Source organism: Shewanella sp. Isolate13, from assembly GCF_022398325.1.
Classification (GTDB): domain Bacteria; phylum Pseudomonadota; class Gammaproteobacteria; order Enterobacterales; family Shewanellaceae; genus Shewanella.
Map to the genome: position 1 here is coordinate 1 of NZ_JAKEVD010000012.1, position 57,671 is coordinate 57,671.

Consider the following 57,671-nt stretch of genomic DNA (forward strand, 5'->3'; position numbering starts at 1 on the left):
GATTGAATCCGTGGCCAGACTAACACCATTTCCTAAGTCAAGCCGATGAACGATTGGATTAAAACACCTCAGTAATGAGGTTTTTTATTGAATCATCGGCTTTTTCTTGCTCAAATGGCTGGTTAATAATAAATAATTATCTAGATAGGCTGTCAATCGGCCGATCTTGTGAGCGACTAAAAGCAGTTTCATGAAATATTCCCGCGTTTTTATTAATAGTATGGCCTACGAGCTAGCGCCTGAAGTTGTCTCGACTTCAGAACTAGAATCTCGTTTAGCGCCTTTATACCAAAAGTTTCGTATTCCAATGGGGCAACTTGCTACCTTAACTGGGATCCATGAAAGACGCTGGTGGCCTAAAGGGCATCGTTTATCTGATGGCGCCCTGGCTGCGGCTCATAAAGCTATCGATGAAACAGGCGTACAGATCAGTGATTTAGGTGCCGTAGTCTATACTGGCGTTTGCCGCGATCAACACGAGCCTGCCACGGCATGCCGTATTGCGGCTAAGCTTGGTGTCTCTAAAGATACAGCCATTTACGATATCAGTAATGCTTGCCTAGGTGTGTTATCGGGCATTTTAGATATCGCTAATCGCATCGAGTTAGGACAGATTAAAGCGGGGCTTGTGGTGTCTTGTGAATCTGCGCGTCATATTGTCGATATCACTATCGATAAGATGCTGGCCGAGCCGACGATGCAAAACTATGCTCAGTCGTTAGCAACCCTAACTGGTGGTTCAGGCGCAGTGGCGGTATTGCTAACTGATGGCAGCCTAAACCTTAAGGGCAATCGAGAGCATCAACTATTGGGAGCCAGTCACCTATCCGCTCCTGAGCATTATGACTTGTGTCAATGGGGCCTAGAAGAAGCGGGTCCACAACTGTACCGTGAGTTTATGCGTACTAACGGTGTCGCCCTGCTAAAAGAAGGGGTTGAGCTTGCGCGCCATACTTGGAGCCACTTTCTTGAGCAGCGCAACTGGCTGGTGGAGCAGGTCGACAAGGTGATCTGTCATCAGGTGGGGGCATCGAACCGTCGTAACGTGTTAAGTGCACTGAATATCCCCGAAGAGAAAGAGTTTCCAACCTATAAGCTACTTGGCAATATGGGCACAGTTTCACTGCCTGTTACCGCTGCGATGGCCCACGATCAAGGCTTCTTGAAGCGTGGCGATCAGGTGAGCTTTTTAGGCATAGGCAGTGGTTTAAACTGCATGATGTTGGGTCTTAAGTGGTAATGCTAATGAGCCTACGTTTATCGGCGTAGGCTTTTTCATTTTCACGACCCACTCAGTTACACCTTAAGTATAAGAATGATAGGAAACATCATGCTAGATACCCTACACCCGTTTAAGCGCAATTATTTAGATAGAAATGGCAACAAGCTTCAATACGTGAACGAGGGCCAAGGCGAGCCTGTGGTTATGGTTCACGGTAACCCGAGCTGGTCTTTTTACTATCGCAATCTCATTAGCGCCCTTAGCGATAACTATCAATGTATTGTACCTGACCACATCGGCTGCGGCTTATCAGATAAGCCCGATGACAGTGGTTATGACTACACCCTAAAGAATCGTATCGATGATTTAGAAGCCTTACTCGAACACTTAGATGTGAAAGAGAACATTACCTTAGTGGTGCACGATTGGGGCGGTATGATAGGCATGGGTTATGCGGCGCGCTACCCTGAGCGTATTAAGCGCTTGGTTATCCTCAATACTGGAGCGTTTCATCTGCCTGCGAGTAAGCCGTTTCCATGGGCGCTATCAATCTGCCGTAATACCATGCTGGGTACATTCCTAGTTCGTGGCTTTAACGCTTTTTCATCGGCGGCGTCCTATGTGGGGGTGAAGCGTAAACCTATGCACAAAGATATTCGCGAAGCCTATGTCGCGCCGTTTAACTCTTGGGCAAACCGTATCTCAACGTTGCGCTTCGTGCAGGATATTCCGTTAAAGCCGGGCGATCGTAACTATGACTTAGTGTCAGATATCGCGGCGAGTCTAAGCAAGTTCCAAGCTGTACCGACAGTGATCTGTTGGGGTCTGCAAGACTTTGTCTTCGACAAGCACTTCTTGACTGAGTGGAAGCAGAGAATACCCCATGCCGAGGTGCATGAGTTTAGCGACTGCGGCCACTATATTCTGGAAGATGCCAGCGATGAGGTGATTGGTCACATTAAAGCCTTTATGGCTAAAACGAATGAGCCAACCGCCACAGAGTCGGTTGCTTAAACGCCATGATCAGTCAGTTGATTGAAAACAATGACGGCGCAAATTTGTGCCGTCATTTAGTTAGTGCCGCCAAGACTATCCCTAACTCACTAGCGGTTGCCGTGCAGCAAGCTAATGGCAAATCCATAGCGGGTTTAGGTTACCAAGAGATGGACTTTCAGACCCTTAACGCTAAAAGTGACGAGCTCGCTAGCGCGCTTATCTGCCATGGTTTAACGCCTGGTATGAAGGCGGTGTTGATGGTGACCCCAAGTATCGATTTTTTCAGCTTAACCTTCGCACTCTTTAAGGCCGGCATTATCCCTATCTTGGTCGACCCGGGCATGGGCGTTAAAAACCTGAAGCAGTGTTTTATTGAGGCTAAGCCCGATGCCTTTATCGGGATCCCCAAAGCCCATATCGCTAGACGATTATTTGGCTGGGGCAAACCTACTGTTAAGCACTTGATCAATGTGGGGGGCAGCGCTTTAGTTCGGGCACTGACTGGCGCGACGAGCCTCGAGAACCTATTGGAAACGAGTCGGTCGCGAACCACAGAGCCATTTAAGATGCAGTGGCTCGATAAAGATGCCATGGCGGCAATCTTGTTCACCAGCGGCAGTACGGGCACGCCCAAGGGCGTGGTCTATTCCCATAAGATGTTCGAGGCACAAATTACCGCACTTAAAGATGATTACGGGATCAAACCTGGGGAGCGGGACCTCGCGACTTTCCCACTGTTTTCCCTGTTTGGCCCAGCGTTAGGCATGGCATCTATTGTGCCCGATATGGACGCCAGTAAGCCTATCACCGCCAATCCTGACTTTATTTTTGCCGCCATCGAAAAATATCAGTGCAGTAATATGTTCGTGAATCCAGCGCTGATCGAGCGTCTTGGCCAAGCAGGTGAGCAAAAGTCTCATAAGCTATCTTCTATCAAACGAGTGATTTCTGCAGGCGCGCCGGCGACCATCTCATCGATTAAGTGCTTTAGCAAGATGCTTAATGACGAGGTCGAGGTGCTTAATTCCTACGGTGCGACTGAGTCCTTACCCTTAAGTAAAATCGGCAGCAAGGCTCTGTTTAACACCACTGATATCACAGATAACGGCGGTGGGATCTGTGTCGGTAAGGCGATAGATGGAGTGGATATCGCCATCATAGCCATCGATGAGCAGCCAATCAGTAGCTGGGATGAGTCTCTGCGTTTGCCTGCAGACACAATCGGTGAAATTGTCGTTAAAGGTCCTATGGTGAGTCGCAGTTATTATCAGCGAGATAGCGCGACAAAAACGGCAAAAATTAAAGACGGCAGCGAAATACGCCACCGTATGGGCGACTTAGGTTACTTAGATAGTGATGGCTTACTGTGGATGTGCGGCCGCAAGGCGCATCGGGTCGATGCCGATGCCACAGCTGCTAACGAGCCACAACGCTATTATTCCATCCCCTGTGAGCGGATTTTTAATACTCATAGCGATGTGAAGCGTAGCGCCCTCGTCGGGGTAAAAGTGGCGGGAAAGGTGACGCCACTCGTCTGCATCGAGCTTAAGCAATCGGTGGCTTGCTCGCTCTCAAATAAGCTTTACAGCGAACTCAGAGCGATTGCCGAGCAGCATTCGCAGACTCAAGGGATCGAGCGCTTCCTTATTCATCCAGACTTCCCGGTCGATATTCGTCATAACGCTAAGATTTTCCGTGAAAAGTTAGCCGTTTGGGCGCAAAAGCAGATAAAGGAGTAGTGTACTTTGTCATTAGCTAATAAGAATCAAGCTCCTGTGCTGGATGACTTTCTCCCCCAAGAGCAAGCCGCGCTGTTGGCGCTTAAGCAAAAAGTGACTCACGCCTTTGTCACTGGAGCGGGAGGCTTTTTGGGCAAAGCCATCTGTGAACGCCTGCTAGCAGCCGGGGTTAAGGTGACTGGCTTTGCTCGTGGTGAATACTCTGAGTTAAGCGCCATGGGCATCGAGATGGTTAAAGGCGATGTTGCCGATCAACAAGCTCTGCTCGATGGGATGCAAGGCTGTGATCTGGTGTTTCATGTGGCATCGAAGGCGGGCGTCTGGGGGAGTAAGCGCAGCTACTTCTCCCCCAATGTCGATGGCGCGCGCCATATCATCAATGCCTGTAAGAAGCGCAATATCGAGCGTCTAGTCTATACCAGTACACCGAGCGTAACCTTTGCTGGAGTCGATGAGGCGGGCAATGATGAGTCTGCGCCCTATGCCGAGCAGTTTCTCAATTTCTATGGTGAGTCAAAGGCGATTGCCGAGCAGATGATGCTGGCCGCCAATGGCGATAAACTCAGCGAGGGTAAATCTCTTGGTACTACAGCGCTGCGGCCGCATCTTATCTGGGGGCCTAGCGATCCTCATCTTGTGCCAAGGGTATTAGAGCGCGCCAAGGCGGGCAGGTTAAAGCTGGTGGGTAAGCAGGACAAGTTGGTTGATACCATCTATGTGGGTAATGCCGCCTATGCCCACATTTTAGCGGCTTTGAAGCTTTGCTGCGAAGATGCGAGTCGCACAGCTTGTGCCGGTCAAGCCTATTACTTGAGTAACGATGAGCCCATTACGATGGCGGCCATGCTCAATAAAATTCTTGCCTGTAAAAATCTACCGCCAGTGACTAAACGGGTGCCCAGTAACCTTGCCTATGTGGCAGGGTGTATTCTTGAGTCAGTATATGGTTTATTGGGTAAACAAGATGAGCCTATTATGACTCGCTTTGTGGCAAGGCAGCTCTCGACGAGCCACTATTTCGATATTAGCGCCGCCAAACGGGATCTGGGTTATCAGGCATTGGTGGGTATTGACGAGGGGATGGAGCGGCTAAAAGCGTCTTTACAATAAACCTGGCTAGGTCAATACTCACAATTCATGAACGTAAAAGAACAGCAATATACTTGCTGTTTTTTTATGGTCAAATGTTGATTCGCTATGCTAGCAAGTGGCAGATATAAGGATGTATTATGCGTAAAGCCAGCAGCGGTTGTGGACAGCTTTCATTAACAGTGACTGCTAAGCCGCTTCGAGTGTCGGCTTGTTATTGTTGTGGTTGTCAGAAGCGTACTGGTAGCGCATTTGGTGCTCAGGCTAGGTTCCCAAGTCGTTCGGTGACCTTCAGTTTCGCTATATGAGGCGCGCTGTCACGCTTGGGTTAATCTTGACGGTATTGATGAGAGCTCTCCATAGTTGGCAGAAGAATAACTTGATAAGTAAAAAGGAATTTATATGTTGTTACGATTAACTCGACTTGGATTACTGTTTGTACTGATGAGTGTGGTGGCAGCCCCTATCAAGGCTGTTGAGGCGAGTCTCGAAGCGGGTACAGCGACGAGTGTTGAAAACCCATTTATCGGAAGTTGGAAGCTAGTATCAGGGAAATACCTCGATGGTAAAGGCGATTGGGTCTACTATAGCGATCTAAAGCTTGAAGCGATAAAGGTTATTTCAGCAAAACATTTCAGTTTTACCACCATCAAAAATATCGGTACAAGGGATAAACCTAAATCTGAATTTTGGGCGGCAGGTTCTGGGCATTACGAATATACTGCAAGCGACTATGTTGAGTATCCAGAGCTAAATTCATTCGGCGTCGAATCGAATACGCCTTTTTCCTTTAGTTATGTCATTGAAGGAGATGAGTGGCGCACCAAGCGTATTGAAGATGGTGAGTTAAAAGAGCAGGAAGTCTGGGTACGTCTCGATTAAGCGGATAAAAATTGAAAACACAGTGGCTGAGCACTGTGTTTATCTTAGCCGGTTCTCTAGCTTAGTAGCCTAGAGCTCACGGTCTTTTCCAAATGCCTCATGGTATGCAATCATAAAATCTTCTCTGATTAATTGTTCTAAATGAACTGCTTGCTCAGTAGGGCAGAAAATCATAATGTGGACAAATTGTTCGCCATTAATACCGCTAGTAATATGAATATGGGGCTCAGAGCCAGGTAAATCCACGCCAGCATGCTTTTCGATAACGCTATTATAGCGTTTAGCAACTTCATGAAAATCTTCACAGTGAGCTTCAATCTTCTCGTGTAACTCTGGGAACAGTGGGTACAAGTTTACGAATTCCACAACCGTGATAAAAAAGTCGTGGTAGACATACCGCTTCATGAAGTTGAGGTTCTTGACCGCATAGCTAAAGAACATACTGTTAGGCAGGGTCGCTGTTTTCCCGGTGAAGTGATACTGACCATGGTGCAGGTCAATCTCTTGAATAACCGTTGCCATTAGGTTGTGCTCAATCACTTCACCACAGATTTTACCGACCTCAATCCAGTCACCAATCACAAATGAGCGTGAGCTGGCTCTTTGAATCGAACCGGTAAAACAGAGAATAATCTCTTTCGATGCCACAACAAAAGCGATGGCGATTGCGGTAACGGAGAGGGCAAACTTATTGATCTCTGTCTGCCAAAGCATAAACAGGATCACTATGATTAAGATAAAGGTGCCATTCTTGGTTCGTGACATCCATTTGCGTTGAACTTCAGTTAAAAACGCCACATCACCGCGAATTTGAGAGATCACCAAGCGCTTAATCAATGAAATTAAAACAATGATTAATACCGTTAGCAAAAGCTTATGGGTTAATAAAAAGTCAACTGCGATGGTTAGTTTATCCACGAAACCCTCTTAAAATAGCACCTAAAGTATATGTTCTATAGTCGAATAATTCAGCTTAACCAAGTGATTTAACCGCTTTTACTCATGATGGGGTCACTCTACGGTTATCATAGGTAAAAAACAAGTTAGCTAATACTGGACAGATTACTTGATTGAGATTGATTTAAACTTAATGGGTCCAGCTCTAGATTGTAAATTGCTTGATAAGCGATTTGACTATCTATTTTATTGAACGCATCGTTAGGGAATAAAGCCATCATGAGTGCCGTATCATCTCCTCCCGTACTTTACTCTTTACGCAATTGCCCTTATGCAATTCGGGCAAGAATGGCAGTCTACATTTCGGGTCAATCGGTACTGTTACGTGAGTTACGTTTAGATAATAAACCTGCCGTATTGTTAGAGGCCTCGCCAAAGGGAACCGTGCCAGTACTAGTGCTGCCCTGTGGTGAGGTTATTGAGCAGAGCCTAGAGATCATGCTGTGGGCGTTTAGGGCTAATGACCCTGATAATTACCTTCTTGATGATAAGCAGGATAGACAGCAGGAGATGTTTAGTCTTATTGCGCTATTTGATAAGGAGTTCAAGACTTGTCTGGAAAACTACCGTAGTGCTAAACGTTATCATGATCCAGACTTATTAACTCTGCGCCACTCCTGTGAGCGATACTTGCAGCTCCTTGAGCTAAGGCTGCTTAAGCATCAATACCTAGTGTCAGATACCTCCTGTCTTGCCGATCTCGCAATTCTTCCTTTTATTCGTCAATTTTCTCGTGTTGAACGTCAATGGTACAGGCAGTCTCCCTACCCAAAAGTTAGGGATTGGCTGAGTGGTTACTTACAGAGTCGAATGTTCAGTAAAGTGATGGCGAAATTCCCAGTATGGTCGGAGTGTAATGAACATGTCACCTTTAAAGCTGATTAAAATTAGAAGGTTAGGTTAATTATCGCCCGTCATCCTTTGCTTTAAGGGCTCCTTGATATTAAACAATATTCACTGAAAAATTTACTTAAAGGCGTACCATAAACCCACTAATTTGAAACTTTGCAAATATGAGAGAAACAAGATTTTCGGGGGAAAGTCGATGAGTGAAAAGCAACATAGTAATATTGAAACGGTATCAGTATATCAAGTGTGGGATAAACCCGTACGCATTTTCCATTGGATTAACCTAGTGTTGATCACCGCGTTAATGTTTGTCGGGTTAATCATGCTGTTTAAATCTGAGCTTGGAATTAGCGGCCTTGCAGCGAAGATTAAACTTAAAGAGCTGCATATTGTAATCGGCTACCTATTCGTGATTAACCTGCTTATACGCTTGCTATGGGGCTTTATCGGCAGCGGTTATGCCAAGTTTTCCCATATGTGGCCAAGCTTTAAGTCTGCAAGTGATTATCGACAAGCATTGAAGGCGGGTCAGAATCCCCAATACTTAGGCCATAATCCGCTGGGAAAATTAGCCGTTAGTGCGATATTTGCATTGTTAATTGTTCTCGGAACGACCGGATTGTTGCGCGCGGGTACAGACGTTTTTTATCCGCCTTTTGGCGCAGCAGTGACCGAGTACATCGCAGCTGATGGGGTAGAGCCTGCCTCGCTAAAACCTTATGATGATACTGGAGTTAACCAACAGAAAGTCGCACAGCTGAAGCCTTATAAAAGCATCATGGGTAAGGTGCACCTCTATAGCGCTTATCTGTTGATGTTAGTGGTACTGATTCATATTATCGGTGTGATTATCGCGGAGCTTAAACATCAGCCCGGTATTATTTCGGCTATGTTTTCAGGTAAGAAACGACTTAAAGATAAGCCTGTCGATGAGTAAAGGCTTTTAGCATAAAGCTGTTGCCTATTGATATAAACAAAAGCCCACATTCGTGGGCTTTTGTTTATCGCTTAGTTGCAGACATTAGCGCGATTGAAACTCAGGTCGGTAGCTTTGCGGCAGCTCAAACACTTTATCCTCACCGGTAACAGGGCAGACAAAGCTTAAATGGCAGGAGGTGAGCTGTAGATTCGGTGTTTGGTCGCTGCCATTGCCATGCTGTCTGTCACCAACAACGGGGTGGCCAATACTGGCCATATGGATACGAATTTGGTGTTTGCGTCCTGACTCGATTTTAACCTGCACTTTAGACTGGTTCAGCTCGCTGTTGTACTCCAAGCGCTCGGCGTGTGACAGCGCCGACTTATTATCCACATCGGTATCTATGGTGACTTTTCCATCGGGAAATTTACCTTCCACTATCACCTGATAAAACTTATCCAGCGCGCGGGTTTCAAACAGCTTAGCGATGGCTGCGGTAACTTTTTTATTATGCCCCAACACGATAAGGCCGGTAGCGGCCAGATCGAGCCTGTGAATGAGGTAGGCGTTGCGAGCTGGGTTCAGGTGGGTCTCTATGTAGCGGTTAATGGTGGTGTGATCGCTCCACTTTGAGCCCTGACAGCGCATGCCAAAGGGCTTGTACCAGATGCTGTATTGCTCCTGGTCGAACAGTAGCTCCGCATCGGTTACCGTCTCATCCAATACCGCTTGGTTGTAATAAAGGTGCAGTTCATCCCCGATCTTAAGCGCCTTCTTCGCACGGCGAAGACGATTGGTTTGCTTGCCATGACTGTGCCAAACCGCCCCTTTTTGCATCGCTTGCTTGAGCACCTGCTTGGATAAGCCAGTTTCCTGTGCGAGCAGGCTGGCCGCATCAATCTCGGTAGATTGGACTTTGATATGGGTTTCTATTTTTAACGGGCTCATGGTTAACAGTTCGCAGCAAGGGTTTATTTAGCAAGCCGATAATTTTACACGATTAGCGAACGTTTGGCTCATGGTTATGTATAACTTAATGCAGACTAGCAGTGTTCATGTTGATCAGTGCGACTCCTATAACAATCAAAATCATGCCAAAGACAGTATCGATATTAGGCACCTTTCCCATAAAAATGCCTAACATAGTAATTAATACGATACCTGCACCACACCATATCGCGTAGGCAACATGAGTTGGAATAGTGTTAGTGGCCAGAGATAAGAAGTAAAACGCCGCTCCATAGCCAACGCCACAGCCAATGGAAGGCAGTAATCGACTAAACCCCATGGTAACTGGCAGTAGACTCGTGGCAATGACCTCTGAAACAATGGCTAAGCTTAAGTAAATGTAGCTATTCATATCGGGCCTATCAGTTAAAAAAAGCGCTCGTGAACAGTTGAACAGAGCGCGAAAATGGGCAATTGAAGACTAAATCAACTTTCGAAGTCATTGTGCCGCTGAATGTTTTACTAGGCATCACTAATGATTTTGGTAAAGCTTACTGAGCAATAGCACTCAATATTGCGCTAAGAGACACTTGAACTTTGTGATGAAAATTTAATGCAAATTGTCTTGTTCAAGCTAAGTGCTAGGCTTAGTGTTTAATTAGGTTTATTTCTCGTAATGTGCCGCGCTTGGTTCCTATTCTTTAGCGGCCATTACCTCATTGATAGTAAATGGAGCGAGTTATGGATACCCAATTAGCATTAAGAGTAAAACACTGGATGGCAGCCGATCCTGACTCTGCGATGCGACAGGAGCTACAAGCCCTAATAGACTCGGATGATAGCGCAGAGCTAGAGGCCCGCTTTTCTGGCCGACTCGCCTTTGGTACGGCGGGGTTGCGTGGCGTTGTTGGTGCGGGACCGACTCGAATGAATCGATTAGTGATCCAGCAAACTTCAGCAGGACTAGCTTCATACCTAAAGGCACAAATTAGTGACGTAGCAAGTCGCGGCGTAGTGATAGGTTATGACGGTCGTCATGACTCGAAGCAATTCGCCCATGACGCCGCAAGCGTATTAACGGCGATGGGGATTAAGGTCTATCTGACCGCAAATGTTGCCGCGACACCGCTGGTGGCCTTTGGTGTACTTCATCTTGGCTGCGCAGCGGGTGTTGTGGTTACCGCGAGTCATAATCCGCCGCAATATAACGGCTATAAGGTCTATTGGGGCAATGGCGCTCAGATCATCCCGCCCCATGACAGCGGTATCGCGGCCTGTATCGATAAAGCCGCGACCGAGGCCGTGCCATTGTTGGACATAGGGCAAGCCATAGCCATGGGTAAGCTCGTCATGTTAGAGGACGACTTTTACGATGCTTATCGTCAAGGCGTGAAGCAGGCGGAAGTACTGCAAAATCATACTCAACCTGATTCTGTCACGTTAGCCTACACGGCCATGCACGGCGTGGGTAACCAGATGGCACTGAATGTGCTGAAAGATGCGGGGTTCACACAAGTTTATTCTGTTGCAGAACAGGCATTACCCGATGGCGACTTTCCTACGGTGAATTTCCCTAACCCCGAAGAGAAAGGGGCGATGGATATGGTGGTCGCCGAGGCCAAAAAGCATAACGCCATGCTTGCCTGTGCCAACGATCCCGATGCCGACCGTTTTGCCGTTGCTGTGCGTACGGCTTCTGGAGACTATCAGATGCTCACAGGCGATCAGGTCGGCGTGTTATTTGGTCATTACCTATTAACCCACGGGAGTGATGCTCAACGCTTAACCTGTACCACGATTGTGTCATCGAGTTTATTATCAAAGGTTGCAGATAGCCTGAATGCTACATGTAGAACCACGCTAACAGGATTTAAGTGGCTGACGAATGTTGGTATGAGTGAAGAAACCGATGATAACCGCTTCCTGTTTGCTTACGAAGAGGCGCTCGGTTACACCGTTGGCTCTATGGTGTGGGATAAAGACGGCTTGTCGGCGCTGGTAGCATTTGCTCAGTTAACTGCAGAGCTTGCTAGCCAAGGGCAGACTATATGGGACCGTCTTGAAGCCATCTATCGTCAGCATGGTTTTCACCTCAACGCTCAGGTCAGTATTGCCCTTAAACCGACGACGCCAAATATCGGTGCCTACCTTAGAGAACATCCTCCCGTTGAAATAGCAGGGCATAAGGTGGTATCGAGCGACGATATCAGTATTGGTAAGCGCTACTTTTTTGATAGGAGTGCAGATGTCTCAGAGGAAGATATCGCACTACCCGCCAGTGACGTATTGATTTATCGCCTTGAAAATGGCTCCCGAGTCATCGTCAGGCCATCGGGCACAGAACCAAAGATCAAGTGCTATTACGAGGTGGTCGAAGCGATGAGCGCTGAAGACACATTAGTCACAGCTCAACAACGAGCGGAGGCTGAAATGGCGCGCTTTATTGAGGCGCATCAGGCAGCATTGCCTAAGTAGCAAAAACGTTCTTTAGTTGATTTAAGGATGAAGCCACCTGTTAGGTGGCTTTTTTATGCACAATTCATTCGATTAAATAAATTGACTCGTTGCCTTAATGGTTGTGACTTGATCTCGGTAAGGAGCAAGTTTAAAAAGCCAATGGCTATCATGCTTAACAATAGCGCTTGTTGCCAGCTAGGGGCGTTGGTAAGTGTAAGAAAGAGTAGCGAGCCCAAAAAGATCGCGTTGACTGCTTCGCGGGTGTTGACGATAAATAGATTCTTGGCAAAGTCATTTTCGATATAGACGGGAGCGGCCAGCCCGCCAAGTTTTACTTTGAGTTTTCCGCTCCGTTCTTCAACTTGAAAGTCATCAGCGATTAGCTCATCTTTTAACTTATTTTTTAGCTTGTTTTTTTGTTTAGTCATCCTTGTCACCTTTTCTATCCATGTCTATTAATCGTTTTATCAGACCTAGTCATCGCTCATCACCTCTTGTGTTGGCAGGATTTTGCGAGGGAATGAACAAGAGGTCAATTGAGACTTTTTCAATGATATTCTCGCAGGGGGCTCGATGTTAAGGCTGGAATAACGATAGATTGAGGCTGTATAGGACTTGAGTGTAAAGGCTTGAATATTAGGTGTTACTCGGTAGGATTGGTTTATCACGCTATAAATAGAGATGTCATGAAAGAAAAATTCGATCCAAATAAGGTATCGGTCAATACCTTCGATAAGCTCGCCCTGCGATATCAAGAGAAGTATATGGATTTAGCCATGTATATCGATACCTTTGAGGCTTTTATCGAAGCACTGCCAAAACAAGGTGCCAGAGTGCTGGAGCTTGCATGTGGCCCTGGCAATATCACTCGTTATCTATTAAGTAAAAGGCCTCAACTTTCGATTCTTGCTACCGATCTTGCGCCAAATATGTTGATGCTCGCTCAGCAAAATAACCCTCAGGTGGATGTGGCGCTACTCGATAGCCGTGAGCTTAATAGATTAGATGCGCACTTCGATGCCATCATGTGTGGCTTCTGCTTACCTTATTTGAATCAACAACAGGTGCTAAATTTGATCTCTGATGCGGCTCAAAGACTTACGGTTAATGGTGTGATTTATTTAAGTGCTATGGAAGGTGACTCTTTGGGGCCAAGGGTCGATACCTCGAGCGATGGGGATAAGATGTATACCTATTTCCACCGAGGCGCAGATATCGTTTCAGCGCTAGAATTAGCCGGTTTTAGTCTTATTGAACTTAAGCGTAAACTGCAGCCGAGCCCAATTGGTGAGGTAACGGATCTGTTCATTACAGCAAGGCTCGATAAAGGGGGGAGTCGAGCCTTACGGTCATGAACTGTTAGTTTTGTGCTAGCGCGAGCAGTTGAGGTAAATACAGGGGATCTTGCGAGGCAATCTGTGCTTGCTCGGTGAGAACTTGCTGCAAAATCTCATGGCTTGTCAGTGGATTGGCTAATACGACCCTAAAGACTACGGCTTTGATATTCATTAGCTGGTGGCTCTCTGGGTTAATCCGGGTACGTGACACAAACGAGGAGCCTTGTTCACGCTGAGTTTTTTGTACAAACTTTGTCAACCCATCTAATAGTTGATTAAACTTGCTGAGCGTCTCTGTATCGCCAATCTCTCGGGCTTTTGCCATCGCCAGCTGTACTGATTGCGGCACATAGCGATAGGTGAGCAGACAAAGCTCTGGCTTAGAGACCAGCTCAAAGTCGGCTTCTGCGGTGATCAAATCTGCGAAGTAGCGCGCCTTCTCGAGGCTGTTATTAATTAAAATTTCATAACCTTCACGACCAATCACCTTAAGGCAGGCATGCACTAGCATTGCCATTCCGGGGCGTGAACCTTCGAGGGTTTGACTGCCTAAATCTTTCGAGCCTTGGCGCAGAATATACTCGGCATGATGTTTAATGGCGTTGGCAAAGGTTGGGTCTTTAAATAGCACCATACCAGCGCCCATGGGCACATACATCTGCTTATGTGCATCGATGGTGACGGAGTCGGCGCGCTCAATACCCGCTAGCAGGTGACGATACTTATTCGATAATAAGCTCGCACCACCCCAAGCCGCATCCACATGGAAGTGACATTCGAGTTCAGCGGCCAGATCGGCAAGTTCATTGAGGGGGTCGATATTACCGGTTTCTGTCGTGCCAGCAACGCCCACAATGGCCATCACTCGAATGTTATCTTGCTCAAGCTGTTTTGCGAGTGCTCGCATCTTAGTGACATCGACCTTGTTATCGTTCGATGTCGGTACTTGAATAATGTTTTCTCGGCCAATGCCTAGTAGGTCGGCAGTCTTAGCGAGTGAGTAGTGGCCGCGTTCTGAGACTAAAATAGCTAAATCATCATAGCCATAATGGCGCAGAGCTTTTATTAGTCCCTGCTTAGCAACACCCTTAAAGTCGCCGTCAGCTTTTAATAACTGATTGCGTGCAGTCCACAGAGCGGTGATGTTAGCGACTGTGCCACCGGAGCAAAATGCGCCTAAAGAGACATTAGCGCTGTGCATCCAGCTTTGATAAAAGGCTTCATTCTCGTTATAAACCAGATGATGCATCATGCCGAGCACTTGGCGCTCGAGTGGCGTAAAGGCCTTTGAGGTCTCGATTTTCACCAAGTTTTGATTGAGCCCTACCATCATCTTAGACAGGGGTAATACAAAGTAAGGCAGGGCAGAAGTCATGTGGCCGATAAAGCTAGGTGCGGAGGTATGCACAGAATGAGCGACCAGCGTTTGCATCATATTGTCGGCGTAATCGGAGACAAACTGCGGCGCCGATGGGATCTGGTATTGTTGGAAATCCAGTTCAACTTCAGAAAGCGGCTTCTCGACAGCCACCACGCTCTCTTGTAAGAAACCCATCAGGTTTTGTGAGATATTTTGCTCAATCACACTAAGGGTAGAGTCAGGGGCTTCTGGAACCGTAAAAATTCGCAGTAACGCCTCTTCAGAAGCGGTGGCTTTTCTTGCTGTCATTGGGCTAAATTTCTCTACTAATCACGCTGTTTCTTAACTTAACTGCCGATAGAAACAGATGGTCAAAACGGACGCATAAAACGGACGGTCACTTTACTTTATGCTTTATGGTGCATCAAGTAGAAAAATAATAGCGATGGCTTTATCACCGTAATGGTGAGAGTGTCAGAGTGGGGTTTGTGTTAAGACATAGGGGATTGCTGAGCAAGAAAAGGTGCCGTTAAGCACCTTTTTTGGTTGATATCCAATGCAGATATGGGCTATTTAGCGGGTGAAAGTGCGTATAGCGCGGCGATATTTTTAGCTGTGCTGTAAAGGTTATGCTTGGCACTGGCAAGTACCTCTGCAAGCGGCAATGCTCTAGGGGTAATAGAGAACAGCGCATCGATACCATGTTCTAGTAGCACGTTGGCGTCATCGCTAACGCAACCTGCGATAGCTACCACAGGAACGCCTTGAGCTTTAGCGACACCGGCAACGCCCATAGGGGTTTTACCGTGAAGAGTTTGGCTGTCGAGGCGGCCTTCACCTGTAATCACTAAATCAGCTCCCTTAGTCAGGTCAGCCAAGTTAACCGTTTCCATCACGATATCGATACCGGGTTTTAGCTGGGCATTTAGAAAGGTCATCACACCAAGGCCCATGCCGCCAGCAGCACCAGCGCCAGCGAGTTCTCGGTTATCATCAATGCCTGAGCCCGCTATGATATCGGCGAAATGGGCTAATGCCTTGTCAAGCTGCAGCACCATTTCTGGCGTTGCCCCTTTTTGTGGACCAAAAATAGCCGAGGCGCCTTTGTCTCCGCATAGGGGGTTATTCACATCGCAGGCGACTTCGAAGCTGCACTCTTTGATCAATGGGTGTAGATCGTTTAACTCGAGTTTAGCTAATTGCATTAATGCTGCGCCGCCAACAGAAAGGGTTTTGCCCTGACTGTCGAGTAAGTGTGCACCAATGGCTTGAGCCATACCTGCGCCGCCATCATTGGTGGCGCTGCCGCCAAGGCCGATGATGATATGTTTTATACCGCGATTGAGGGCATCGACAATCAACTCACCGGTACCGTAACTGGTAGTAATAAGCGGATTTCGCTTGTCTTGGGCAACCAAATGCAGCCCAGACGCAGCTGCCATTTCAATTACGGCCGTTTTTTTCTTTCCCTGATAGCCAGCGCCTAAGATGCCATAGAAGGCCTCAACTTTATCGCCTAATGGACCCGTGACATTGAGTGTGACAATACAGCCATCGGTGGCATCGACCATCGATTGCACTGTACCTTCGCCCCCATCGGCGACAGGAACTTTAATGTACTCAGCAGTGGGCAATACAGTGCGAAATCCTCGTTCAATCTCATTTGCCACTTCCATTGCGGTCAGGCTTTCTTTGAAAGAGTCGGGGGCTATCACAATTTTCATGCAGTATTCCTATAAGACTAAATTCAACCAATTGAATCAGACTAATCTTGATATGGTTAACTTTGGTGCGTAAGTTGATTACGTTAGTTGATATTAGGCGAGCATTTTTATGCTCGCCTAAATATTGAGTAGCAAATGTTTATAGCAACACTAAGCTTAGTAGATAAACCAAAGCCATAGCCGTAACACCTTGAATTAGCGTAGCCATAGTTTGGGCTTTATAGGCTTGTTTAACACTCATGCGGCTAAACTGGGTCACGACCCAGAAGAAGCTGTCGTTTGCATGAGATACTGTCATTGCGCCTGCGCCGATTGCCATAACCGTCAGTACGCGTCCCATGTCACTGGCAAGGCCGATATCGCCTAGCATAGGCGCAATTAGTGCAGAGGTTGCCACCAAGGCAACGGTTGACGAGCCTTGAGCCGATTTAAGCGCTGCAGCAACCACGAACGGCATAAAGATCCCAATACCTAGTGCTGACAATGACTCACCTAAGAAGGTGCCGATGTCTGTGGCTTTTAGTACTGCGCCAAATGCACCGCCTGCACCTGTGATAAGCAAAATAGGCGCTGCAACCACTAAACCTTGGCTGATACGCTCACTAAACTCTTTAATTTTGTCGTTGCCTTTCAGCAATGATAGTGACAGGAATAGACCAATCATCAAGGCATTAACAGGCTGACCTAAGAAGGCCAAGATATCGAAAAGCATGCCATCGCCAAGTGGCGCCGATGGGAAGTTGGCAATCGAGCCTAAACAGATCATCAAAATTGGTACAAAAATCGGTGCAAATGCACGAGTTGGGCTAGGAAGCTCGCCATAGGCCTGCTTAAGCTTGTCAAAATCATCTTGGTGACTCAAAAGCTCTTCAGCGCCTTCACCATCTGGCTGGGTATTGGCGAAGCGGTTAGCCCACAGGGTACCAGCTAGTGCGGCGATAGCGGCGACAAAGATACCAACAAAAATGACTAAGCCAAGATTTGATTCTAGACCTAAGTTACCGGCAGCGGCGATAGGACCTGGTGTGGGTGGCACAAAGGTGTGAGTGGCATACAGGCCCGTTGCGAGTGCGACGCTCATAGACACGCTCGACACCTTCATACGGTTAGCCATCGACTGCTTGAGCGAGTTTAAGATCACAAAGCCAGAGTCGCAAAAAACAGGGATTGAAACGATATAGCCAATGATCGACATGGTGAGTGTCGGAAAGCGTTTTCCCAAGACTTTAATGACCACGTCCGCCATGGTAATCGCTGCGCCGCTTTTCTCGAGGATAGTACCTATGATGGTACCTAATACGATAACTAGACCAATGTAGCCTAAGATCCCGCCGAAACCTGAGGTGATGGTTTTAGCGATATCGGCGCTTGGTAGACCGTAGGCAAATGCGGCAAGAAACGATGCCAGAATAAGGGTTAAAAATGGATGTAGCTTAAATTTAGCGGTGGCGATGACGATAAACGCAATCACAGCCAATAAGATCAGTACTAGGCTCATAGGGATCCCTATTTGGGTATTTTTATATGTAAGGTTTGTTTTATTTATGCCGAGTAGGGAGCACTGAGACTGACAGCGCACCAAGGTATTTCAGGCGGAAATATTATGCTGTGGTGCTGAAATTATTTCTTTGGTGGAGTTCACTAATTTTAGGTGGATAATAAAAGTTTTATTGTGCGGATGCACAAGGTTATGGCTGGTGTAACTTATTGAAAGCGCTTGATTGAGTACAGCATAACTTTTTAGCAGTCACTGTGCTTGACGGTAATCACAGGCTCAGTGGCGTTAATGGCATTTTCGTAACGAATATGGCAGTTAAAGCTGACGCTTTTATCGTTCAGGTCTTCAGAAAAAAAGATGTAAATGTGGTTATTGGCGGTGGACTTGTCGATAAAGAAAGGGGCTGCATCAGGGTCTTGCTGAATCGTTGTCAGTGAAACAGAGTCGATATTGAGCCATGCCTTCACTTGGCGGTTAAGCTCATCAAAACTGTCTGTACCATCAACAGCAGGGTAGCCGTTATAAAGTGGAATAGTGACCCCAGCATGGACAATATTGCCTGCCCCCTTTGCTTGCCCTTCAATAACTGCTTTGCTGTGGACTAAATCTAAGCCGCTTTCCATGGCAGCTGCAATACCGTCTAAGGTCGCGATCTTACTGTCAGTTTTAAGAACGACAAACTTTGGTAGGGCTACAATCGCTATGACCCCAAGTACTATAATCACTACGACCATTTCGATTAAGGTAAAGCCGCGTTTACCTGTTGAGATTAAGGTCATGATCGCCCCCTTTCGCTTAAGGTTGTTTTAGCATTACCTGGCCAATATACAGTTGCAGTAACCCATCGAGTTGGTTGAGATTAGCGCCGGTGATCTGCTGGATCCTATCGAGCCGATAACGTAGCGTATTTCGGTGAATAAAAAGTACATTAGCACATTGTTGTAGGTCACCAAAGTGTTGCAGGTAAGCGGTTAGCGTTTTGACTAACTGGCCATTTTTATCGGCGCTAAGAAGAGCCTGATAAGGGCAGAGTAACTCCTTACCACGCCAGCTATCTTTTAAAGCGGATAGTAGCACTAATAGTGAATAATCTTCGTAAAGGTACTTACTCTGCTCAGGCCGCATCTGTTGGCCAATGGCAAGGGTTTCTAACGCGGTTTGATAGGAGCGGTTGAGATCCTCAGGAGCAGGGAAATAATGCCCTAGAGAGATCTTTAGCCGGCTGACAAACTCTTTAGGTAATCTTGCAAGCAGTTGGTCGATACGCTCACTTTCAAGGTTGGGATCCCAGGTTTTACCATCCAAGAATGCAGGTTTTAAAATAACCAGCTCGGTCATCGAGCTCATTGCGACCAAGTTGCCCCGAGAGGGGGTTTCTAGCAGGTGCATGACCTGTTTTAACATAGAGTTAGCAGCGGTTTCCTCTTCGTTAGCTTGCACCTTTATCACAGCGACAACTCTCGGCAAATTAAGGTCTATCTCCAACTGGGAGGCCCAATTTCGCTGGTGAGCAGTGAATGCCCCCTCAGATTTAATTAAATCAATGATCAGTTCCTCTTTTTGACGGTACTGCCATTGAGCTTGCTCTAAGGTGTTGGCTTGCTCGACGATAATTTCGGCAGTCATCTTTAAGAGTTCACCGTAGCTACGTAGCTTTTCAGGCTCACCTGTGATGCCGATAACACCAATTATCTTGCCTTTATAGTGCAGTGGCAGGTTGATTCCAGGCTTTACCCCTTGCAGCGTACCTGTGCTGTGAGTGCTGATCTCTACGGTGCGTTTTTGGCTAATAGCTAACAATGCACCTTCGTGAACAGCACCGATACGGTGAGGTTCACCCGAGCCTAAGATCACCCCATGATTATTCATCACATTGATATTATGACCAATGATCTTCATGGTGCGCTTTACAATTTGCCGTGCCAAATAACCATCTAGAAAATACACTTTATCCTCACTAACGACTAAGAAACGACTAAGACAGATGATAGAGACTGCTTTAACTATGGGGGCTTTTTATTAAGCTCAAGTACAGTGCCTTAAAGTGAAGAAGTGTGGCATTACTTTTTAAGCTAACTGTGAGCTTGATACATATTTTGCGAGTCGTTTATGTAGAGTTTATTAAAGACGTTACACGCCTTTGTAGTTGGGGAATTATCTGTTGTTCAAACTCAGGGTGGCGCTTAAGCCAGATGTTGTTTCTTGGGCTTGGATGAGGCATAACTAAGGTAGTTGGCCATAAATCCTGCCAGTTTGCCACAGATTGAGTGACACTGAGTTTCTGCTTGAGGTGCCACTCGATGGCATACTTTCCGACTAAAAGTGTCAGTTCTATATGTTCAAGTTGAGCAAGCACCTCTTGGCGCCACCTTTTAGCACATTCTGGGCGAGGGGGCTTGTCGCCGCTCTGCTTATCGGCACTGGTGTAACTGCCTGGATAACAAAATCCCATGGGGACGATGGCGAATAGCTCAGGATCATAGAACTGTTCGCGGGTAACCCCAAGCCAAGTCCGCAGCCGTTCGCCACTGGCGTCATCGAAAGGGCGACCCTTGTGATGTGTTTTTTGCCCTGGCGCTTGGCCTGCTATCAGAATCTTTGCCTGCTTGCCTAATTGAACAATGGGTTTGGCCCCAAGAGGCAGAAACTCAGAGCAGATCTGGCATTGTTCAATCTCAGCTTTGAGGGCGGTGAAGCTGTATACATTAGGCATGGGCTATCCGTTTAATATTGCAGCAGGGCGTTAGCTGTACTGTAAAATTTGATAAGCCCAGTAGCCTAAGTAACCGTAGCCAATAGCAAGAGTTGATAGGCTTAAGAATTTCACTTTTATATCGGCTTGGCTAATCAAGGCTACATGAGCGCAGGCGATGGCAAAAATAGCAATGGGTGCAACGTAATAAGCAGCGATTAATAGCGCGATAGCGGCCAGTGCGATAATCAGCGCGCTGTGTTTCCCCGGCGCTTTTGCCGCGGAAAGGTTCAGTTGAAGTGGTAGTAAGCTCAGGCCAATACTGACGATAATAACGCCTATATTCATAGAGATAGCACCTGGAGTATCGAAGTAAATTAGTGCGATAAACAGGGCTATAATGGCGGGGATAATCGCTATTAATGTGTGCATGTTAGCGAAATTTCGGCTGTGGTATTTGCCTGTGAAGTAGAACAAACCGTTTAGCAGTAAGTTGAATAAGCTAAAGCCACCTAACGTAATGGCGAGTAGTAAGACATTGGTGGTGTCGTTAGCCATCGCAAAAGCTGGTAAAGGGGCGAGCACTGCAGTTGCAACAGTGGCTTTTAAAATTGTTGTCGAATGAGTCATGAAAGTATTTTAGAGGAAATTAATGATATTAAGATCTCCTAAAGCAGTAATAAGTTCAAGGTGAATGGTGAGGAAGTCAGTTTTTAGTTCAGTTTTTTATCTTTGCGGTGATCAAGTTCACTAAACTTGGAGGAAATGGAGTCGTTTCTATTTGATTTCAGGCAATAAAAAGCCCGCATTCAGCGGGCTTTTTGTCTAAGGAAGCTATGTCTTACAAACGGTAGCTCATGCTTAGCATGATTAGGTGTGCGTTGTAGTCGTGGCTATTGCTGCCAAAGCTCAACACATTCCAAATGCCATCCGGTGCAATATCATTGCCTGCATCGTTGTCTTTATAGTTTTCCATCTTATAGTCTAGGCGCAGATCCATCTTCTCTGTCGCTTTGTATAAGGCGTAAACGTTGACGTTATGCACTTTAGCGTAATAATCACCATAGTCACCAGTAATGCCCTGAGTTACTTGGGTGTTACTGTTAGAGTCTGAATAAGTGTAATCAACACCTAGGCGAAGCTTTTGCTCCATAAGGTTGTTGTAGCTAAAGCCGGCACCGAGTACATCGACTTGATCTTCAACGCTGCCAAACCAGTTTGGCGCACCAAGGTTAGTGCTACCAGCTTGCTCTGAGTCGATGTTCTGACGGTTGTAGAAAGCCGTTACCGTCATGTCATCATTGATTAGATAACTGACACTGGCGTCGTAACTTAAATCTTTTGACTCAGTTAGGCCAATCTGTGTTTCGTTATAATCATCAAGGGCGTAACGAGCACCAAAATCTAGTGTTAGGCTATCGATTGGGCTGTGAGTTACGCGAGCTTCAACTTGAGTGCGTTTTCTATCGGCAAGATTGTACTTACGTAGCAGATCGTTTTGCTCGCTAGATGTCCACTCAGACGCTTGGTAATGAGAACCGTCACGTTCACCGTAACTACCCTTAATCCACATGTTCCAGTTAGCAAAAGCACTTAGCTGGTACTTGGCCCAAAGGGTGTTTTCTTCCGTTGTTTCACGGTCTGAATAGCTACGCTCATCTTTACGGTAGTCGAATCCACCTTCAAGCTTATGGCCGCGTGCTAGACGGTAGTCTGCACCCACTTTAGCTTTATGAGTGGTGATATCGTAAGGCGTGTTGTAAGCCGCTTGGCCCGTTGTAGAATCGATGCTGATCTGCGTCCACTCTTCAACATTGGTCTTGTTATCACGGTCGCTATAATCATAGCTTGCGTTTAAACGTAGTTGACGATTAATACGAGAAACAACCTTAAGGGTTGCACCTTGAGTGTCAACTCGACCATCTAGCGACTCAGTAGGCATCTGATAGCCGTAGCCTGAAGTGCTGAAGTCCTGATCTTGGGTCATCTGCCCCAAGTAGACTCGACCATTCATCACGGTTCTGCCTGCCACATATTGGCCTAATACTGAAACAGTGTGTGCTTCGTTATCAGGGTCTAGCGACATGTAGCCAGTGGTTTGTGCACCAAAGGTTGGGACAAATGCATTTTCAAAAGACAGTTCACTGTAATCATTCTTGAAAATTGAGCCGTTGTAGTTTACTGAAGTAAACCAGTTGTCACCAGATAGGCGAACGCCCGCTTCAAGGGTATCAGTGGTGTAGTCAACAGGCTCGGCAATCATCATAGATTGATTGTAAAAACTACCCGATGCTTGTTTTAAGCCAGTCTTGTCTTCACGTTGATAGTTAACGTAAGTGTTCCACAAGCTTTCACCCTGGTACTCGAAACCTAAGCCAGCGCGTTCACGTTTTAGAGAAAGCTCAAGTGGATTAAGGCTTGAATACAAGTTAGTCATGTCTTGGGTGCTGCCGCCATGAACCCAATCACCCGGTAGGGTTAGGTCATCGCCACCAATACCTTGATAAGGGCTCATCGCCTTATCGGTTTTGTAGGTCGCGATTTGACGGTAGTTTAGGTTCAAGTTGTATTGACCCGCTTTACCTGCGTTGATTTCGGCACGGCCGTTTTCCATACCGAGGTTTTCAGCTTCAATACTTGCTTGGTATCCGTTTTCACCGGTGTATTTCACATCGGCGTCAACTTTGCCTGCAAAGCCATCTTTGGTAGCAAACGCATTAGCTGAACGAATATCATCGCTGTCGCTATAACCTGCGCCCACACCTACAGTACCTGATACACCTTTTTCGACTTTACAGTTCTTACAAACCCATTTGTCGAATTTTACTTTTTCAGTGTTCGCATTTTGAATGCCATAGCCATCAGCAGCGATAGCTGCGCCAGATAGCATTCCGGCATTAGTTAGCAAAGCGAGCGTGACTAAATTTAATTTGAATTTCATCTTCTCGTCTCCGTTAGCGCTGCAGTAGCTTGCCAGATGGATGGTTTGAACCATGGATCTGGTTATGACAGTTCAGACAGCTACGGCCGCCTGTCATGGCATTGCCGCCGACAGTTGAACCTTGAGCTGTGTTGCCAAAGAGTGCTTGACCGCTGTGAGCAGAAGAGTGGCACTGTTGACATAGCTGTGGAGCACGAGTCTTAAGCATACCTTCGTTAACGCTTCCATGTGGGTTGTGGCATGTCACACAGTCTTCAGTAACGGGTGCATGCTCCCACAGTTTTGGGCCGCGCTTCTCCGCATGGCATGAGTAGCAGGTTTCATTAACGTTAGGCTTAACAAGATCTGCATCGCTCATGGTGCCGTGTGGATTGTGACAATCGCTACACACCATTTGCGCCCACTTCATTGGGTGGCTTGAACGCTTGTTCATGTCAGCTTTTTGCTGAGTATGACAGCTGGTACACACTTCCATTTCGGTGTTCTTAGATAGCACAGGATCTTTAGCTGTGTGCACTGAGTGACAAGAAGCACAGGCAACGTCTGCATTGTCATGGTGGCCACCATTCCAATCCATACGCTTGTCGTCTTTATGACAGCTCAAACAAACACTGTTTTGCAGCTCTGGTGCCAGAGTTGAGTCTGGGCCAAAAGCGATCATCGGCTCGTTACCGCCACGGTTATGTTTACCCATAGGGCCGTGACACGCTTCACACTGAAGGCCAGCCATTGGGCTTTTGCTTGAGTCTACAGAGCCGTGAACGCCTTTGAATAGGTCCATCACTTTTTCAGACTTGCGGTGACACATAAGGCAAGAGTCAGCACCTTTAGGTGAGTATTTACCTTCGGCAAATTTCTGATCCAGTGTCGCTTCGACTTCATCAGGAGTCATCTTGGCGTCCCACTTAGAAGCCGTAGCCGTCTGAGCGAAACCAAGTGAAAGTACCGCCGATGCCATTAAGGCCGGTAGTAGGGTTTTTAATCTTTTAGTGATCTTCATAATAGCTTCCTAAACTTGCACAATTTTGAAGAGAAAGTGGGGGAGAGGCTCCCCCGTTTTCAAAACTCAGTAACTCAATTGATAACGACTTGAGTCATTAAGCGTTGCGCAAATTACATCTTCACAGAAGTGTGATCGTCTGCAGTTGGCTTGTGGCAGAAGAAACAGGTCTCTAGTTGTGCAGCATCACTAACAGCTTGCTTATCAAAGCTATTAACGATTGCGCCTTGGCCTTCAACGTGAGCCTTAAACTTGTTTAGAGACTCGTCGCTATAGGTATGACAAGACATACAAGTCGCAGCGATAGGTGTTGAATATGCTCCGCCAGCTGTAGCCAAAGCGCCTTTCTTCTTGAATGCATCAAGGTTTAGGTCGTTATGACACTGGTCACAAGTCATGCCTGCAATTGCTGCGTAATCACCTGCGCTATGAACCTTATGTACTTTCATCTCTAACGCGCCCATGTTTGCACCGCTAGCATAGGTACCATCAGGAGTGTGACAAGTAACACAGCCATCTACGCCGACAACCATTTCACCGTTTACTTCACGGCCAAGTTGCTCAGTCATCACAAAGCCTGCATGGTACTTAGTATGGCTATTTAAAGGCCACTCAGTGCCATGACAGCTTTCACAAGCTTTGATGTTAACAGAGTCTGTATGACGTACACTTGCTGCTTCACCAGATAGCGTGCCGTGAGCCATCGCTGCCTTCATACTGGTGTGTGATACACCCTCTTCGCACTTAACTGCGGTTGTACCATCGTTGCAAAGAGACAGGCCGATAAAGCTAAATGCGGTATCTTCGTCACCTTCACCATATGGAAGATCTTTAATCACAGTAACGAACTTACCATCAATAATTTCAACTTTTGGATCAACAGATAACGCGCCATCTTTGACTAGGTTAATAAGAACTTTATGTTCGCCATTGATAGGGTTGTTGTTGTAACCCATAATTGGGTAGTTAGGGCCAACGTTAGTGATTGCTTCTAGTTGCTTAATATTGCCAATAAAAGTCGTTGCATCAATCGCAGTACCAGCTGCATCAGTAATGGTCACACTTAACGTCGTCTCACTACCTGCATCAATTGCAGCAGCGGTTAAACTTGTTTCCATACCATACTGCTCGACGAAGGCTTTCTTTTGAACGAAGCCTTCAGTGTGGATCTCTTCAGTCCAGCTCGCGTTATGACAAGCGATACAGTTTGAGTTGTCTGCTTGTTGTGAGTGGCCTTTACCAGCAATGAAATCGATGCCAGTGTGACAGCTTGTACAAGTTTCCATGGTTGGAACACGTGACCAGTTGCCCCATTCGCCTAGCTCATCGCTGCCTTCTGTTGGTGCTACGTGACAAGTCGTACAATTGTCTTGCACGATAGAGTTAGCTGTTTCTGCACTCTTGTCCATGTTTCTGCCGTACATCTTAGCGTCGTTATGTACGTTATGGATTAAGTGATTGTATGCAACCTGTGGCTTGCCTTTACTATCTGCCATCTCTTGGGTATGACATGCTGCACAAGTTTCTGAAGAAGTATAACTGTGGTAGATTTTCTTACCTTCAGCGTGGCATGAGTTACAGCTAGCGGTTGCAACAACATCTTTAGTGTAAGTCGCTTCATAGCCTTCGCCTGAGAAATCTTGAGACACCTCGGTGCGTGGCACGGTTGTTTCGCCATCGGCGAGAGTCGAAGCACTGGCGATGATGTTATAACGCTGAGTCAGCTCAGAGTTGTAGCCTTCAACTGGAATAGTGAAGCTATAGTTACCATTCTTTTGGTCAACAAACTCTTTTTGTGAACCAATGTATTGCCATTCAGCACTGTTACCCGCACCTGTAGCGCCTTGTGGGATAAGCTGTACAACTTTTTTCACTTCAAGCGCAGTTAGACCAACAACAGGTAGGTCTTCTTCGTTTGTCGCAAACACATTGATTGTCGGAACGCCATCTGCGTAAGTGACATCGGTCACTTTTAGATTTAGCGTGTTGATGTAATCAGCAGCTGGGCCACCTGGGTTGCCTGGATTACCGTCTTTACCATCGTCGCCACCACAGCCTGTTAGGGCCATAGAGACAGCACCTGCTGCTAGAAGCAGCGCTATTTTAGATTTGTTTGTATTCATCATTTTTTCCCTGCATAGGTTTGGCACTGTCTTAGGCGTGTGGCTCAATTTAGTGAGGCCGACTGTAATTTTTTAATTGCCGCTTAAGTCAATGCTGGAAATAAGATTCCCCAATGAAAGGCTAACGTAATGTAGGGTTAAAATCTGCATAACAGGTGTCAAGATGTGACCTGGATCTGCCTATTTCTAAAGAGGTATTAGGGGGAGGGGGGGAACTGGCTAAAAGTTGAAAAATTTGAACTTATATACGTGATAAATGTAATAAAAGTTTTCAGAGCTTGTTGTTAACGCTTGCTATTAAAAAGGGAGGCTAAGCCTCCCTTTTTGGTACTAGAATCTAACTAAGGGAGTAACAGCTTAGTGGCTGCTGCCCCAGTTTGAGTGAGCGTCTAGTAGTGCAGCATCTTTATGACAAGTCGCACAAGTCTCTTGTACATCTAATGCTTCGTACTCAGAGGCTGGGATACCTAGTGTTGATAGAGATGCACCTTCTTGAACTAAGATACCGCCCATTGACTGAATGTGTGAAGCTGCAGAGCTATCTAGCGCGTATGGCGCCTGGTGACAGCTTACACAAGCCGCAGTTTGTGGAGAGACAACAAGCTGCTCACCCCAAATAGTCTTGCCTTCAGCATCAGTACCTAGGTTTTCTTTACCGAATGCAACAGGAGCAGCATCGCCTTTGATCTTGCTTAGCGAGAAGCCATCTTCACCGTGACACGCCTGACACTCAGCTTTCTTGAAGAACATCTTTCCAGAGCTGTCGTATAGGTAGTGCTTGCTATGAACGATATAAGCTAGGTTAGATGAGCCTGTACCTTTCTTGTCGCGAGTACCGTTGTGACAAGTTGCACAGCCGTCCATATCGTTGCTGAAGCGGTGCTTGATGTCGGTAGTGTGACACTGCTGACAGTCAGTCATTGCAGCGTGTTGTACACGTGGAGTATCTTCAACTTTAGTGCCATCTACTTCGAAGTAGAACGTATCAGATACTGCATATGGGCCAGAGTTAGAAATTGAACCATCAGTAGCCTCTTTACAGTCTTCTACAGCACCTTTACCGTCAAAACAAACGTGTAGCTGGCTGCTTAGCGCGGCTTTAACACCTTCAGTTTCCATTACTTCAGCAACTTTATAGTCAGCGTCAGTAAAGGTCACATCGATAGAGCCTTCAGCGCCGGCAGCGAACTTGTCGTAGCCAACTTTTTGGTAATTAACAACGAAGTCATCGTCTACAACACCGTTAAATACGATTGCGCTGGTGTATCCACCATATTTGTATGGGCTAGGATCGATCTGTGCAAGCGTAACAGTGGTGTCACCGTTAGTGACAGTCATGTTAGCAACAACAGTCTTAGACGCTGCATCATAGCTCATGCTGTTAAAGGTAACTTTAGTCACAGCAGCTTGTGCATTGTCGTTTTCAGCATAGTGACCACGCTCTGCACCACGGTAACCGTCAGGGTCGTTGTGGCAGCTTACACAGTTCTTTTTGCTTTCTTGGATCTGGTTGTTATCTGGATCCCAATGCCAGCTTGGTACTGCGTATGGGCTGTTGTGACAGTTCATACAAGTCGCAGTATCGATATCGCCTTTCCAAGCGTCAGCCATTGCTAGATTTTCATCAGGCTGGTGACAAGTTAGACAGTTTGAAGCTGACTGTGGGTAGATACCGTTATAGTAAGAGTGGCTGTGAATATCGTGAGCCATACCCTTGATTGAACCATCGAACTGGTATGGTTCGCCAACAGCATTGCCGTCTTCATCTTTGTCTTGCTTCATGTAAGTGTTGTAGTCTGCATGACAGAAAGTACAAGACTCAAGGGTAACGTGTTTGCCGCCATGTAGCGCTAATGCACCATCTTGACCTGGACGGTGACAAGATTGACATGTTTCGTTGGCGATAACAGCCTTTGGCTTGTCCTGAGCTGTGTCAGAACTTGGTTGCCAGTAGAAGAAACTATTGTCTACTAGGGTTGAGCCTGCATCGTTTGCAGATTTTACGCCTAAATAGATGCCGCTTGTTGCATCCGCGTCAAATGCATATTTATCTAAAGTATCAACAGCTTTGTTTAATACTAATGTGTAGCTGCCGTCGCCGTTGTCAGTTAGGCAGTCTTCGCAGTTTTTACCTTGGAAGTATGATGAGCCTGTGTAGTGGCCTTCACCTTTATCTTTGTTGAAGTAGCTCAACCAGATTTCGCGTGGTGAACCTTCAATATCAGTAGTGCCGACTTCGTCTTCGTTACCCATACGGCCGAAAGAAACTGCACCAATATCATTTTGCTGTAAACCAAATACAGCTGCGCCGTTAGCGTCAGCTAGATTGAAGTTTACTGTTAGGAAGCCGTCTTCGCTCACACTTGCTGAAGTGATGTCAGCTTTTACTTGTGATACTGCACCGATAGGCTTGCCAACTGGACCTGGCTTACCATCTTCACCATTTTTTCCATCATCACCGCTACAGCCAGTAACTGCTAGTGATAGCAATCCGGCTGTAAGCAATGCTTTTGAAGCAGCGCTTAGATTAAATTTGTTCATCATTTTATGTCCCTGCAATAGTTTTTAATCATCACTAACTGCAGGTCTTTTATGAGAATTATTCTCACCTCGCTGCAATTAGTGTGTGGAATTTTATTTCCAACTCTAAGGCTATCTAACAGGGAGATATTTAGCAGGTGTTTTAGCCCCTTTATGTGATTAAGGTCAGACTATTTCTTTAGAGGTAGTCAGAAAAGTGTGTTTTTAGGACTAATTTAATTATCGATTAAGAATTGTTCGTAGATGAAATATCATTTGTTGCGTAGTTGTTGTTTGTTTTGTGTCCAAGTTTTAGTCTGTTTATTTAGATGTTTTTTCTTTATGCATTACATACATAGTGTCTGAATTGTTGACGAAGAGATTTAGCTTTTAGGGGTAAAAAAAACGGGAAGATTAACTTCCCGTTTTGTTGACTTAACTTAAATTTATAAACTAAAAACTAATCGTAAAAGGCAAATGATACTACCTAAATGAACGACTATTTTAGCATATGATTCTCGGCAACCTTTTCAGCATTGTGGCAAGTTAGACAAGTTTCATTGGCCATTTGAGCATCTTCATGAGTACCGGCGACAATACCACCCATACTTTCGATGTGTGACTTGGTAGAATTGATTTTCGCACTATCTTGGTAGCTTTCTGATACGTGACATGACGCACAAACACCAGCTTGTGGGCTAGAGAATGTTTCATCTTTACGGTTCCAACGCATAGGCGTTGAACGTGCATTCTCTAAGCTATAGTTGCTATCATCATGACAAGCACTACAGGTCTTGGTATCAACTAGGGGCTGCACATCTTCGCGGCCATGGGCTTTGCCAAATGTGCCGTGAACGCGCACGATCATGCTGTTGTAATCACCAGCTTCATGGCACTGGGCACAGGTATGAAGATCTGCATTACGGTAATGTGGTGCACCACGACGAACAACCATGTCGTTGTTATGGCAACTAGTACAATTATCGTAACTTACGGCACTTGCGCGCTCAGCGCCTTGTGAGCCATCAAGTTTTAAGAACTCAGTTGTTGCAGCATTGGCACTTAAAATACCAGAACAGTTTCCTTCAGTATCAAGTTCAACCAAAGTTGATTCTTTATTCTTAAAACATGCACTGAAGCTTGCTGAGAGGGCAAGATCTGCACCGTTATTAATAGCATCTGCTAGAGCAGGTAGTGTATAGCTTGTGCCTGTTGCATCGACGGTGACAGCAAAGCTTCCATCTGCATTAGGTGTGACGGTTGCACTTGGACGCGATGCAAGGAAAGCATCTGGTTGTGTCGCATCTACAGCGTTAGCATATACTGAAACTCTAGGTGTATGAGCATTTGTAACAGCTTGCTCGCCCATCATTAGGTTTACTGTGAAGCTAAGTTCTGATGTATCAGTATTCCAGACAATGTTGCTGTACAGGGTTTCGATTAACTTGCCTGCTTCTATTGCTGACTCACGGCTGTCTTTTTCATGACCCGCAAAGTGACGGAATGCGCCACCACGAGTGTTGCCATCAGTTGATGAGTGACAGTCTACACAACCTACATATGAAACACCTGTGTCATCAGTTGTTGTACGTCCACCATAATGGTAATCGCCGTGACAAGATTGGCAGCTGTCTGCATCCATATCTTTGAACCAATCAAGTGCATGAACAGTGACGCTTTCAGGCAGTGTTTCTTCTGTCTCGGTGTACTGGACATGACAGCTTTCACAGCTTGCAGTAACGGCAGGGTAGTTAAGCGGCTTTAAAGGGTTACCATCTTCATCAATTTGTGCTGCTCGGTCATATTTGTAACCAAAAACAGGGTTCTTTGCGGCATTTCCTATAACGGTGCCAAATTTGGCCATGTCGCGGCGGTCAGATTCAGTTGCGCCAGTATGAATAGCGTGCGCTAAACCTTTAATTGAACCGTCAATAGTAAAGTTGATTTCATTACCTTCATCATCAATACCCGTGCCAGCGTATTGCGTGTAGTCGGTATGACAGAAAAGACAGCCGTCAGCAGTATTACCGTAGTTACCATGGCGAATGTGCTCATCGCCGATGTGACAGCTAGTACATGTCTGGTTTTCTAATACCGACTTTGGCGAGCTAACTGGACGCTCAGTAGCTGGCTCCCAATAATAAGCTTCAACGTTTTTAACTTTATTAGCGCCTGCACCGTAAGTCATCAAGTAGATCCCTTGGACTTGTGTGGCATCATAACCGTAATCTAAACCTTGTGTATTAATGACTTCTGGAGCGGTAATTCGATACTTACCTGCGCCAAGGTATTCTAAGCACTGCTCGCCGTCTGGACAGTTACGGTTTGGACGCCAGTTATCAGTACCAGTGACTAAATCATCTTTTGACTTATTACGGTACGATAACCAAATGTCGCGCTCTCCATCTCCACGAGAGCTTACTGTGACACTATTGCCATCTGAGTCGACAATATCATAGGGTAGGAATGCTTCAGCACGAGTACCCATACGACCAAAACTAAGGCGTAGAGGGTCAGTGAGTTCTTCTAAGCCCGTAACTGCAACTCCGTTGAGGTTGGTGAGGTAAAAATCAACGGTAAGAGTACCGCTCACATCATCATAGCTTGCGAGGTCTACTTCGGTTTTGACTGCTGTAACATCATTAATATTTACTGCAATTTCACCCGGTTTACCGTCTTCGCCATCTTTGCCATCACTGCCACAACCTGCAAGTGCTACTGAGAGTATACTTAGGCTAATGGCTGATTTGACAGCATGTTTAATTTTATTTTGATTCATCATCATTTTTCCCTGCATAGGTTTTATCTGCCGTGAGGTTTATACCTCTTAAGCATGAGGGGGTTCCTCAACAAGATCTTACTCTAAAGAGGTAGTTGCTTTTTAGATGAAAAGGGTAAATGTGAGCTGGGTCGTTAGTGGGAGGGGATGGTGTTAAAGAGTGTTAATCCACTTTAATTACAAAGACTTATTTTTATTGGGGGCTAGGCTTTAAGTTTGTATTAATTTTGAGCTGGCTAATCTTAATACAAACTTAATTAGGGAGGCTAATTTGGATAATGAGTTGATGTAAATCAAAATGGCTAAGGCATACCAATTTGAATTACTAACATGTGATTTACATTTTGACTGGCGGTGTTGTGCAGGTGTTGTGCAGGTGTTGTGCGGGTATTGCGGTTATGGTCGGTTCGTGTTGGGTAGGTTTGTTGTTAGTGTGAAGATTAGTCTTGGTAAGAATAAGAAAAGGGTAGCGATAAGCCATAAGAAAGGAGGCTTAAGCCTCCTTTTTAGTGAACAACTATTTCAAAGATAGTCGTTAGTTGCCGTGAATTTCCATTAACTGCGCTGGGTTGTGACACGTTGCGCACGCTTCGGCTGCACGCCCTCGAGCATCATCGGCACTCATACCATCTAAAATCCCCCCATTAGCAACGATATGGTTTGCTCCAGAGTCGCTTAAGTACTTCTGGTGACAGCTTAGGCAAGCGCCTGCATCTGAAGATACCCAAATACCAGCTTGTTCCTTAGTATCTAAGTTAGGATAGTTCCATACCCTGTCGGGGGCTCGTCCAAGCTGAATACCGTCTTCAGTATGGCAGGTTGAACAATCCGTTTTGAGTACCGTGCCTGACTGAACGCCTGCATACTTGAGATAATGGCCATCGGCTTCATGAGCCTTGTATGCGTAGCTTGTTGCCTTATCGTATTCGCCAGACCCTCTTACAGACTCTTTTGTTGGCTTATCTGATGTATGACAGGTCTGACAGTTATAGCCATTGTTGTAATGATAGTTTTCTTGGTTGTGGCAACTCTGACACTTAGCGGCATCAATAATTGAGCGGCGCATTGCAGCCTGCATGGTGTCATCGACACCTGTACCTGACCATACAAAGCGATAAGGAGCTTCTTTAACGGCAACCGAGCGTGTTCTGTCAGAGCACTCAGTCATCTTGATCTCTGCGACCGCATAACCTCCGTTATTAAAGCAAACTTCAACCGCAGACCATAACTCGAAGGTCTTGCCATCAGCATTATCCGGCATATCAAAGGTTGTGCCAGTGATGGTGAACACTTTGGTTGCGGCGTCATAGCTACCGTCTGATAACTTAAATCGGCGCTGGCTGTATGAGGCATCGCTATATGCTGGGAAGTCTTTATCCGTATCCCAAGCGACCACAACACGGGTTCCCGTTTCGATAAACTCAGAACCCACAGCTGCGCCGCTACTATCTTGGATTTGTACGTCAAACTTAAGCTTGCCGTTACCATCAAGGCCTACATTGCTGAACATCACGCCCATGGCCTCAGCTTCAACATATGCCTTTAAGACATCGCCATGACGTTTCTCTGCACTGCCGGTTCCAGGGTAAGTATCGGTTGAGTTATGGCATGCCATACAGTTTGTGCTGCTATGGTTTTGCGATGGTTTTTCGGTATGACAGCCAACACAAGCCGTGTTACTCAACTCTGCTTTAAACAGGTCAGCATTAGCTGGTGCGCCTTCGCCCTCAACATGGCATGAAGCACAGTTGGCAGCTGGTTTTTGCGGGAACATCACCTTGCCATAATCATGCACACTGCCACCGTAACCGACAATTTTATAGGGGGCTGGCACCATGCCATCTGGCGTGCTGGTTTCTCTATCTTGACCTTTGTGAATCGCATGGATCATATAGGTGAAATCGACACTGTTACCACTTTCAGGATCGCCCGAGGTTGAGGTATGGCAACTTGCACAGTTAGCTAACGCAATACGTCGTCCACCGTGAAGCTCGAGACTTTCTGGTTGGTGACAGGTGTAACAGGTTTCAATAGTTACTACATTGCGAGTTTGAATATCGGTAGTCGCACCAGTCGAGGGCTGCCAATCATGGTGTGCATTTGCCGTGGCCTGAGGCAGTTTAAGCTCTAATGTCGCTCTGTGGGTGTTGTCTTCACCATAGGTGATAGTGAGCGGCTCAGTGACATTCGCAATGTTTTGTTGGAAGGTGTAGCTATAGCTACCATCACCATTATCCACTAAGCAGTCATCACAATCTCCTGCTTTCTCAACATTTGCTTGATACTGCGGGGAAGGGGTTAGATCGCTGGTGTCATCCGGTGGCGTAGCGGGTTCTTTTAGAACATTAATATACGCCTGCCATTGATAACCTCGATCGTATTCGACTTCGTCGATGGTTTCACTGACCTTAGCAAGTTGAGCAATACCAAAGCGTAAGTCATAGTCTTTATTTAGGCCTAGTACCGCAACACCGTTAGCATTTTCTAGGTTGAAGTTAACTGTAACTGTTCCATCCGTTACCGAGGCTTCGGTAAATTGCGCTTGAACGCTAGAGGTCGAGTCAATATTAACGCCAACGACACCATCTTTACCATCGGCACCATCATTGCCATCGCTACAGCCAAAAAGCAGAGCCGATGCGGTGAGCGCAATTAAACTTAATTTTAAGTGTCTAGTTTTCCTATCCATAATTATGCGTTCCATTGTTTGTCACTAATTATTTTTGTAACTAGTTGCTTTACGTCACAAATCGTTTCTCATCACAGAATAATTTAGGCCTAAAGTAATAGGTTTAGGCCTACTCGTTTTATTATTTTATAGGGTGAACCTTTAATACATCGACCGCAGCGCCTTGGCCGTGGCACGTTGCGCAGCTTTCTGTTCCAGCTGTGGCATCGGCCTCTGTACCTTTAAATACGCCGCCTTGTTGGGTCATGTGTGCTACTGCAGAATCACCTAAATGGCAGGCGCTACAGATTGCCGAAGCGGGGCTGGTAAAGGTGCCATCGTTAAAAGCGAGCGGTTGCACAGCGCTGCTAAGAGGTAGGGCTGCAGTTAATACTCCGGCCTCATCAGTGGTGTGACACTGGGCGCAATTACCTATATTGCCTGGATAGTTAATGTCTGGATAACTCTCTCGAGAGCCTGCATGGAGCGTATGGGCAAGATGCTTATAATCCGCTGTCGATGCTGCAGGGTTTGCTGCCGTTGCATTAGCGACCATATTGGGGTTGTGGCAGAGCTGACATTGACCCTCTAGATCGTTGCGTGAACCGTGATAATTTAATTGTTGGTCACCATGGCAACTGCCACAGGTCTCATTGGTCACAACGACTCTACGTCCAAGCTCCGTTATGGCCGTTGCACTAAAGAACTGATGGCTTGACTTGATGGTGGTGGTTGAGTCGGTGCTTTCGCAGTCGGTCAACATTGCCTTATCGTTGCAAAGTTTACCTTGAATAGCGAGGGTACCTTTATCTGTTGCTGGATCAGCACTTAAAGTGAGGCCGGCAATTTGATAATGGTAAACACCATTACTACCCGATATGGGGCTTGTATCTTGTAGCTTTATCGATCTAGCACTGCGCGTAGTATAGTCAACGCTTATCCCCCAGTTAGCATAAACACGTAGATCATTAATAAAGTTAAGCTTATCGGCACTATCGCTATAGACCTCATTCGTTGCAGGATTGGATAAGCGAATGGAGAAGTTAACGGCATCGCCAGCGAGTTCGGCACTGATAACTTCAACATGGAACTGTCCAAGTAACTCATCTGTGTCTTCTTGGCTGTGTGCACTCATGGTCCAGTCGGAGTTGTGACAGGCAACGCAGTTACTGTTATCAACTTGAGTCGGGTGACCTTGACCGCTTGGGAAGTCTATATTGGTGTGGCAGCTGCCACAGGCTTCCATCGTGGGAACGCGTGCCCAGTTCATATTCTCTGTTAGGGCTTCATCGGCTACGTGACAAGTTTGACAGTCAGCGAGTGAGACTGGAAATCCTGAAAGGTGTTTGGTGTGAACCATTGGCGCGAACACGTTACCAGGGTTGCTAACCCTATCGCTGTTATGGCAGGTGACACAGGTCTCTACTTCATTATACTTGCTGCCATGAAAAGCTAAGTCGTTATGGCAGGTATTACAGGTAGCCATTTCTATGAGGTTACGGGTGTAGGCTGGCTCGCTGCCATTATCTTGCCAATCAAAATGTTGATTAGTGATAGGTAAGTCGGTTCCGTCGGGGAGGCTGTCGCCGCCAACTTTGATCACCACACGCTGAGTGGCTCCGGGGATAAAGCTAATGTCATTCATACCATCGAACGAACCGCTAAAGGTATAGCTGTATTTACCGTTCTTATGATCGATAAACTCACCATCGCAGCTGCTGGAGCAGGACTCTGATGTAAAGTACTGCCACTGACTGGCATTGCCTGCATTGGTATAGCCTTGAGGCAGAAGCTGCGCTGCAAGATAAGTTGTCGATGAAATACCGACCACGGGTTCATCGGCTTCATTAGTAATGCGGTAATTGACCGTTGCAACACCTGAGTCCAGTAGCACCTCATTTACCGTGATATTTAGACTATTAATTTCGCTCGCTGGTGGGCCTCCGGGTTCGCCAGGGTTACCAGGTTTACCATCGTCTCCACCACAACCGGCCAATATGGCTATTAGCGCAAGAGGAATACTTTTTACTATTAGTGATTGAGTGACTCGTTTCATATTGATGTCCTTGAATTCCTTTTTATTGACTTGGCTGTTGCTCGTAGCTCAAGGCTGCTGTTACTCGTTCAAACCTATAGTTCGTAGCTAAATGTTAGGCCAACATAATGGGCACTATAATTGTGGCTTAGATCGCCAAACGTTAAGACGTTGGGGATTGAGTCGACCGTTAACCCCTGGTTTAGCCAATCAGAATCTTTATAGTTTTCAAATATCCAATCAAAACGTAATGCCATTTTCTCGCCAAGTTGATATTTGGCGAATGCATTAATGTTATGGGTTTCGGCAAAATAGTCGCCGTATGGTGAAGTTAAACCTTGGGTGATTTCGGTATCACTCTGACCGTCTGAATAACTATAATCTAAACCCAGATCCAGCTTGTTATCTAAAAGCTGTAAGTAATCGAAACCAACGCCGACTAAGGTTGATGTTTCATCGGTATTGGCATACCAGTTTGGTAAACTAAAGTTACTGCTACCAGCTTGGTCACTATCACGCCAATCTTGGTTGAGGTAAGCGTTGACGCTGAAGTTTTCGCTAAATAGATAGTTAGCCGAGATATCGTAGCCTTGTGTGTCGACTTCAGTGAGTCCGACTAGCGTATCGTCATAATCATCATTGCTGACATAAGCGTTTGCACTTGCCGAAAACGCTGACGCTGGGTTGTAATTAACACTGAGTCGGTACTCTTGACGCTCTCTGTCTGCGAGGTATGACTTTCTTAAGTATGGGTTGCTTAGACTCGCTGTGGCGTCTATAGCCTTATAGCGACTCCCGGTTCTATCTTTATACTCTGCCTTAAGCCAAGCAGACCAAGACGGTGAAATATTATAGTTAAACTTAGCGAAGACCCCATTCTGTTTTAGAGAGTCCCTGTCTAAGTCACTAAAGTCGTTATGGTCATACTGATAGCCCGCATCAAGATAAACGGCGCGGCTGAATCGATACTTTGCACCGAGCTTTGCTTGTTGCTTAGTTCGATCGTACTCGGGATTAACGGCCGTTCCTGAGTAGTAGCTATCTGTTATGACTTGAGGGTAGGGGCTCTGAGCTGTCTTGTTATCCCTATCTGAATAATCGTAACTCGCTCTTACGCTTAAGCCCCGTAGGAGTCTGCCCGAGTACTTCAGTTTCATGTCAGTGGTATCGACCTTACCATCGAGATCTGCAGTTGGCAGAGTGGGACTTGGACCATTAATCGTTGCTGGGAGGAAGGCCTCATCTTGGGTAAAGCTTGCAACACCTAAATGCATGAGCACTTGGTGGCCGTTGCCACTGAGCTGGGCATTGGCTCCGATGCGATAGGCTTTATTGTCTGGCGACACCGCACTTTGACCAGCGTAAGCCGCACCGAATGTTGGGCTAAAAGCATTTTGCCAAACAATCGAATTATGATCGTTTTTATACTGACTAAAACTTGAGTCTACTCCAACTAACCATCCCTTACCGTTGAAGTAAATCTTTGCGCCAAGTTCATCTGTGGTGTCATCTATGGGCTCGGCAAGCATGGCGCTATTAGTCAGGATATTGCCAGAAAATGCACGTTTGCCTTCTCTCTTCTCATGCTGATAACTAACATCGGCTTGGTAAAAACTGCCTTTATATAAGGCATCGAGCAAGAAACGGTCCCTTTGGGTCTTTAGCTCAACTTCTCTTATATCATCGAGTAGAGTCGGCATCTGTGATGTCACTGCCCCCGTTTGCCAATTGGTCGGGAGAGTGAGGTTATCGCCACTGTTTAGATAAGGGCTTAGAGCTGAATTGCTGTGGTAATTAGCTAATCCGCGGTAGCCCAGTGCAATCTGATATTGCCCCGGCCGGCCCGTTTCAATTGCAGCACTGCCAGCATCATAGCCAAGATTGTTAGCTGTGAAGCGTGTTTCATAGCCAGATTCAGACTTATTAATTAAATCTGCCTCTAAGTGTCCTACAGCACCATCGGTATCAGTCCCCGTAGCATTTCCAAAGCGAATATCGGTGGCATCATTATACGCTGCACCTATACCGACAGTACCTTTGAAGCCTACTTCAGTAGTACAACGCTTACATTCCCATTTACTGGTATCCGCTTTAACTCTGTTAGCATTTTGCAGCCCATAGCCATCGGCGAACGCTGGGGAGATGCTGGCACTGATCGCTAGCGCTAGCACAGAGAACTGCTGCCCTGTTTTGATATTTTTATGTATTCCAAACATAACGGCCACTCCTTGTTAGCGCTGTAATAACTTGCCAGATGGATGATTAGAGCCATGAACTTGCGAATGGCAGTTCATACAGCTTTGCCCAGCGTTAAAGGCATTAGGTTTACCGCCAAAGACGGCATTAGATGTATGGCCTACCGATGCGTGACACTGCTGGCAGAGCATCGGAGGCTTATTGTTTAGCATGGCTTCGTTAACACTGCCGTGGGGATTATGGCAGGTGGCACAGTTATCGGTTACGGGCGCGTGCTCCCAAAGTTTAGGTCCGCGTTTTTCCGCATGACATGAGTAACAGTTTTCGTTAATGCTCATTTGTTTAAGGTTGGCATCGGCCAAACTTCCATGAGCGTTATGGCAGTCGCTGCACACCATCTGTTGCCACTTGAGAGGGTGAGCTGAACGTTTGTTGATGTCGGCTTTTTGTTGAGTGTGACAGCTGGTGCAGACCTCAACCTCTTTGTTTTTATCAGATATTGGGTCGTGGCCAGTATGAACTTGGTGACAGTTTGCGCAGCTTACATCGGCATTGTCGTGATGGTTGCCTTCCCAAGCCATACGCTGGTCATCGTTATGGCAGCTCATACATACGCTATTTTGTTTTTCTGCGGGAACGGGGGAGCTTGAACCGAAGGTTATCATTGGCTCCTTACCACCTCGGTTATGTTTGCCCATGGGGCCATGGCAGGCTTCACATTGAAGATCAGCCATCGGTGAGGCTTGAACATCACTGCCATGGACGCCGTCAAACAGTGCCATGACTTTTTCGCTCTTGCGGTGACACATTAAACAGGAATCTGCGCCTTTAGGAGAGTATTGACCTTCAGCAAACTTTTTATCGAGTATCGCTTCAACTTCCTGAGGAGCTTTGTCATCCCAAGGCGTTGCCATAGTTGTAAAACTCGTCACCATAAAGGCAAGCAATAATAGGCGCACAAGTTCGCCTGTGAACCATCCCATGTTCTTGCTCATCATCTCACTCCACTCGCTTTTAGAAGCGATATTTTTAGTTATGTTTAACCCTTTAGCTCTACATTAGTAATTCCATAAATTACTAACATAGAATAATAGAACAGATTTGTGACAATTCCATAACATATTTAAGGGTTTATTTTGTGAGTTGACTGATTTTTAAGGAGTTAGCCATTGATGTGTGATCTTGATCACGTGATAGCGATTAAAAGGGGCGATTATTAGCTTAGTTAAATAATAACCATTCTTAATTAATGCATTTATTAGTTGAGAGTTTTGTCACATAATGGCGAACACAATTGAAAATTATTATCGTTTACAGTTCTAAATGTTGATCTAGGTAAAGTTATTACGCGTTTGTGTCCTTTAGAATAAATACCAATTTCAAAGAGAGTCGAGCCCTGTTATTAGGTGGAATGCAGAATGAAGCTAAGTGAATTAAGTCCAGGCGATATTGCCAGAATTTCTCAAGTGGGTCAGATAGACCTACCTGCTGTAGTAAAGCGTAAGCTGCTATCTATGGGGATCACCCCAAATACTCGATTCTCATTGATCCGCAGGGCACCAATGGGATCAGGTGTTGAGTTGGATATCCGCGGCAGTAAGTTATGCATGCGTCGCGATTTGGCAGATATTATAGAGGTTGAAAAAGCGAATGGATAAACAATTTAACTGCGTTACTGTTGGTAACCCGAATGCGGGTAAGTCCACGTTATTTAACGCATTAACAGGATCTAATCAGCAAGTTGGTAACTGGTCTGGTGTAACCGTTGAGAAAAAAACAGGACAGTTTGCATTGCAAGGTAGTGATGTTTACTTAACGGATCTTCCTGGTATTTACGATCTTCTTCCTGCTGGCAATAGCTGTGACTGTTCGTTAGACGAACAGATTGCGCAGCAATATCTAGCCGAACAACCGATTGACGGTATCATCAACTTAGTCGATGCGACCAATATTGAACGTCATCTTTATTTAACGGTACAGCTACGTGAGTTGGGTATTCCAATGGTGGTTGTATTAAACAAGATTGACGCAGCTATTGAGCGCGGTATTCATATCGATATTGCTAAAATGACCGAAGAGTTGGGCTGTCCAGTCGTTGCTGTTTGTTCACGTGAACCTAAAGATATTGAAAAAGTTAAGCAGCAGTTTGTTGCGCTACTCGATGGCCAAGTATCAGAAGCACCATTGGTTCTTGAGTATGATAAAGAAATTGAATCTGTTGTATCGAATCTACTGTCTCAGGATCCTGAATTAAGTCGTGGGCGCGCCTTGGCGATGCTTGCAAATGGATTAGGCTGCGGCAAGTGTAAAAACAGCCAAGTGGCAAGTGAGGTTGAGCAATACTCTCAAGCACTGTCTAGCCAAGGCAAAGATATTGAAATCATGGTGGCAACGACTCGTTTTAATTTCGTTGAGCAAGTATTTACTGGCTCAGTGCAGAGCGATAATGCCGAAACCTTCACCGATAAACTCGATAAGTTGGTGTTGCACCCGATTGCGGGGATCCCTGTTTTCCTATTCGTTATGTATTTGATGTTCATGTTTAGTATTAACGTGGGCAGTTCTTTTATCGACTTCTTCGATATTACCGCAGGTGCGCTGTTTGTTGATCACTTAGGCGCATTTATGACGAGCTTAGGCTCACCTACTTGGTTAGTCACCATTATTGCTGGTGGTGTTGGGCAAGGTATTCAAACTGTTGCTACCTTTATTCCGGTGATCGCAGCCTTATTCTTGGCGTTGTCAGTGCTTGAAGGCTCTGGCTACATGGCGCGTGCAGCGTTCGTCGTCGATGGCTTAATGCGCCGCATTGGCTTACCAGGACGTGCCTTTGTACCTATGATTGTCGGCTTCGGCTGTTCAGTACCTGCTATTATGGCAACACGTACTCTAGGCAGTGAGCGCGAGCGTATTGTGACCGGTATGATGGCGCCATTCATGTCTTGTGGTGCACGTTTGCCAGTTTATGCCCTATTTGCAGCAGCCTTCTTCCCTGAGTCGGGCCAAAACCTTGTATTCTTGTTATACATCATCGGTATTTTTGCCGCGATTGGTACAGGCTTATTGCTACGTAACACATTATTACCAGGCTCAAGCAGCGCGGTAGTGATGGAGTTGCCAAGTTATGAGAAGCCAAAGTTTAAGACGGTTATGGCACGTACCGGCAAGCGCACTAAGAGCTTTATTATGGGCGCTGGTAAAACCATTGTGATCGTGGTGACCTTACTTAACTTCGTTAACGCTATCGGTGTTGATGGTTCATTTGGCCATGAAGATAGCTCAGAGTCGGTATTGAGTGTTGCGAGTCAAAAAGTAACTCCGCTATTTTCACCTATGGGTGTTGAGCAAGATAACTGGCCTGCAACAGTGGGGATCATTACAGGTATCTTCGCCAAAGAAGCGGTAGTCGGTACCTTGAACAGCTTATATTCAGACGGCGGGGCTGGTGATGAAGAGTTGGCCCCATTGAGCGACACCTTTAGTGAAGCATTAGCTACCATTCCTGAGAATTTGTTTGGTATTGCTCCAGAAGATCCACTTTCAATTTCTGTCGGTGATGTATCGTCTGTAGAGTCTGCATCAGAAGAGCTAGAAGTTGATACATCAACCTTTAGCGCGCTACAAGCTGGCTTTGCCGGTGTAACTGCAGCATTTGCTTATCTGCTATTTGTTCTCTTATATACGCCTTGTGTGGCTGCTATGGGAGCATTAGTTAACGAATTTGGCGGACGCTGGGCAGCATTTGCAGGGCTTTGGACATTTGGTTTAGCATACGGTACCGCAACCGTGTTCTACCAAGCTGCGACATTTGCTCAGCATCCATTGCAGTCGAGCCTATGGATTGGCTTCTTCGCTATCGCTTTAGTTGTGTTCTATGTTTGGCTTAAGAATAAGGGTAAGAAAACCCAAACTATCATTCCAGGCATTAAAGTGATTACTGAATAACGCGAATAGCGTATACTGTTATCAAATAATAAAAAGCAGCGATGATTCGCTGCTTTTTGCGCTATAAATATAGCCACTGAAGAGGTTTTTAAATCTCAGTCGTTGATCCTTTACAGAATCTGTAGGATTATGCGTTTTTAGTCTTTAATCATCGTTCGCAAAGAGGAATTCCATGAGTCATGTGGACACTGAAGTACGTCCAAGTAACTTCATACGTAACATCATAGATGAAGATCTCGCTAGTGGTAAGCATACGAGTGTACATACTCGCTTCCCACCAGAGCCTAATGGCTTTCTTCATATCGGCCACGCTAAGTCTATTTGCCTAAACTTTGGTATTGCTCAAGACTATAAGGGTCAATGTAACTTACGTTTTGATGATACCAACCCTGAAAAAGAAGATATCGATTACGTTAATTCTATTCAGGCCGATGTGCAGTGGCTCGGTTTTCAGTGGGATGGTGATATTCGCTACTCATCAAACTATTTCGACAAGCTTCATCAGTATGCCGTTGAGTTAATTACCAAGGGCTTGGCTTATGTTTGCTTCCTAAATAGTGAAGAGACCCGTGAATACCGCGGAACGTTAAAAGAGCCTGGTAAGAACAGCCCTTATCGCGATACGTCTGTTGAAGAGAACCTAGCGCTATTTGAAAAAATGCGTTTAGGTGAATTCAAAGAGGGCGAATGTGCTTTGAGAGCTAAGATCGATATGGCATCACCATTCATCTGTATGCGTGATCCTATTATCTATCGTATTCGTTTCGCGCATCATCACCAAACGGGCGATAAGTGGTGCATTTACCCAATGTACGACTTTACCCACTGTATCTCAGATGCTATCGAAAACATTAGTCACTCTTTGTGTACACTTGAATTCCAAGATAACCGTAGACTCTACGATTGGGTATTGGATCATTTAGATGACTTCCAAGCACCAAACAGAACCCGTCAGTATGAGTTTTCGAGACTGAATCTTGAATACACCTTGATGTCCAAGCGTAAGCTTAATGATTTAGTTGCTCGTAACCTAGTAACAGGTTGGGATGATGCGCGTATGCCTACGATTGCGGGTTACCGCCGCCGTGGTTATACACCAGCGTCAATCCGTGAATTCTGTAAGCGTATCGGTGTGACTAAGCAGGACAACATGGTTGAAGTGGCCATGCTAGATGCTTGTATTCGTGAAGAGCTTAACGAGTTTGCTCCACGTGCAATGGCAGTGATCAATCCTGTTAAAGTGATTATCGAAAACTACCCTGAAGGCCAAGTTGAGATAATCAACGCCGCAAATCATCCTAGTAATGAAGAGATGGGTAAACGTGAGCTGTCTTTTGGCCGTGAACTGTTTATCGACGCTGATGACTTCCGCGAAGAGGCGAACAAAAAGTACAAGCGTTTAGTGCAGGGTAAAGAAGTGCGCCTGCGTAATGCTTATGTGATTAAGGCCGAGCGTTGTGAAAAAGATGCTGATGGTAACATCACCACTATTTTCTGTACTTACGACGATGAAACTCTGGGTAAGAACCCAAGTGATGGTCGTAAAGTAAAAGGTGTGATCCATTGGGTCGAAGCGACAACGGCAAAGCCAGCTGAATTCCGTCTTTATGAAAGACTATTCAACGATCCTAACCCTGCCGCTGCAGAATCTGTTGATGAAGTGCTCAACCCACATTCATTGACAGTTAAACATGGTCTGGTGGAAGCTAGCCTTGCAGATGCTGAGGCTGAAAAAGCGTATCAGTTTGAGCGTGAAGGTTACTTCTGTGCAGACAATAAAGACTCAAGCAAAGACAGCTTAGTGTTTAACTTAACGGTTCCGCTAAGAGACTCTTTCGAATAACTCTTTTTGAGTTGAGCGTCAAAACTAAAAAGCCGACATGATGTCGGCTTTTTTGTTGCTCAAATTTGCACTTTATTTACTGATACATAGGGCCGAAACCGACACTCCAAAGAATTACGCTTGACGCCATGAGCCCGACTAAGAGCACTAAGCCTGCAGTCACCACTGAGCTTGCATAAATAAAACCTTTCTCTTCGGGGATATTCATGATGATCGGTACACCCGTGTACAGCAGGTAAACCGAATAAGCGAGTCCAGCTAGGCCAACGACCATGATAAACCACAGCGTTGGATATAGCGCTGCCAGTCCTACCATAAATAACGGTGTCGCTGTGTATGCTGCAAGCTCTAGCGCTTGAGTATAACTCGGTTTGGCATCAAATGTTTTTGCCATCCAAAAAGCTAGGTAGGCGAGGGCAAAGACACCTGCAATGAGTCCGAAATACATGCCTGTGGACATGAAGAGTGCGCTTTGGGCGGTTAAGAACTGACGGTCACCGACGCCTAAGTCCCAGCCAATTTGTGATGTCGCAATAAAGGAACAGATTGCAGGAATGAGCGCGATGATGACGATGTGACTCAAACTGCTACGCAATGCTTCGTGATTTTTCTCAATAGTGTGCCACTCTTCTTTTGGATGAGTGTATAGCCCCAATAAGTGATTCAATATCATTATAATAATCCTCGTTTAGCAATTATACCGATTGAATTGGCCCGCCAAACTGCAGACGAACTTTTTACAGCTCTAAGGTTATTTATTGAACAAAATCTGCTAGGAGTCAAGCCCATCGAATTAAGCATAGGCGCAAAGCTAGGATTGTGCAGGGAATAGCTGGTAAAATAATGCGCTACTAATTCCTTCGTCATAGAGTTGAGTATGCAGCAGCTATTAGCCCCTATTTATGCCTTTTTAAACTGTGAAACACCTGACAGTTGGATTGAAGAGGCGAAGAAACCTGAAAATTTGAAGGGGTTGTTGATAGACCATTGCAACTGTGAGCTAAAAGCAGCGCAGACGGCGATGTTTCTGATCCGTAAATATGCCATCGATAAGCAGAGCGGCCAGGTGTTACTCGACTGGGCTAAACCTTATGAAGACTTTGTTTACATCAAAGAGCGAAATATTGAGTCTTTTCTGACGAAACAGAGTAAGAAAAATGAGCTGTCAGCCGATTTGGTTTCCAGAGAGGACTTTGCCCATAGTGAAGACTTGATAGCTAAGATGGTACGCCTTATAAAAGAGGAGTTTCATCACTTCGAACAGGTACTTGCGATCATGCATAGCCGCGGCATCGAATATCAAAATGTGCGTGCAGGGCGTTACGCTAAAGGCATGATGAAGCAGGTGAGAACCCATGAGCCTGAGACTCTAATCGATAAGTTAATTGTCGGGGCCTTTATTGAGGCGCGCTCCTGTGAGCGTTTTGCCAAGCTAGCGCCTTTTTTAGATGAGGAGCTAAAGAAATTTTATATCTCCTTGCTGCGCTCCGAAGCCCGCCACTATCAAGATTACTTGATACTTGCACAGGCTATTACTGATAACGATATTAGTGAGCGAGTGGCACATTTTGCTGCGGTGGAGGCTGAACTCATCTTGTCTGAAGATACAGACTTTAAATTTCATAGCGGCGCCCCCGTTGTGAGTGCCGTGGTTGCCTAAAGTCTAGGGCGCTAACGTGTTAGGGCTATAAGGAAAAGACAAAAGCAAGTAATAGATTACTTGCTGAAAGGGAGTTCGATAAGTTCTATCTTGTCTTGGCTAACGCTTAACATGCTGCCTTGCTCATACCAATCGCCTACAACGATACGGCGTTTCCCATTAGCGAGTTGATGAACTGCTGGCCTATGAGTGTGGCCGTGGATCATCTGCTCGGTTTTCGTGGCATCAAGTAGCTCAAGTACCGCATCGGGCTCAACATCCATGATGGTATAACTTTTCTGCTGATTGCTGCTCTGGCTTTTAGTACGCAGTTTTGCGGCGATATCGAGTCGCTTCGACTTTGGTAAATGGGCATATAGCCACTTAGCCCAACTCATATTACGGAACTTTCTAAAACGCTGATAAGGCTTGTCCAGTGTACAGAGGCTATCGCCATGCAATATAACACTTGGAACGCCATATAAGTCTAAGGTATAGACTTCGGGTAGCAGTGTCATGCCGCTGCGGTTTGCAAATACATTACCAATTAAAAAGTCTCTATTTCCATGGATAAAATAGATCGGCAGTTTTTGTGAAGCCCGTTTTATCGCATCGGCTAGTTCTTTGGCAAAAGGCTCTGCAATATCATCGCCAACCCAGACTTCAAAGAGATCGCCTAGGATATATAAAGCGTCGGTATCGTGAAGCTGAGTGTCGAGGAATGTGAGGAAAGCTTGGGTGATATCGGGACGATCTGCACTTAAGTGCAAATCGCCCACAAATAGAGTTCGCATCGAGGTAATATTACTCTTCGATGGTCACTTTTTCGATGATAACAGCTTCAAGAGGAACGTCTTGATGCATGCCACGGTTACCTGTGCTAACCGCTTTAATCTTGTTTACTACCTCCATGCCTTCTACAACTTCACCGAATACACAGTAACCCCAGCCTTGTGCTGACTCAGACTTAAAGTCTAAGAAAGTGTTGTCGTTAACGTTGATGAAGAACTGCGCCGTAGCTGAATGTGGATCTGAAGTACGCGCCATCGCGATGGTGCCAGTTTTGTTTGATAAACCGTTGTTCGCTTCGTTTTCAATCGTTGCGTTTGGACGCTTTTGGTCCATATCTTCAGTGAAACCACCACCTTGAACCATGAAACCGTCGATTACACGGTGAAAAACAGTACCGTCGTAGAAGCCTTCTTTAACGTAGTTAATGAAGTTAGCAGCAGTTTTTGGGGCTTTCTCAGCATTAAGTGCTAGCTTGATTTCGCCGTGGTTGGTATGAAGTGTGATCATATTTTAACTCTCATAATTTAACGTAACGTAAATAATGGCTGGATTCTAACGTAATTGCTTAATTGCATAAAGCATTGAGTGTTTACTGCTACCAATTAACCTCTTTGCTGATAGCTACATTGGCATTTTTCACCGTTCCATAGAATTGAGGCTAAGTTATCATGACCAATAATCCGCTCAAGATCGCAATCTAGCTCGGTTGCGGCATATCTGTGCATCTTTGCAGACTTTAGCTAAGAAAACAGCTTGGAACAGCGACTTTTGCAATGGTAGACTGAACAACTAATTTTTAATTCTAGCCGTTGAAGAGAATAATCAATGTTGAAGCTTTACAATAGTCTGACCCGCCAAAAAGAGCAGTTTGTGCCACTACAACCAGGAAAGGTTGGCATGTATGTGTGTGGGGTGACCATCTATGATTTATGTCATATTGGCCACGGGCGCACTTTTGTATCTTTCGACATGATTGTTAGATACCTAAGATACAGCGGATACGACGTTAATTTTCAGCGTAATATCACCGACGTCGACGATAAAATTATCAAGCGTGCCAATGAGAATAACGAGAGTTGTGATTCATTGACAGAGCGCTTGATTGCCGAAATGCATAAAGACTTTGATGCATTGAATATGGCGCGTCCAGATAATGAGCCTCGTGCAACCATGCATATGCCTGAGATCATCGATATGGTTGAAAGACTTATTGCGCGTGATCATGCATATGTTGCATCAAATGGCGACGTACTATTTAGCGTATCGTCATTCCCTGAGTATGGTCGTTTATCGGGTCAAAATCTTGAGCAACTGCAAGCCGGTGCTCGCGTAGAAGTTGAAGACACTAAACGCGATCCAATGGACTTTGTGCTTTGGAAGATGTCAAAGCCGAGCGAGCCAACTTGGGATTCACCATGGGGACCGGGTCGTCCAGGATGGCACATTGAATGTTCGGCAATGAACAGCAAACACTTAGGTGTGCACTTTGATATTCATGGTGGCGGCAGCGACTTACAGTTCCCGCATCATGAGAATGAGATTGCTCAGTCTTGCTGTGCTCACGACACACCGTATGTAAACTACTGGATGCATACTGGTATGGTGATGGTTGATAAAGAGAAGATGTCGAAGTCTTTAAATAACTTCTTTACTATCCGTGATGTGTTAGGCCACTACGATGCTGCGACAGTACGCTACTTCCTGTTATCTGGCCACTACCGTAGCCAGCTAAACTATTCTGAAGATAACCTAAAGCAAGCTAAATCAGCTCTTGAGCGTATTTACACCGCGCTTAAAGACTTAGATCTAAGCGTGGAAGCCGCGCCTGCCGAAGAGTTTGTAGCTAAATTTAAGTTGGCAATGGATGACGACTTTAATACGCCAGAAGCTTACTCAGTGTTATTTGACATGGTGCGTGAAATTAACCGCCTAAAAGCAACGGATATGGCTAAAGCATCTGCTTTAGGGGTTGCGCTAAAAGAGCTAGCCGATGTGTTAGGTATTTTAGGACAAGACGTCGATACCTTCTTTAAAGGTGAAGGTAGCGATGATGAAGTGGCAGAGATTGAAGCCTTGATTGCTGAGCGTAACCGCGCTCGTGCAGAGAAGGACTGGCCAGCAGCCGACGTTGCACGTGATGGCCTAAATGCATTAGGCGTAATCTTAGAAGATGGCCCAGAAGGGACCACTTGGCGTAAGAAGTAGTTCTTAGCAATAAATAGTCGTTTAAAGATAAAAAAGCCTGCTTATGCAGGCTTTTTTGTTTTTAACATCAAGAGTTGGAACACTTTGCTAGAACCTAGAACCTAGAACCTAGAACCTAGAACCTAGAACCTAGAACCTAGAACCTAGAACCTTCTCTTAGTCGTGATAATTTTCACAGGCATATAAGGTGTTTTCTAACAGGCTTGCAATGGTCATAGGTCCAACACCACCCGGAACTGGGGTAATAAAACTCGCGCGCTGGGCTGCTTCATCAAACTGCACATCACCCACAAGCTGACCGCTCTCTAAACGGTTAATGCCCACATCGATTACGATTGCGCCGGGCTTGATCCAATCTCCTGGAATAAACCCAGGCTTGCCGACGGCAACGATGACCAGATCGGCTTGTCTGACTTTCTCTTCAAGGTTGCGAGTAAAACGATGACAAGTGGTTGTCGTGCAGCCGGCTAATAGTAGTTCCAGCGACATAGGACGACCGACGATGTTTGATGCGCCAACGACAACTGCGTCTAAACCAAAGGTGTCAACACCTGTTGACTGGATTAATGTCATGATCCCCATCGGTGTGCATGCACGCAAAACAGGAATACGCTGAGCAAGGCGGCCAACGTTATAAGGGTGGAAACCGTCGACATCTTTGTCTGGGCGGATACGCTCAATGACTTTAGACTCTTCAATATGTTCTGGAAGAGGAAGTTGAACTAAGATGCCATCGATACTTGGATCTTCGTTACATTCATCAATCAATGATAAGAGTGCTTCTTCAGAAGTGCTGCTGTCTAAATCATAAGAGCGAGAGATAAAGCCGACTTCTTCACAGGCTTTGCGCTTACTGCCAACATAAACTTGTGACGCCGGATCGGCTCCAACAAGAATTACGGCTAAACCTGGGACTCTTTTTCCTGCCTCTTTGCGGGCGGTTACTTTGTCTTTGAGTTGAGTTCGAATGGATTGAGCGATAGCTTTACCATCGATGTTTTGGGCTGTCATTGGGGTAGGTGTCCTTTATACGGCGCGATAATGGAAAACGGCGACATTTTAACAGGACGGGTTAAAGGTGTCATTGATTTAGACTGTTAACAAACAATTCTAATATACGGATAATGACTTGATGTCACTATGGGAGATTGAGGTCAGCGATAAAGTTAAAGAGAATATGTGAATGATTATTGATAATCGGTTTATGCAATTTACTCGTCGCGTATTTACCTTGGAATAGCACATTTGTCGGTTAATTCCGCAATAAGGTTAAAACTAAATCTAATGGTCTGTAAAATAGGCAGCTGAACATCTTTTTTAAAAAAAGGCGTTGACGACTTTTAGAAGAGGGGATACTATGCGCTCCGTTCTCAACGAGCAGCAAGTTGTTGTCCTTGAGGGCCAGAAACAGTAAAGGTTATCCCAACGTGAAAACGTACTTTACAATAGGTTTCAAAGTTTCGGTGATTAGCGCAGCCCGGTAGCGCATCTGGTTTGGGACCAGAGGGTCAGAGGTTCGAATCCTCTATCACCGACCACATTTAAACTAACGTGGAACGTTAGTTGCCCAGTTCAGGAAATGAAGTTAATTCATTGCCGAGCGCCCGTAGCTCAGTTGGATAGAGCACCCGCCTTCTAAGCGGGTGGCCGCAGGTTCGAATCCTGCCGGGCGTACCATTTTTGTGGTGATTGTAGCTCAGTTGGTAGAGCCCCGGATTGTGATTCCGGTTGTCGTGGGTTCAAGTCCCATCAGTCACCCCACTCATTCTGCAAAGAAGTAAAGAAAGCGACCCTAGGTCGCTTTTTTTACGCCTGTAAATCGCGCTTTGAGGCTCGACTCTGGCGCATTCGATAGATATAATGTCGCGTCTTGATAATTATCAACTAAAAGATACCGGTGCCGATCGTCAGTATTTATGGGCATTTTGGTGAAATTTATGGATCAAGAAACGAATACCTGAGTAGTTGATTTTTCGACTATTGCAAAGGACGATAGACACATTTCGAGGTAAAAAAATGCAAGTTTCTGTTGAAACCACACAAGGCTTAGAGCGTCGCCTAACAATTTCTGTACCTGCTGAGCAGATCGAGAACACTGTTAAAGAAGCATTAAAAAGCGAAGCTAAGCGTGCTCGTATCCCAGGTTTCCGTCCAGGAAAAGTACCTGTAAGCGTGATCAATAAGCGTTATGGAAAAGCTATTCGTCAAGACATCATGGGTGAAGTGATGCAGCGTAACTTCGTTGAAGCTATCATTGCTGAGAAGTTAAACCCAGCTGGCGCTCCAACATTGACTCCTGGCTCAACTGAAGGCGAAAACTTTGAGTTTGTTGCGACTTTTGAAATCTACCCAGAAGTAGAACTTAAAGGTCTTGAGTCAATCACTGTTGAGCAACCAACTGCTGAAGTTACTGAAGCAGACGTTGATTCTATGATTGAAACGCTACGTAACCAACACGCGACTTTCGAAGTTGTTGAGCGCGCAGCGGCCGAAGGCGACAAAGCTAAGATCAACTTCGTTGGTTCAATCGACGGTGAAGAGTTCGAAGGCGGTAAAGCTGAAGATTTCGAACTTCAACTAGGTAGCGGCCGTATGATCCCAGGCTTCGAGTCTGGTGTTGAAGGTCACAAAGCGGGTGAAGAGTTCAACATCGAAGTGACTTTCCCAGAAGATTACCACGCTGAAAACCTAAAGGGTAAAGTAGCGACTTTCGCTATCACTCTGAAAGAAGTTCAAGCGGCTAACCTTCCAGAAGTTAACGATGAGTTCGCTACACTATTCGGTATTACCGAAGGTGGCATCGACGCACTACGCGGCGAAATCAGCAAGAACATGAGCCGTGAACTTGAGCAAGCGCTTAAAGCAAACGTTAAAGAGCAAGTTCTTAACGGTCTAGTTGAGCAAAACGAAATCGAATTGCCAAAAGCACTAATCGACGGTGAAGTAGAAGTATTGCGCAAGCAAGCTATGCAGCGCTTCGGCAACCAAGCTGCAAACATGCCTGAGCTACCAGCTGATCTATTCACTGAGCAAGCTGAGCGTCGTGTTAAAGTAGGTCTACTACTTGGCGAAGTTATCAAGACTAACGAGCTAAAAGCTGAAGACGAGCGCGTTCAAGGTCTGATCGCTTCTATGGCTTCTGCATACGAAGATCCAAGTGAAGTTGTAGCTTACTACAATGGTAACGAAGAACTTATGCAGAACATGCGTAACGTAGCTCTAGAAGAGCAAGCGGTTGAAGCTTTGTTGAAAACTGCAACTTTGACTGAAAAAGCAGTCAACTTTGAAGAATTTATGAACAAGGCTACAGGTCGCGCGTAACCATCGCTTGACTTAAATGGCTATTAGCCATTTATAATGGCTCGTATGAGGTTCCTCATGCGGGCCATTTTTATTTAGGGAAGTTAATCATGCACAAAGCGCCAGAATCAGTACTTAACGCACTCGTTCCTATGGTTGTCGAACAGACGGCTAAAGGTGAACGTTCATATGATATTTATTCTCGCCTTTTGAAAGAGCGAGTGATCTTTCTCGTTGGCCAAGTTGAAGAGCATATGGCTAACCTTATCGTTGCTCAGTTACTGTTTTTGGAGTCAGAGAGCCCAGATAAGGATATCTACCTATACATTAACTCGCCAGGCGGTAGCGTGACTGCGGGTATGGCGATCTATGACACTATGCAGTTTATTAAACCAAACGTCAGCACAGTGTGTATTGGTCAAGCGGCGAGCATGGGCGCATTTTTGTTAGCAGGCGGTGCAGAAGGCAAACGTCATTGCTTACCGAACTCTAGAGTGATGATCCATCAGCCTTTAGGTGGCTTTCAAGGTCAAGCGTCAGATATCGCTATCCATGCTCAAGAGATCTTAGGTATTAAGCATAAGCTTAACTCTATGCTTGCTGAGCACACTGGCCAGCCTCTTGAAGTGATTGAACGCGATACAGACCGCGATAACTTCATGAGCGCGACAGAAGCTGCTGAATACGGATTAGTCGATTCAGTGATAGCAAAACGAGGCTGATTTTTACTTCGCTCTGAGCTATGCTCAAATAAGAAGTAACGAAAAGATTTACGCAGTAGAATTACTGCAAACAGAGGTAAAGTAATGGGTGAAGACAAAGGTAACGGTGACGGCGGAAAACTGCTGTACTGCTCTTTTTGTGGTAAGAGCCAGCATGAAGTAAGAAAACTCATCGCTGGGCCTTCTGTATATGTTTGTGACGAGTGTGTTGAACTCTGCAATGACATTATTCGAGAAGAAATTAAAGAGATTTCACCAAAGCAAGAGCAAGACAAGTTGCCTACGCCTCATGAGCTAAGAGCACACTTGGATGATTATGTTATCGGTCAAGATAAGGCGAAGAAAGTCCTTTCTGTTGCGGTATATAATCATTATAAGCGTCTTAGAAATGCCAGCCCTAAAGATGGTGTTGAGTTAGGCAAGAGTAACATTCTGCTTATCGGCCCGACGGGTAGTGGTAAAACATTATTAGCAGAGACTTTAGCGCGCGTTCTTGATGTGCCATTTACGATGGCCGATGCCACGACACTAACCGAAGCGGGTTACGTGGGTGAAGACGTTGAGAATATCATCCAGAAGCTACTGCAAAAGTGCGACTACGATGTAGATAAAGCGCAGCGCGGTATTGTGTATATCGATGAGATCGATAAGATCAGTCGTAAGTCTGATAACCCATCAATCACACGTGACGTGTCGGGCGAGGGTGTACAGCAGGCGTTATTAAAGCTTATCGAAGGAACGATTGCAGCAGTGCCGCCACAAGGTGGCCGTAAGCATCCGCAGCAGGAGTTTTTGCAAGTCGATACTTCTAAGATCCTGTTCGTCTGTGGTGGTGCATTCGCAGGTCTTGAGAAAGTGATCGAGCAGCGTGCCCATGTGGGTACCGGTATTGGTTTTGGCGCCGAAGTTAAAGGTGAAGCCGACAAGAAGACTATCTCTGATACACTACTGCAAGTAGAGCCAGAAGATTTAGTTAAGTTTGGTCTGATCCCTGAGTTTATCGGCCGTCTACCGGTATTGGCAACGTTAGCCGAGCTGGACGATGAAGCGCTAATTCAAATTCTATCACAACCGAAGAATGCGATTACTAAGCAGTACGCGGCATTATTTGAGATGGAAGGCGTTGAACTTGAGTTTAGAGACGATGCACTTAAAGCGATTGCCCTTAAGGCACAAACGCGTAAGACGGGTGCTCGTGGACTTCGCTCTATCGTTGAGGGGATCTTGCTCGATATCATGTACGATCTACCATCGACAGACGATGTGGCTAAAGTTGTTATCGACGAGTCAGTGGTTAAAGGCGAGTCTAGCCCAATCCTGATCTACGCTAATAACGAAGCACAAACCGCAACAGCGGAATAAAATCTCGTCTACAATCGAGTAGTGAGTTTAAAAGGAGCCAATATGGCTCCTTTTTTATACACTTCTTTAATTAATTCTTTTTCGCTATTGAAACCTATCGAATCACCCCAATATACTCATAAGTAATCATAAAAAACGGAATCGAGCTATGACCCTAGAGCGTGATGCGCGAATCGAACTACCCGTACTACCACTAAGAGATGTGGTGGTCTATCCCCACATGGTAATTCCGTTATTCGTCGGTCGAGAGAAGTCTATTCGTTGCTTAGAAAAAGCGATGGATCAAGGTAAACAGATTATTTTAGTCGCCCAGCGTGATGCTGAGCTAGACGACCCAACTAGCGATGACATTTTTGATGTCGGTACAGTTGCATCAATACTCCAGCTATTAAAACTACCAGATGGTACCGTAAAGGTATTGGTTGAAGGTGGGCAAAGAGTTTGCATCGATAGCTATATCGAACAGGAAGAGATCTTCCAGGCAACTGCTCACTATCTCGAATCAGAGCCCCTTTCAGAGAAAGAAGAGGAAGTTCTTGTTCGCTCAGCCGTTGGTCAGTTTGAAGGTTACATCAAGCTAAATAAGAAGATCCCACCTGAGGTATTAACTTCGCTGTCGGGTATCGACGAGGCGGCAAGACTTGCCGACACCATGGCCGCACATATGCCGCTTAAGCTAGAAGACAAACAGTCTGTGCTTGAGATGGTCAATGTTAGCGAGCGCATCGAATACTTGATGGCGATGATGGAGGCTGAAATCGATCTATTGCAGGTTGAGAAGCGTATCCGTAGCCGCGTTAAGAAGCAGATGGAGAAGAGTCAGCGCGAGTACTATTTGAATGAGCAGATGAAGGCCATTCAAAAAGAACTTGGTGATATTGACGAGTCTCACGATGAGTTTGAGAGCTTAGCTAAGAAGATCGAAGAGGCACAGATGCCAGCAGAGGCTAAAGATAAAGCCTCTGCTGAGCTGAACAAGCTAAAGATGATGTCACCTATGTCTGCCGAAGCGACTGTGGTGAGAAGTTACGTTGAGTGGATGGTGTCTGTGCCTTGGCACAAGCGCTCTAAAATTAAACGTGATCTTGCTAAGGCGCAGGACGTACTCGACACCGATCACTTCGGGCTTGAAAAAGTTAAAGAGCGCATTCTTGAGTATCTAGCGGTTCAAAGCCGTGTTAAGCAGCTTAAGGGGCCTATCCTTTGTTTAGTTGGGCCTCCAGGTGTGGGTAAAACATCTTTAGGTCAATCTATTGCTAAGGCAACGGGCCGTAAGTATGTGCGTGTTGCCTTAGGCGGCGTTCGTGATGAAGCGGAGATCCGTGGTCACCGTCGTACCTATATCGGTTCTATGCCGGGCAAGGTCATCCAGAAGATGTCTAAAGTTGGTGTTAAAAACCCACTGTTCTTACTGGATGAAATCGATAAGATGAGCAGTGATATGCGTGGCGACCCAGCTTCGGCATTGCTTGAGGTGTTAGATCCTGAGCAAAACTCAGCATTTAGCGATCACTACATGGAGGTCGATTACGATCTATCTGATGTGATGTTCGTGGCTACCTCTAACTCGATGAATATTCCAGGCCCGTTACTAGACCGTATGGAAGTCATTCGCTTATCTGGTTATACCGAAGATGAGAAGCTTAATATTGCTAAGCAACACTTATTGCCGAAACAGATAGAGCGTAATGGACTAAAAGCGAAAGAGGTGACAGTCGACGATAGCGCTATTATCGGCATTATTCGCTATTACACACGTGAAGCGGGCGTTCGTGCACTTGAGCGTGAACTGTCTAAAATCTGCCGTAAGGTGGTTAAACAAATTTTGCTTGATAAGAGTATTAAGCATGTTGAAGTTAACCAAGACAACCTTAAGTCTTTCCTAGGTGTACAACGCTGTGACTACGGTAAGGCTGAATCGAATAACCAGATTGGTCAAGTGACAGGCCTTGCTTGGACTGAAGTGGGCGGCGATTTGCTGACTATCGAAGCGACATCTGTGCCAGGCAAGGGCAAGCTGACCTATACAGGTTCACTTGGCGATGTCATGCAAGAGTCGATTCAAGCGGCGATGACTGTTGTGCGTGCTCGCGCAGAACAATTGGGTATAAATCCTGACTTCTACGAGAAGCGTGATATTCACGTGCACGTACCTGAAGGCGCGACACCAAAAGATGGTCCATCTGCTGGTGCGGCAATGTGTACAGCCCTCGTTTCTAGCTTAACGGGTAATCCGGTTCGCGCAGATGTGGCGATGACGGGTGAAATTACTCTGCGTGGTGAAGTTTTACCCATTGGCGGATTAAAAGAAAAACTCTTGGCTGCCCATCGTGGTGGTACGAAAGTTGTTCTAATTCCAAAAGAAAATGAGCGTGATTTGGAAGAAATTCCACAAAATGTCATTGCCGATCTAAAAATTCATCCAGTGAAATGGGTTGATGAAGTATTGAAATTGGCGCTTGAGCGACCAGTTGAAGGCTTCGAAGTAGTTTAAAACGTGGACTAACGCAATAAAATGCAGGATACCTCTAAAAAAACAGTAAAAAAGGGCTTACCAAAGTTTGAAGCTGTGGTAGCCTAAGTCTGTGGAGAGTCAGTCGCTCCAGCCCTTGGAGTGACTGGTTTTGAGTAGTATCCTAATTTATTTCTTTGGTTTTCCTATAAGGCTTGAACTTTGGTTCTAAGCTTGTTATAAAAAGCCTCCGCAGACCGCTCTAGACAAGGATTTGGGTGCGGCGCACAAATTACATTCAAGGGGATGACATGAACAAATCTGAACTAATCGAGAAAATCGCTTCTGGTGCTGACATTTCTAAAGCTGCTGCTGGCCGCGCATTAGACTCTTTCATTGGCGCAGTTACTGAAGGCCTAAAAGAAGGCGATAAGATTGCTCTTGTTGGTTTCGGTACTTTCGAAGTGCGTCAACGTGCAG

General features: G+C 45.8%; 45 protein-coding genes and 3 tRNA genes (1 of these 48 running past the window's edge). 23 read left to right on the top strand and 25 right to left on the bottom strand.

Annotation, left to right across the window (positions count from 1 at the left end):
- Positions 1–190: 190 nt before the first annotated feature.
- The 6 genes from L1D44_RS09795 to L1D44_RS09820 all read left to right on the top strand — a co-directional run bounded on the left by L1D44_RS09795 (position 191) and on the right by L1D44_RS09820 (position 5,928).
- Complete coding sequence (locus L1D44_RS09795) at positions 191–1,240, top strand: 3-oxoacyl-ACP synthase III (protein WP_202721559.1); 1,050 nt, start codon at positions 191–193, stop codon at positions 1,238–1,240.
- Between the two features lie 90 nt (positions 1,241–1,330).
- Positions 1,331–2,236, top strand: a complete 906-nt coding sequence (locus tag L1D44_RS09800) for an alpha/beta fold hydrolase (RefSeq protein ID WP_239890233.1) — start codon at positions 1,331–1,333, stop codon at positions 2,234–2,236.
- 5 nt (positions 2,237–2,241) lie between these two features.
- On the top strand, positions 2,242–3,957 hold the full coding sequence (gene oleC / locus L1D44_RS09805; protein ID WP_239890235.1) for an olefin beta-lactone synthetase: 1,716 nt from the start codon (positions 2,242–2,244) through the stop codon (positions 3,955–3,957).
- A gap of 6 nt (positions 3,958–3,963) precedes the next feature.
- On the top strand, positions 3,964–5,067 hold the full coding sequence (gene oleD / locus L1D44_RS09810) for a 2-alkyl-3-oxoalkanoate reductase (RefSeq protein WP_239890237.1): 1,104 nt from the start codon (positions 3,964–3,966) through the stop codon (positions 5,065–5,067).
- Between the two features lie 119 nt (positions 5,068–5,186).
- Positions 5,187–5,354 carry a hypothetical protein gene (locus L1D44_RS09815; RefSeq protein ID WP_239890239.1) on the top strand — a complete coding sequence of 56 codons (168 nt, stop codon included), beginning with the start codon at positions 5,187–5,189 and terminating at the stop codon, positions 5,352–5,354.
- Positions 5,355–5,448: 94 nt separating this feature from the next.
- Entirely contained in the window at positions 5,449–5,928 is a 480-nt protein-coding gene (locus L1D44_RS09820; RefSeq protein ID WP_239890241.1) for a hypothetical protein, read from the top strand.
- A 69-nt stretch (positions 5,929–5,997) separates the two neighbouring features.
- Here the strand turns inward: L1D44_RS09820 and L1D44_RS09825 are convergent, their stop codons facing one another.
- Positions 5,998–6,846: a mechanosensitive ion channel family protein gene (locus L1D44_RS09825; RefSeq protein ID WP_239890243.1), complete on the bottom strand. Its 849-nt coding sequence runs from the start codon at positions 6,844–6,846 to the stop codon at positions 5,998–6,000.
- Between the two features lie 258 nt (positions 6,847–7,104).
- On the opposite strand from L1D44_RS09825, the gene L1D44_RS09830 reads away from it, so the two are divergent.
- The gene (locus L1D44_RS09830) at positions 7,105–7,770 is read left to right on the top strand and encodes a glutathione S-transferase (RefSeq protein WP_239890245.1); all 666 of its coding nucleotides are present in this window, start codon (positions 7,105–7,107) and stop codon (positions 7,768–7,770) included.
- 160 nt (positions 7,771–7,930) lie between these two features.
- Positions 7,931–8,671 carry a cytochrome b/b6 domain-containing protein gene (locus tag L1D44_RS09835; RefSeq protein WP_239890247.1) on the top strand — a complete coding sequence of 247 codons (741 nt, stop codon included), beginning with the start codon at positions 7,931–7,933 and terminating at the stop codon, positions 8,669–8,671.
- An 84-nt stretch (positions 8,672–8,755) separates the two neighbouring features.
- Here L1D44_RS09835 and L1D44_RS09840 read toward each other — a convergent pair whose 3' ends face one another.
- Both L1D44_RS09840 and L1D44_RS09845 read right to left on the bottom strand, forming a co-directional pair.
- On the bottom strand, positions 8,756–9,601 hold the full coding sequence (locus L1D44_RS09840; protein WP_239890250.1) for an RluA family pseudouridine synthase: 846 nt from the start codon (positions 9,599–9,601) through the stop codon (positions 8,756–8,758).
- A gap of 85 nt (positions 9,602–9,686) precedes the next feature.
- A complete protein-coding gene (locus L1D44_RS09845; RefSeq protein WP_239890252.1) occupies positions 9,687–10,013 on the bottom strand; it encodes an SMR family transporter in 327 nt (108 codons plus the stop codon).
- A gap of 329 nt (positions 10,014–10,342) precedes the next feature.
- Here L1D44_RS09845 and L1D44_RS09850 point away from each other — a divergent pair, with 329 nt between their 5' ends.
- Positions 10,343–12,076, top strand: a complete 1,734-nt coding sequence (locus L1D44_RS09850; protein WP_239890253.1) for a phospho-sugar mutase — start codon at positions 10,343–10,345, stop codon at positions 12,074–12,076.
- 53 nt (positions 12,077–12,129) lie between these two features.
- Here L1D44_RS09850 and L1D44_RS09855 read toward each other — a convergent pair whose 3' ends face one another.
- Positions 12,130–12,486, bottom strand: a complete 357-nt coding sequence (locus L1D44_RS09855) for a hypothetical protein (protein WP_239890255.1) — start codon at positions 12,484–12,486, stop codon at positions 12,130–12,132.
- A gap of 258 nt (positions 12,487–12,744) precedes the next feature.
- On the opposite strand from L1D44_RS09855, the gene L1D44_RS09860 reads away from it, so the two are divergent.
- The gene (locus tag L1D44_RS09860; protein ID WP_239890257.1) at positions 12,745–13,413 is read left to right on the top strand and encodes a class I SAM-dependent methyltransferase; all 669 of its coding nucleotides are present in this window, start codon (positions 12,745–12,747) and stop codon (positions 13,411–13,413) included.
- Between the two features lie 4 nt (positions 13,414–13,417).
- Here the strand turns inward: L1D44_RS09860 and panP are convergent, their stop codons facing one another.
- The 16 genes from panP to L1D44_RS09940 form a co-directional block, all read right to left on the bottom strand.
- Entirely contained in the window at positions 13,418–15,064 is a 1,647-nt protein-coding gene (gene panP / locus L1D44_RS09865) for a pyridoxal-dependent aspartate 1-decarboxylase PanP (protein WP_239890259.1), read from the bottom strand.
- Between the two features lie 260 nt (positions 15,065–15,324).
- A complete protein-coding gene (locus L1D44_RS09870; RefSeq protein ID WP_239890261.1) occupies positions 15,325–16,479 on the bottom strand; it encodes a glycerate kinase in 1,155 nt (384 codons plus the stop codon).
- A 139-nt stretch (positions 16,480–16,618) separates the two neighbouring features.
- Entirely contained in the window at positions 16,619–17,977 is a 1,359-nt protein-coding gene (locus tag L1D44_RS09875) for a GntP family permease (protein WP_239890262.1), read from the bottom strand.
- Positions 17,978–18,219: 242 nt separating this feature from the next.
- On the bottom strand, positions 18,220–18,756 hold the full coding sequence (locus L1D44_RS09880) for a prepilin-type N-terminal cleavage/methylation domain-containing protein (RefSeq protein ID WP_239890264.1): 537 nt from the start codon (positions 18,754–18,756) through the stop codon (positions 18,220–18,222).
- 16 nt (positions 18,757–18,772) lie between these two features.
- Positions 18,773–19,924 (bottom strand): sugar diacid recognition domain-containing protein, encoded by a 1,152-nt coding sequence (locus L1D44_RS09885; RefSeq protein WP_239890266.1) that lies wholly within the window; start codon positions 19,922–19,924, stop codon positions 18,773–18,775.
- A gap of 160 nt (positions 19,925–20,084) precedes the next feature.
- Entirely contained in the window at positions 20,085–20,690 is a 606-nt protein-coding gene (locus tag L1D44_RS09890; RefSeq protein ID WP_239890268.1) for a uracil-DNA glycosylase family protein, read from the bottom strand.
- A gap of 30 nt (positions 20,691–20,720) precedes the next feature.
- Positions 20,721–21,299, bottom strand: coding sequence for a hypothetical protein (locus tag L1D44_RS09895; RefSeq protein ID WP_239890270.1), 579 nt, complete (start codon positions 21,297–21,299; stop codon positions 20,721–20,723).
- A gap of 211 nt (positions 21,300–21,510) precedes the next feature.
- The gene (locus L1D44_RS09900) at positions 21,511–23,610 is read right to left on the bottom strand and encodes an MtrB/PioB family decaheme-associated outer membrane protein (protein ID WP_239890272.1); all 2,100 of its coding nucleotides are present in this window, start codon (positions 23,608–23,610) and stop codon (positions 21,511–21,513) included.
- A gap of 13 nt (positions 23,611–23,623) precedes the next feature.
- Positions 23,624–24,610: a DmsE family decaheme c-type cytochrome gene (locus L1D44_RS09905; RefSeq protein WP_239890274.1), complete on the bottom strand. Its 987-nt coding sequence runs from the start codon at positions 24,608–24,610 to the stop codon at positions 23,624–23,626.
- 113 nt (positions 24,611–24,723) lie between these two features.
- Entirely contained in the window at positions 24,724–26,736 is a 2,013-nt protein-coding gene (locus L1D44_RS09910; protein WP_239890276.1) for an OmcA/MtrC family decaheme c-type cytochrome, read from the bottom strand.
- 354 nt (positions 26,737–27,090) lie between these two features.
- Complete coding sequence (locus L1D44_RS09915) at positions 27,091–29,277, bottom strand: OmcA/MtrC family decaheme c-type cytochrome (protein ID WP_239890278.1); 2,187 nt, start codon at positions 29,275–29,277, stop codon at positions 27,091–27,093.
- Between the two features lie 475 nt (positions 29,278–29,752).
- Positions 29,753–32,038, bottom strand: coding sequence for a hypothetical protein (locus L1D44_RS09920; RefSeq protein ID WP_239890280.1), 2,286 nt, complete (start codon positions 32,036–32,038; stop codon positions 29,753–29,755).
- Positions 32,039–32,567: 529 nt separating this feature from the next.
- Complete coding sequence (locus tag L1D44_RS09925) at positions 32,568–34,721, bottom strand: OmcA/MtrC family decaheme c-type cytochrome (protein ID WP_239890283.1); 2,154 nt, start codon at positions 34,719–34,721, stop codon at positions 32,568–32,570.
- Between the two features lie 121 nt (positions 34,722–34,842).
- Positions 34,843–36,756 (bottom strand): OmcA/MtrC family decaheme c-type cytochrome, encoded by a 1,914-nt coding sequence (locus L1D44_RS09930; RefSeq protein WP_239890285.1) that lies wholly within the window; start codon positions 36,754–36,756, stop codon positions 34,843–34,845.
- A 74-nt stretch (positions 36,757–36,830) separates the two neighbouring features.
- The gene (locus L1D44_RS09935) at positions 36,831–38,951 is read right to left on the bottom strand and encodes an MtrB/PioB family decaheme-associated outer membrane protein (protein ID WP_239890287.1); all 2,121 of its coding nucleotides are present in this window, start codon (positions 38,949–38,951) and stop codon (positions 36,831–36,833) included.
- A 15-nt stretch (positions 38,952–38,966) separates the two neighbouring features.
- Positions 38,967–39,866: a DmsE family decaheme c-type cytochrome gene (locus L1D44_RS09940; RefSeq protein ID WP_239890371.1), complete on the bottom strand. Its 900-nt coding sequence runs from the start codon at positions 39,864–39,866 to the stop codon at positions 38,967–38,969.
- A 483-nt stretch (positions 39,867–40,349) separates the two neighbouring features.
- Here L1D44_RS09940 and L1D44_RS09945 point away from each other — a divergent pair, with 483 nt between their 5' ends.
- The 3 genes from L1D44_RS09945 to glnS all read left to right on the top strand — a co-directional run bounded on the left by L1D44_RS09945 (position 40,350) and on the right by glnS (position 44,719).
- Positions 40,350–40,589, top strand: coding sequence for a FeoA family protein (locus L1D44_RS09945; RefSeq protein ID WP_202721535.1), 240 nt, complete (start codon positions 40,350–40,352; stop codon positions 40,587–40,589).
- Positions 40,582–42,876 carry a Fe(2+) transporter permease subunit FeoB gene (gene feoB, locus L1D44_RS09950; RefSeq protein ID WP_239890289.1) on the top strand — a complete coding sequence of 765 codons (2,295 nt, stop codon included), beginning with the start codon at positions 40,582–40,584 and terminating at the stop codon, positions 42,874–42,876. The genes L1D44_RS09945 and feoB overlap by 8 nt, the downstream gene beginning before the upstream one ends.
- Positions 42,877–43,048: 172 nt before the next feature.
- On the top strand, positions 43,049–44,719 hold the full coding sequence (gene glnS, locus L1D44_RS09955; protein ID WP_239890291.1) for a glutamine--tRNA ligase: 1,671 nt from the start codon (positions 43,049–43,051) through the stop codon (positions 44,717–44,719).
- Positions 44,720–44,795: 76 nt separating this feature from the next.
- On the opposite strand, the gene L1D44_RS09960 is transcribed toward glnS, so the two are convergent.
- Positions 44,796–45,392: a Yip1 family protein gene (locus L1D44_RS09960; protein WP_239890293.1), complete on the bottom strand. Its 597-nt coding sequence runs from the start codon at positions 45,390–45,392 to the stop codon at positions 44,796–44,798.
- A gap of 204 nt (positions 45,393–45,596) precedes the next feature.
- Between L1D44_RS09960 and miaE the strand changes: the two genes are divergently transcribed.
- Positions 45,597–46,379 (top strand): tRNA isopentenyl-2-thiomethyl-A-37 hydroxylase MiaE, encoded by a 783-nt coding sequence (gene miaE, locus L1D44_RS09965; protein WP_239890295.1) that lies wholly within the window; start codon positions 45,597–45,599, stop codon positions 46,377–46,379.
- A 56-nt stretch (positions 46,380–46,435) separates the two neighbouring features.
- Here miaE and L1D44_RS09970 read toward each other — a convergent pair whose 3' ends face one another.
- The 3 genes from L1D44_RS09970 to L1D44_RS21755 form a co-directional block, all read right to left on the bottom strand.
- Positions 46,436–47,152, bottom strand: a complete 717-nt coding sequence (locus L1D44_RS09970) for a UDP-2,3-diacylglucosamine diphosphatase (protein WP_239890297.1) — start codon at positions 47,150–47,152, stop codon at positions 46,436–46,438.
- Positions 47,153–47,162: 10 nt separating this feature from the next.
- Positions 47,163–47,657 (bottom strand): peptidylprolyl isomerase, encoded by a 495-nt coding sequence (locus tag L1D44_RS09975; RefSeq protein ID WP_239890299.1) that lies wholly within the window; start codon positions 47,655–47,657, stop codon positions 47,163–47,165.
- A 95-nt stretch (positions 47,658–47,752) separates the two neighbouring features.
- The gene (locus L1D44_RS21755; RefSeq protein ID WP_275660444.1) at positions 47,753–47,875 is read right to left on the bottom strand and encodes a hypothetical protein; all 123 of its coding nucleotides are present in this window, start codon (positions 47,873–47,875) and stop codon (positions 47,753–47,755) included.
- A gap of 100 nt (positions 47,876–47,975) precedes the next feature.
- On the opposite strand from L1D44_RS21755, the gene cysS reads away from it, so the two are divergent.
- Positions 47,976–49,355 carry a cysteine--tRNA ligase gene (gene cysS, locus L1D44_RS09980; protein ID WP_239890301.1) on the top strand — a complete coding sequence of 460 codons (1,380 nt, stop codon included), beginning with the start codon at positions 47,976–47,978 and terminating at the stop codon, positions 49,353–49,355.
- Between the two features lie 156 nt (positions 49,356–49,511).
- On the opposite strand, the gene folD is transcribed toward cysS, so the two are convergent.
- Complete coding sequence (gene folD / locus L1D44_RS09985) at positions 49,512–50,366, bottom strand: bifunctional methylenetetrahydrofolate dehydrogenase/methenyltetrahydrofolate cyclohydrolase FolD (RefSeq protein ID WP_239890303.1); 855 nt, start codon at positions 50,364–50,366, stop codon at positions 49,512–49,514.
- Positions 50,367–50,816: 450 nt separating this feature from the next.
- Between folD and L1D44_RS09990 the strand changes: the two genes are divergently transcribed.
- From L1D44_RS09990 to hupB, 8 genes are all read left to right on the top strand, one after another.
- Positions 50,817–50,893: transfer RNA gene (locus tag L1D44_RS09990), tRNA-Pro, on the top strand.
- Positions 50,894–50,955: 62 nt separating this feature from the next.
- Positions 50,956–51,032, top strand: a tRNA-Arg gene (locus tag L1D44_RS09995).
- 8 nt (positions 51,033–51,040) lie between these two features.
- Positions 51,041–51,116 (top strand) — tRNA-His (locus L1D44_RS10000).
- A 255-nt stretch (positions 51,117–51,371) separates the two neighbouring features.
- Positions 51,372–52,676 carry a trigger factor gene (gene tig, locus L1D44_RS10005; protein WP_239890305.1) on the top strand — a complete coding sequence of 435 codons (1,305 nt, stop codon included), beginning with the start codon at positions 51,372–51,374 and terminating at the stop codon, positions 52,674–52,676.
- Positions 52,677–52,765: 89 nt separating this feature from the next.
- Positions 52,766–53,377: an ATP-dependent Clp endopeptidase proteolytic subunit ClpP gene (gene clpP / locus L1D44_RS10010; RefSeq protein ID WP_220768195.1), complete on the top strand. Its 612-nt coding sequence runs from the start codon at positions 52,766–52,768 to the stop codon at positions 53,375–53,377.
- A gap of 84 nt (positions 53,378–53,461) precedes the next feature.
- The gene (gene clpX / locus L1D44_RS10015) at positions 53,462–54,739 is read left to right on the top strand and encodes an ATP-dependent protease ATP-binding subunit ClpX (RefSeq protein WP_220768194.1); all 1,278 of its coding nucleotides are present in this window, start codon (positions 53,462–53,464) and stop codon (positions 54,737–54,739) included.
- A gap of 148 nt (positions 54,740–54,887) precedes the next feature.
- Complete coding sequence (gene lon, locus L1D44_RS10020; protein WP_220768193.1) at positions 54,888–57,233, top strand: endopeptidase La; 2,346 nt, start codon at positions 54,888–54,890, stop codon at positions 57,231–57,233.
- 269 nt (positions 57,234–57,502) lie between these two features.
- Positions 57,503–57,671, top strand: the 5' portion of a protein-coding gene (gene hupB / locus L1D44_RS10025; protein ID WP_012155904.1) for a nucleoid-associated protein HU-beta. 104 nt of this gene lie beyond the right edge of the window; only the first 169 of its 273 coding nucleotides appear in the window; the start codon lies at positions 57,503–57,505; its stop codon lies off the right edge, out of view.

Bases quoted from the DNA above. Each gene is read 5' to 3' on its own strand.
- L1D44_RS09795 (WP_202721559.1), top strand. From the start codon at position 191: ATGAAATATTCCCGCGTTTTTATTAATAGTATGGCCTACGAGCTAGCG.
- L1D44_RS09800 (WP_239890233.1), top strand. From the start codon at position 1,331: ATGCTAGATACCCTACACCCGTTTAAGCGCAATTATTTAGATAGAAAT.
- oleC (WP_239890235.1), top strand. From the start codon at position 2,242: ATGATCAGTCAGTTGATTGAAAACAATGACGGCGCAAATTTGTGCCGT.
- L1D44_RS09815 (WP_239890239.1), top strand. From the start codon at position 5,187: ATGCGTAAAGCCAGCAGCGGTTGTGGACAGCTTTCATTAACAGTGACT.
- L1D44_RS09820 (WP_239890241.1), top strand. From the start codon at position 5,449: ATGTTGTTACGATTAACTCGACTTGGATTACTGTTTGTACTGATGAGT.
- L1D44_RS09830 (WP_239890245.1), top strand. From the start codon at position 7,105: ATGAGTGCCGTATCATCTCCTCCCGTACTTTACTCTTTACGCAATTGC.
- L1D44_RS09835 (WP_239890247.1), top strand. From the start codon at position 7,931: ATGAGTGAAAAGCAACATAGTAATATTGAAACGGTATCAGTATATCAA.
- L1D44_RS09840 (WP_239890250.1), bottom strand. From the start codon at position 9,601: ATGAGCCCGTTAAAAATAGAAACCCATATCAAAGTCCAATCTACCGAG.
- L1D44_RS09845 (WP_239890252.1), bottom strand. From the start codon at position 10,013: ATGAATAGCTACATTTACTTAAGCTTAGCCATTGTTTCAGAGGTCATT.
- L1D44_RS09850 (WP_239890253.1), top strand. From the start codon at position 10,343: ATGGATACCCAATTAGCATTAAGAGTAAAACACTGGATGGCAGCCGAT.
- L1D44_RS09855 (WP_239890255.1), bottom strand. From the start codon at position 12,486: ATGACTAAACAAAAAAACAAGCTAAAAAATAAGTTAAAAGATGAGCTA.
- L1D44_RS09860 (WP_239890257.1), top strand. From the start codon at position 12,745: ATGAAAGAAAAATTCGATCCAAATAAGGTATCGGTCAATACCTTCGAT.
- panP (WP_239890259.1), bottom strand. From the start codon at position 15,064: ATGACAGCAAGAAAAGCCACCGCTTCTGAAGAGGCGTTACTGCGAATT.
- L1D44_RS09870 (WP_239890261.1), bottom strand. From the start codon at position 16,479: ATGAAAATTGTGATAGCCCCCGACTCTTTCAAAGAAAGCCTGACCGCA.
- L1D44_RS09875 (WP_239890262.1), bottom strand. From the start codon at position 17,977: ATGAGCCTAGTACTGATCTTATTGGCTGTGATTGCGTTTATCGTCATC.
- L1D44_RS09880 (WP_239890264.1), bottom strand. From the start codon at position 18,756: ATGACCTTAATCTCAACAGGTAAACGCGGCTTTACCTTAATCGAAATG.
- L1D44_RS09890 (WP_239890268.1), bottom strand. From the start codon at position 20,690: ATGCCTAATGTATACAGCTTCACCGCCCTCAAAGCTGAGATTGAACAA.
- L1D44_RS09895 (WP_239890270.1), bottom strand. From the start codon at position 21,299: ATGACTCATTCGACAACAATTTTAAAAGCCACTGTTGCAACTGCAGTG.
- L1D44_RS09900 (WP_239890272.1), bottom strand. From the start codon at position 23,610: ATGAAATTCAAATTAAATTTAGTCACGCTCGCTTTGCTAACTAATGCC.
- L1D44_RS09905 (WP_239890274.1), bottom strand. From the start codon at position 24,610: ATGAAGATCACTAAAAGATTAAAAACCCTACTACCGGCCTTAATGGCA.
- L1D44_RS09910 (WP_239890276.1), bottom strand. From the start codon at position 26,736: ATGATGAATACAAACAAATCTAAAATAGCGCTGCTTCTAGCAGCAGGT.
- L1D44_RS09915 (WP_239890278.1), bottom strand. From the start codon at position 29,277: ATGATGAACAAATTTAATCTAAGCGCTGCTTCAAAAGCATTGCTTACA.
- L1D44_RS09920 (WP_239890280.1), bottom strand. From the start codon at position 32,038: ATGATGATGAATCAAAATAAAATTAAACATGCTGTCAAATCAGCCATT.
- L1D44_RS09925 (WP_239890283.1), bottom strand. From the start codon at position 34,721: ATGGATAGGAAAACTAGACACTTAAAATTAAGTTTAATTGCGCTCACC.
- L1D44_RS09930 (WP_239890285.1), bottom strand. From the start codon at position 36,756: ATGAAACGAGTCACTCAATCACTAATAGTAAAAAGTATTCCTCTTGCG.
- L1D44_RS09935 (WP_239890287.1), bottom strand. From the start codon at position 38,951: ATGTTTGGAATACATAAAAATATCAAAACAGGGCAGCAGTTCTCTGTG.
- L1D44_RS09940 (WP_239890371.1), bottom strand. From the start codon at position 39,866: ATGGTGACGAGTTTTACAACTATGGCAACGCCTTGGGATGACAAAGCT.
- L1D44_RS09945 (WP_202721535.1), top strand. From the start codon at position 40,350: ATGAAGCTAAGTGAATTAAGTCCAGGCGATATTGCCAGAATTTCTCAA.
- feoB (WP_239890289.1), top strand. From the start codon at position 40,582: ATGGATAAACAATTTAACTGCGTTACTGTTGGTAACCCGAATGCGGGT.
- glnS (WP_239890291.1), top strand. From the start codon at position 43,049: ATGAGTCATGTGGACACTGAAGTACGTCCAAGTAACTTCATACGTAAC.
- L1D44_RS09960 (WP_239890293.1), bottom strand. From the start codon at position 45,392: ATGATATTGAATCACTTATTGGGGCTATACACTCATCCAAAAGAAGAG.
- miaE (WP_239890295.1), top strand. From the start codon at position 45,597: ATGCAGCAGCTATTAGCCCCTATTTATGCCTTTTTAAACTGTGAAACA.
- L1D44_RS09970 (WP_239890297.1), bottom strand. From the start codon at position 47,152: ATGCGAACTCTATTTGTGGGCGATTTGCACTTAAGTGCAGATCGTCCC.
- L1D44_RS09975 (WP_239890299.1), bottom strand. From the start codon at position 47,657: ATGATCACACTTCATACCAACCACGGCGAAATCAAGCTAGCACTTAAT.
- L1D44_RS21755 (WP_275660444.1), bottom strand. From the start codon at position 47,875: ATGCACAGATATGCCGCAACCGAGCTAGATTGCGATCTTGAGCGGATT.
- cysS (WP_239890301.1), top strand. From the start codon at position 47,976: ATGTTGAAGCTTTACAATAGTCTGACCCGCCAAAAAGAGCAGTTTGTG.
- folD (WP_239890303.1), bottom strand. From the start codon at position 50,366: ATGACAGCCCAAAACATCGATGGTAAAGCTATCGCTCAATCCATTCGA.
- tig (WP_239890305.1), top strand. From the start codon at position 51,372: ATGCAAGTTTCTGTTGAAACCACACAAGGCTTAGAGCGTCGCCTAACA.
- clpP (WP_220768195.1), top strand. From the start codon at position 52,766: ATGCACAAAGCGCCAGAATCAGTACTTAACGCACTCGTTCCTATGGTT.
- clpX (WP_220768194.1), top strand. From the start codon at position 53,462: ATGGGTGAAGACAAAGGTAACGGTGACGGCGGAAAACTGCTGTACTGC.
- lon (WP_220768193.1), top strand. From the start codon at position 54,888: ATGACCCTAGAGCGTGATGCGCGAATCGAACTACCCGTACTACCACTA.